At 70.6% G+C, this 55,666-nt stretch carries 53 protein-coding genes and 2 riboswitches (1 of these 55 cut by a window edge); of the genes, 30 read left to right on the top strand and 23 right to left on the bottom strand.

Annotated features, from left to right (window positions below):
- The 3 genes in view from Q9R08_RS17860 to Q9R08_RS17850 are tightly spaced (at most 54 nt apart) and all read left to right on the top strand, a layout consistent with a single transcriptional unit that may run on beyond the window.
- On the top strand, positions 1–312 hold the final stretch of the coding sequence (locus Q9R08_RS17860; protein WP_308869518.1) for a DNA-formamidopyrimidine glycosylase family protein. 525 nt of this gene lie to the left of the window's left edge; the window shows 312 of its 837 coding nt (coding positions 526–837); its start codon lies off the left edge, out of view; it ends in the stop codon at positions 310–312.
- Positions 313–366: 54 nt separating this feature from the next.
- On the top strand, positions 367–489 hold the full coding sequence (locus Q9R08_RS17855) for a hypothetical protein (RefSeq protein ID WP_308869517.1): 123 nt from the start codon (positions 367–369) through the stop codon (positions 487–489).
- A gap of 31 nt (positions 490–520) precedes the next feature.
- Positions 521–1,030 (top strand): hypothetical protein, encoded by a 510-nt coding sequence (locus tag Q9R08_RS17850; RefSeq protein ID WP_308869516.1) that lies wholly within the window; start codon positions 521–523, stop codon positions 1,028–1,030.
- Here the strand turns inward: Q9R08_RS17850 and Q9R08_RS17845 are convergent.
- The 3 genes from Q9R08_RS17845 to Q9R08_RS17835 form a co-directional block, all read right to left on the bottom strand.
- Positions 1,017–1,613, bottom strand: coding sequence for a carboxymuconolactone decarboxylase family protein (locus Q9R08_RS17845; protein WP_308869515.1), 597 nt, complete (start codon positions 1,611–1,613; stop codon positions 1,017–1,019). The genes Q9R08_RS17850 and Q9R08_RS17845 overlap by 14 nt on opposite strands.
- 107 nt (positions 1,614–1,720) lie before the next feature.
- Positions 1,721–3,253, bottom strand: coding sequence for a DHA2 family efflux MFS transporter permease subunit (locus Q9R08_RS17840; RefSeq protein WP_308869514.1), 1,533 nt, complete (start codon positions 3,251–3,253; stop codon positions 1,721–1,723).
- 133 nt (positions 3,254–3,386) lie between these two features.
- On the bottom strand, positions 3,387–3,596 hold the full coding sequence (locus tag Q9R08_RS17835) for a hypothetical protein (protein ID WP_308869513.1): 210 nt from the start codon (positions 3,594–3,596) through the stop codon (positions 3,387–3,389).
- Positions 3,597–3,643: 47 nt separating this feature from the next.
- Here Q9R08_RS17835 and Q9R08_RS17830 point away from each other — a divergent pair, with 47 nt between their 5' ends.
- Complete coding sequence (locus Q9R08_RS17830) at positions 3,644–5,662, top strand: ABC transporter ATP-binding protein (RefSeq protein WP_308869709.1); 2,019 nt, start codon at positions 3,644–3,646, stop codon at positions 5,660–5,662.
- Positions 5,663–5,680: 18 nt separating this feature from the next.
- On the opposite strand, the gene Q9R08_RS17825 is transcribed toward Q9R08_RS17830, so the two are convergent.
- The 6 genes from Q9R08_RS17825 to Q9R08_RS17800 form a co-directional block, all read right to left on the bottom strand.
- Positions 5,681–6,634: a glycosyltransferase family 2 protein gene (locus tag Q9R08_RS17825; RefSeq protein ID WP_308869511.1), complete on the bottom strand. Its 954-nt coding sequence runs from the start codon at positions 6,632–6,634 to the stop codon at positions 5,681–5,683.
- 73 nt (positions 6,635–6,707) lie between these two features.
- The gene (locus Q9R08_RS17820) at positions 6,708–7,877 is read right to left on the bottom strand and encodes a cysteine desulfurase family protein (protein WP_308869708.1); all 1,170 of its coding nucleotides are present in this window, start codon (positions 7,875–7,877) and stop codon (positions 6,708–6,710) included.
- 25 nt (positions 7,878–7,902) lie between these two features.
- Positions 7,903–8,760 (bottom strand): carboxylating nicotinate-nucleotide diphosphorylase, encoded by an 858-nt coding sequence (nadC, locus tag Q9R08_RS17815; protein WP_308869510.1) that lies wholly within the window; start codon positions 8,758–8,760, stop codon positions 7,903–7,905.
- Positions 8,754–10,529 (bottom strand): L-aspartate oxidase, encoded by a 1,776-nt coding sequence (gene nadB, locus Q9R08_RS17810; protein ID WP_308869509.1) that lies wholly within the window; start codon positions 10,527–10,529, stop codon positions 8,754–8,756. Before nadB ends, nadC begins: the two co-directional genes overlap by 7 nt.
- Positions 10,526–11,878, bottom strand: coding sequence for a quinolinate synthase NadA (gene nadA / locus Q9R08_RS17805; protein WP_308869508.1), 1,353 nt, complete (start codon positions 11,876–11,878; stop codon positions 10,526–10,528). The genes nadB and nadA overlap by 4 nt, the downstream gene beginning before the upstream one ends.
- Positions 11,879–11,901: 23 nt before the next feature.
- On the bottom strand, positions 11,902–12,606 hold the full coding sequence (locus Q9R08_RS17800) for an NUDIX hydrolase (RefSeq protein WP_308869506.1): 705 nt from the start codon (positions 12,604–12,606) through the stop codon (positions 11,902–11,904).
- Between the two features lie 257 nt (positions 12,607–12,863).
- Between Q9R08_RS17800 and Q9R08_RS17795 the strand changes: the two genes are divergently transcribed.
- From Q9R08_RS17795 to gcvP, 9 genes are all read left to right on the top strand, one after another.
- Positions 12,864–14,540, top strand: a complete 1,677-nt coding sequence (locus Q9R08_RS17795; RefSeq protein ID WP_308869505.1) for an ABC transporter substrate-binding protein — start codon at positions 12,864–12,866, stop codon at positions 14,538–14,540.
- Positions 14,541–14,583: 43 nt separating this feature from the next.
- On the top strand, positions 14,584–15,579 hold the full coding sequence (locus Q9R08_RS17790) for an ABC transporter permease (protein WP_308869504.1): 996 nt from the start codon (positions 14,584–14,586) through the stop codon (positions 15,577–15,579).
- Between the two features lie 103 nt (positions 15,580–15,682).
- Positions 15,683–16,663, top strand: a complete 981-nt coding sequence (locus Q9R08_RS17785) for an ABC transporter permease (protein WP_308869707.1) — start codon at positions 15,683–15,685, stop codon at positions 16,661–16,663.
- On the top strand, positions 16,660–17,559 hold the full coding sequence (locus Q9R08_RS17780; protein WP_308869501.1) for an ABC transporter ATP-binding protein: 900 nt from the start codon (positions 16,660–16,662) through the stop codon (positions 17,557–17,559). Before Q9R08_RS17785 ends, Q9R08_RS17780 begins: the two co-directional genes overlap by 4 nt.
- Positions 17,556–18,422 (top strand): ABC transporter ATP-binding protein, encoded by an 867-nt coding sequence (locus tag Q9R08_RS17775; RefSeq protein ID WP_308869500.1) that lies wholly within the window; start codon positions 17,556–17,558, stop codon positions 18,420–18,422. Before Q9R08_RS17780 ends, Q9R08_RS17775 begins: the two co-directional genes overlap by 4 nt.
- 111 nt (positions 18,423–18,533) lie before the next feature.
- Complete coding sequence (locus Q9R08_RS17770; protein ID WP_308869498.1) at positions 18,534–19,706, top strand: MarP family serine protease; 1,173 nt, start codon at positions 18,534–18,536, stop codon at positions 19,704–19,706.
- Between the two features lie 42 nt (positions 19,707–19,748).
- A riboswitch (glycine riboswitch) is annotated at positions 19,749–19,846 on the top strand.
- A gap of 1 nt (position 19,847) precedes the next feature.
- Positions 19,848–19,949, top strand: a riboswitch (glycine riboswitch).
- Between the two features lie 48 nt (positions 19,950–19,997).
- Positions 19,998–21,116: a glycine cleavage system aminomethyltransferase GcvT gene (gene gcvT / locus Q9R08_RS17765; RefSeq protein ID WP_308869497.1), complete on the top strand. Its 1,119-nt coding sequence runs from the start codon at positions 19,998–20,000 to the stop codon at positions 21,114–21,116.
- A complete protein-coding gene (gene gcvH / locus Q9R08_RS17760) occupies positions 21,113–21,496 on the top strand; it encodes a glycine cleavage system protein GcvH (protein ID WP_308869496.1) in 384 nt (127 codons plus the stop codon). Before gcvT ends, gcvH begins: the two co-directional genes overlap by 4 nt.
- Entirely contained in the window at positions 21,493–24,402 is a 2,910-nt protein-coding gene (gcvP, locus tag Q9R08_RS17755; protein ID WP_308869495.1) for an aminomethyl-transferring glycine dehydrogenase, read from the top strand. The genes gcvH and gcvP overlap by 4 nt, the downstream gene beginning before the upstream one ends.
- Positions 24,403–24,792: 390 nt before the next feature.
- On the opposite strand, the gene Q9R08_RS17750 is transcribed toward gcvP, so the two are convergent.
- The gene (locus tag Q9R08_RS17750) at positions 24,793–26,067 is read right to left on the bottom strand and encodes an ABC transporter substrate-binding protein (RefSeq protein ID WP_308869494.1); all 1,275 of its coding nucleotides are present in this window, start codon (positions 26,065–26,067) and stop codon (positions 24,793–24,795) included.
- Between the two features lie 266 nt (positions 26,068–26,333).
- Here Q9R08_RS17750 and Q9R08_RS17745 point away from each other — a divergent pair, with 266 nt between their 5' ends.
- Positions 26,334–27,335, top strand: coding sequence for a LacI family DNA-binding transcriptional regulator (locus Q9R08_RS17745; protein WP_308869493.1), 1,002 nt, complete (start codon positions 26,334–26,336; stop codon positions 27,333–27,335).
- A 168-nt stretch (positions 27,336–27,503) separates the two neighbouring features.
- On the top strand, positions 27,504–28,844 hold the full coding sequence (gene aspS, locus Q9R08_RS17740) for an aspartate--tRNA(Asn) ligase (RefSeq protein WP_308869492.1): 1,341 nt from the start codon (positions 27,504–27,506) through the stop codon (positions 28,842–28,844).
- 272 nt (positions 28,845–29,116) lie between these two features.
- Here aspS and Q9R08_RS17735 read toward each other — a convergent pair whose 3' ends face one another.
- The 5 genes from Q9R08_RS17735 to Q9R08_RS17715 form a co-directional block, all read right to left on the bottom strand.
- Complete coding sequence (locus Q9R08_RS17735) at positions 29,117–29,368, bottom strand: glutaredoxin family protein (protein WP_308869491.1); 252 nt, start codon at positions 29,366–29,368, stop codon at positions 29,117–29,119.
- 13 nt (positions 29,369–29,381) lie between these two features.
- Positions 29,382–29,675: a rhodanese-like domain-containing protein gene (locus Q9R08_RS17730; protein WP_308869490.1), complete on the bottom strand. Its 294-nt coding sequence runs from the start codon at positions 29,673–29,675 to the stop codon at positions 29,382–29,384.
- 89 nt (positions 29,676–29,764) lie between these two features.
- Positions 29,765–29,863: a 30S ribosomal protein bS22 gene (locus tag Q9R08_RS17725; protein WP_003792170.1), complete on the bottom strand. Its 99-nt coding sequence runs from the start codon at positions 29,861–29,863 to the stop codon at positions 29,765–29,767.
- Between the two features lie 83 nt (positions 29,864–29,946).
- A complete protein-coding gene (locus tag Q9R08_RS17720) occupies positions 29,947–30,138 on the bottom strand; it encodes a helix-turn-helix domain-containing protein (protein ID WP_163618319.1) in 192 nt (63 codons plus the stop codon).
- A 110-nt stretch (positions 30,139–30,248) separates the two neighbouring features.
- Positions 30,249–31,178, bottom strand: a complete 930-nt coding sequence (locus tag Q9R08_RS17715) for a TetR/AcrR family transcriptional regulator (protein WP_308869489.1) — start codon at positions 31,176–31,178, stop codon at positions 30,249–30,251.
- A 104-nt stretch (positions 31,179–31,282) separates the two neighbouring features.
- Between Q9R08_RS17715 and Q9R08_RS17710 the strand changes: the two genes are divergently transcribed.
- Entirely contained in the window at positions 31,283–32,224 is a 942-nt protein-coding gene (locus Q9R08_RS17710) for an ATP-binding cassette domain-containing protein (protein ID WP_308869487.1), read from the top strand.
- Positions 32,221–33,036 (top strand): ABC transporter permease, encoded by an 816-nt coding sequence (locus Q9R08_RS17705; protein ID WP_308869485.1) that lies wholly within the window; start codon positions 32,221–32,223, stop codon positions 33,034–33,036. Before Q9R08_RS17710 ends, Q9R08_RS17705 begins: the two co-directional genes overlap by 4 nt.
- An 81-nt stretch (positions 33,037–33,117) precedes the next feature.
- Here the strand turns inward: Q9R08_RS17705 and Q9R08_RS17700 are convergent, their stop codons facing one another.
- Positions 33,118–33,528 (bottom strand): ArsR/SmtB family transcription factor, encoded by a 411-nt coding sequence (locus tag Q9R08_RS17700; RefSeq protein WP_308869483.1) that lies wholly within the window; start codon positions 33,526–33,528, stop codon positions 33,118–33,120.
- 145 nt (positions 33,529–33,673) lie between these two features.
- Here Q9R08_RS17700 and Q9R08_RS17695 point away from each other — a divergent pair, with 145 nt between their 5' ends.
- Genes Q9R08_RS17695 through Q9R08_RS17685 form a run of 3 tightly spaced genes read left to right on the top strand, consistent with a single transcriptional unit; the run spans position 33,674 to position 36,187 of the window.
- Positions 33,674–35,086 (top strand): TrkH family potassium uptake protein, encoded by a 1,413-nt coding sequence (locus Q9R08_RS17695; protein ID WP_418001375.1) that lies wholly within the window; start codon positions 33,674–33,676, stop codon positions 35,084–35,086.
- A gap of 4 nt (positions 35,087–35,090) precedes the next feature.
- Positions 35,091–35,750, top strand: coding sequence for a potassium channel family protein (locus Q9R08_RS17690; RefSeq protein WP_374226639.1), 660 nt, complete (start codon positions 35,091–35,093; stop codon positions 35,748–35,750).
- Between the two features lie 44 nt (positions 35,751–35,794).
- Positions 35,795–36,187, top strand: coding sequence for a nuclear transport factor 2 family protein (locus Q9R08_RS17685; RefSeq protein WP_308869481.1), 393 nt, complete (start codon positions 35,795–35,797; stop codon positions 36,185–36,187).
- Between the two features lie 46 nt (positions 36,188–36,233).
- Here Q9R08_RS17685 and proC read toward each other — a convergent pair whose 3' ends face one another.
- Positions 36,234–37,079: a pyrroline-5-carboxylate reductase gene (gene proC, locus Q9R08_RS17680; RefSeq protein WP_308869480.1), complete on the bottom strand. Its 846-nt coding sequence runs from the start codon at positions 37,077–37,079 to the stop codon at positions 36,234–36,236.
- Between the two features lie 81 nt (positions 37,080–37,160).
- On the opposite strand from proC, the gene Q9R08_RS17675 reads away from it, so the two are divergent.
- The 5 genes from Q9R08_RS17675 to Q9R08_RS17655 all read left to right on the top strand — a co-directional run bounded on the left by Q9R08_RS17675 (position 37,161) and on the right by Q9R08_RS17655 (position 41,535).
- Complete coding sequence (locus Q9R08_RS17675; protein ID WP_308869705.1) at positions 37,161–37,553, top strand: ArsR/SmtB family transcription factor; 393 nt, start codon at positions 37,161–37,163, stop codon at positions 37,551–37,553.
- Position 37,554: 1 nt separating this feature from the next.
- Positions 37,555–38,229 (top strand): SRPBCC domain-containing protein, encoded by a 675-nt coding sequence (locus tag Q9R08_RS17670; RefSeq protein WP_308869479.1) that lies wholly within the window; start codon positions 37,555–37,557, stop codon positions 38,227–38,229.
- 147 nt (positions 38,230–38,376) lie between these two features.
- Entirely contained in the window at positions 38,377–39,489 is a 1,113-nt protein-coding gene (locus Q9R08_RS17665; protein ID WP_308869478.1) for an alpha/beta fold hydrolase, read from the top strand.
- 60 nt (positions 39,490–39,549) lie between these two features.
- Positions 39,550–40,521 carry a cation diffusion facilitator family transporter gene (locus tag Q9R08_RS17660; RefSeq protein ID WP_308869477.1) on the top strand — a complete coding sequence of 324 codons (972 nt, stop codon included), beginning with the start codon at positions 39,550–39,552 and terminating at the stop codon, positions 40,519–40,521.
- A gap of 90 nt (positions 40,522–40,611) precedes the next feature.
- Entirely contained in the window at positions 40,612–41,535 is a 924-nt protein-coding gene (locus Q9R08_RS17655) for an LLM class F420-dependent oxidoreductase (RefSeq protein WP_308869704.1), read from the top strand.
- A 28-nt stretch (positions 41,536–41,563) separates the two neighbouring features.
- Here the strand turns inward: Q9R08_RS17655 and Q9R08_RS17650 are convergent, their stop codons facing one another.
- The gene (locus Q9R08_RS17650) at positions 41,564–41,995 is read right to left on the bottom strand and encodes a nucleoside deaminase (protein ID WP_308869703.1); all 432 of its coding nucleotides are present in this window, start codon (positions 41,993–41,995) and stop codon (positions 41,564–41,566) included.
- Positions 41,996–42,094: 99 nt separating this feature from the next.
- Between Q9R08_RS17650 and upp the strand changes: the two genes are divergently transcribed.
- Positions 42,095–42,727, top strand: a complete 633-nt coding sequence (gene upp / locus Q9R08_RS17645) for a uracil phosphoribosyltransferase (RefSeq protein WP_308869476.1) — start codon at positions 42,095–42,097, stop codon at positions 42,725–42,727.
- A 275-nt stretch (positions 42,728–43,002) separates the two neighbouring features.
- Here the strand turns inward: upp and Q9R08_RS17640 are convergent, their stop codons facing one another.
- Together Q9R08_RS17640 and Q9R08_RS17635 are read right to left on the bottom strand one after the other, a co-directional pair.
- On the bottom strand, positions 43,003–43,323 hold the full coding sequence (locus Q9R08_RS17640; RefSeq protein ID WP_308869475.1) for a DUF3467 domain-containing protein: 321 nt from the start codon (positions 43,321–43,323) through the stop codon (positions 43,003–43,005).
- A gap of 91 nt (positions 43,324–43,414) precedes the next feature.
- Positions 43,415–47,188, bottom strand: a complete 3,774-nt coding sequence (locus Q9R08_RS17635) for an AAA domain-containing protein (protein WP_308869474.1) — start codon at positions 47,186–47,188, stop codon at positions 43,415–43,417.
- Positions 47,189–47,329: 141 nt separating this feature from the next.
- Here Q9R08_RS17635 and Q9R08_RS17630 point away from each other — a divergent pair, with 141 nt between their 5' ends.
- The gene (locus tag Q9R08_RS17630; RefSeq protein ID WP_308869473.1) at positions 47,330–49,408 is read left to right on the top strand and encodes an NAD(+) synthase; all 2,079 of its coding nucleotides are present in this window, start codon (positions 47,330–47,332) and stop codon (positions 49,406–49,408) included.
- A 109-nt stretch (positions 49,409–49,517) separates the two neighbouring features.
- Here the strand turns inward: Q9R08_RS17630 and Q9R08_RS17625 are convergent, their stop codons facing one another.
- Positions 49,518–50,096, bottom strand: a complete 579-nt coding sequence (locus Q9R08_RS17625) for a hypothetical protein (protein ID WP_308869472.1) — start codon at positions 50,094–50,096, stop codon at positions 49,518–49,520.
- Between the two features lie 160 nt (positions 50,097–50,256).
- On the opposite strand from Q9R08_RS17625, the gene Q9R08_RS17620 reads away from it, so the two are divergent.
- Complete coding sequence (locus tag Q9R08_RS17620; RefSeq protein WP_308869471.1) at positions 50,257–50,427, top strand: hypothetical protein; 171 nt, start codon at positions 50,257–50,259, stop codon at positions 50,425–50,427.
- Positions 50,424–51,908, top strand: a complete 1,485-nt coding sequence (locus tag Q9R08_RS17615; protein ID WP_308869470.1) for a lipase maturation factor family protein — start codon at positions 50,424–50,426, stop codon at positions 51,906–51,908. The genes Q9R08_RS17620 and Q9R08_RS17615 overlap by 4 nt, the downstream gene beginning before the upstream one ends.
- 93 nt (positions 51,909–52,001) lie before the next feature.
- Here the strand turns inward: Q9R08_RS17615 and Q9R08_RS17610 are convergent, their stop codons facing one another.
- Positions 52,002–53,540 carry an MFS transporter gene (locus Q9R08_RS17610; RefSeq protein ID WP_308869469.1) on the bottom strand — a complete coding sequence of 513 codons (1,539 nt, stop codon included), beginning with the start codon at positions 53,538–53,540 and terminating at the stop codon, positions 52,002–52,004.
- A gap of 202 nt (positions 53,541–53,742) precedes the next feature.
- Here Q9R08_RS17610 and Q9R08_RS17605 point away from each other — a divergent pair, with 202 nt between their 5' ends.
- Complete coding sequence (locus Q9R08_RS17605) at positions 53,743–54,300, top strand: phosphorylase family protein (RefSeq protein WP_308869468.1); 558 nt, start codon at positions 53,743–53,745, stop codon at positions 54,298–54,300.
- Positions 54,301–54,336: 36 nt separating this feature from the next.
- On the opposite strand, the gene Q9R08_RS17600 is transcribed toward Q9R08_RS17605, so the two are convergent.
- Positions 54,337–55,666 (bottom strand): SbcC/MukB-like Walker B domain-containing protein (locus Q9R08_RS17600; RefSeq protein WP_308869467.1); only part of this gene is annotated, 1,330 nt, incomplete at its 5' end.

The following is a 55,666-nucleotide window of genomic DNA, read 5'->3' as shown; positions in this document are numbered from 1 at the left end:
GTGGGCAACGCCTACTCCGACGAGATCCTCCACCTCGCCCGCCAGTCGCCGGTGACGCACGCAGCGGCCCTCGACCCCGCGGCCACCGATCGCCTGTTCGAGGCGACGGTCACGACCGTCCGAGACGCCATCGCGGCTCGCAGCGGAGTGCCGATCGACCAGCTGAAGGCGCAGAAGGTCGCCGCGATGCGCGTGCACGGGCGCAGCGGTGAAGCCTGCCCGGTGTGCGGCGACACGATCCTCGATCTCACGTTCTCGGGCACGTCCGCGCAGTACTGCCCGACCTGTCAGAACGGCGGAGTGCCGCTCTGACACCGGGGGATGCAAGCACCCCCGTAGCCGACGGACCTGGGTAGCATGGACGTCATGACGACTTCGCAGCAGCCGGCCTCCCTCACGCTCGCGCCCGTGCCCGACGACAAGAACCTCCTCACCGTCGTCGACTCCGCGGGTTCGTGCTGCGGCGGCGGCAGCTGCAGCATCGACTGACCTGACGCACGAACACCGCCACGCGCCGTCGATGACCGACGACCAGCTCCACATCACCCCGCGCGTGGGTCGCATCCTCATGTCGGAGGAGGCGATCTACGGACTCATCCTCGTCTCCGGCATGATCGTGGTCAGCGGCTCCTCGACCGGCACCGCCGTCGACGCCCTGATCACCGTCGGCGTGACGGTGATCGTGTTCTTCGCGGCCCACGTCTTCGCCGGCACGCTCGGTCGCCTCGCGGCCACAGACGGTAAGGCCGGACTGCGCGCGAGCCTCAGCGCCTCCGCCCATCAGTCGGGCGGCATGCTCCTCGCCGCGGTGCCCCCGCTGCTCATCCTGCTTCTCGGAGCGACCCGGGTGATCGACGACAGCCTCGCTCTCTGGGTGGCGCTGATCGTCAACACCGTGCTCCTGGGCGCGCTGGGGTGGATCGCCGTCGCGCGCTGGAGCACGCACTGGCTCCCGCGCATTCTCAGCGCCGTGGTCACCGCCGCGTTCGGCGGGGCGCTCATCCTGCTGAAGGCGATCATCCACCACTGACGCGCGCCGCGTCGCCCGGTGCCCGCAGCGCCGCGATGAGCTCGGGAGTGAGGCCCGGCACGTCGTCGACCGGAACCGCCAGAGCGAGCAGCGCCCGGCTGAAGAAGTTCCGTGCGGCCGCGGCGAGGGTGATGTCGACGATCTCGCGGTCGGTGAACCCCACCTCGCGCAGACGTGCGGAGTCAGCATCCGTCATGGCCGCGGCATCCGTCGACAGCTTCTCGGAGTAGGAGAGCACCGCGCGGTCACGCTCGTCGAGGTCGGCTTCGACACCGTCGCGCGCGAGGCGCGCCAGCTGGTCCTCGTCGAACAGGCCGGCACGCAGGCTCCTGCGGCCGTGCGCAAGGAGGCAGTGCTCCGAGCCGATCGCGCGGGCCGCGCCGAGCGTGGCGAGTTCATACGTGCGCAGGCCGATCGACGGCACGATCGCCCGGATCAGGGTCTCGAAGGCCTGGTGCGCCTCGGGGTTCACCGCCATCGCGCGGGTGTAAGCGAAGACGAAGCCGTCGCCGCTCCGGTCGCTGTCGTACATGTCGGCAGCGTGGCCGGTGACGCCGTCGAGGTCTGGAGTGCTGACGATCATTGTCGCGCCTTCCCGTCGGATTCGGGCGCAACCAGAATGACGGATGCCCCACCCCTTGTCGAGGGGCGGGGCATCCACCTGATACCTTGACCGGCGCGTCCGCGCGATCAGTGCGCGATGGGCGCGCCCATCGGCTGGTCGGCCGGCTTGCGGATGAGGAACGCGCCGACGAGCAGCGGCAGCGACAGGAATGCGGCCGTGAGGAACGCGGCGTGCGTTCCGGCCGCGCCCGCGGCGACCTCGTCGGCACCCGACGACGTCGCAGCGGCGCTCGCTGCGGCCATCACGCCGAACATCAGCGCGATGCCGGCCGCGCCCGCGACCTGCTGCACGGTGCCGACGACCGCCGACCCGTACGAGTAGAACTTCGGCTGCAGTGACGCGAGCGACGCCGTGAACAGCGGCGTGAACGACAGCGCCAGGCCGAGCGACAGCACCGTCTGCGCCACCGCGACCAGCCACACCGGCGTCTCGGAACCGAAGCTCGTGTAGAACCACAGCATCGCGCTCGTGATCACGGCGCCGGGCACCAGCAGCACCGTCGTGCCCCAGCGGTCGTAGATGCGACCGATGAAGGGGCCGGCCAGACCCATCGCGAGCGCTCCCGGCAGCACGACGAGGCCCGTGGTGAGCGGGTCGACCTGCAGCACGTCCTGGACGTAGAGCGGAACCACGGTGATGGCGCCGAAGAACGCCATCGACATGATCGCCATCTGCCCGATGGACAGCGAGAAGTTCGCGCTGCGGAACACGCGCAGATCGAGCAGTGCGTCGTCCTTGCGCTGCAGGACGAGCTGACGCCAGCCGAACAGGCCCAGCGCCACCACTCCCACCGACAGCGATACGACGAGGGTGGTGGTGGAGGCGGCGCTCGCGGCCGCGGCATCCGCTCCGCTGCCGTGACCGCCGGCGCCCAGCTGGCTGAGGCCGAAGACCAGTCCGCCGAAGCCGAGCGCCGAGAGGATCACCGAGAGGACGTCGATGCGAGCGTGCGTCGTCTCGCCGAGGTTGTGGATCCACCGCGCGCCGACGACGAGGGCGACGATCGCGATCGGCAGCACCATTCCGAAGATCCAGCGCCACTCGAAGTTGTTGAGGATGGCGCCCGCAAGGGTCGGGCCGATCGCCGGGGCGAGCGAGATCACGATGCTGACGCGGCCCATCATGCGGCCGCGGATGGCAGCCGGCACGACGGTCATGAGGGTCGTCATGAGCAGCGGCATCATGATGGCGGTGCCGGACGCCTGAACCACGCGCGCGACGAGCAGCATCGGGAAGCCCGGCGACAGGAAGGCGAGGAGCGTTCCGGTCGAGAAGAGCCCCATCGCGGCGACGAACATCGTGCGCGTGGTGAAGCGGCGCAGCAGGAAGCCGGTGATCGGGATGACCACGGCCATTGTCAGCATGAACGCCGTCGTCAGCCACTGCGCCGACAGCGCTGTGATGCCGAGGTCGGTGATGAGGTGCGGGATCGCGACGCCCATCGTGGTCTCGTTGAGGATCGCGACGAACGCGGCGGCCAGCAGCAGCCAGATGACCCGGCTCTCACGGGGACCGAGCTTGGGTGTGGCGCCCGGGGCGGTGGCGCGCGGGACGGCGGCGATGCTGCCTGTTCCGGGGGTCGTATCGATGGCGGCCATAGGTCGTCTCCTCGAGGCTCGGATGGACAGCGAAGTGCCACCCGAGGATGGCAAGCTCTCACCATAACCTCAGGTTCCGACATCCCATTCCCGATTCAGGGAACGTCGGTCGGCCTGCGGATGACCGTTCGGATCAGCTGCCGGAGCGCCGGGGCTCCGTGTCGTCCCACCGCTCCGAGCCGATCGCGTCGGTCGGCTCGGCCTCGGGCTCGCGGTCCTCGAGGTTCTTCGGGAGCGGGTTGACGATCTCCTCGTGCGGGATGGCCTTGAGCGCGTCGATCTCCTCGCGCAGCTCGGCGAGGTCGCTGCCGTCGTGTTCGGGGGCGTCGGGAGTCGAGGTCATGGCTCGAGCCTAGCGTCGGCAGCGCTCATTAGGCTGGCCATGTGAGCATGCGCGGCGGTGGGGGTGGAGGCGGGGGCGGGCACCCCGGCTTCCGGCCGGTCGACACCGACGCGCAGCGGCGGGCGAACGCCGAGGCGCCCGAGATCCCCGATCTGGGCAAGCGGGTCGTCGGGCTCTTCCGACCATACAAGTGGTCGATCGTCATCACCGGCCTCCTGGTCGTCGCCGGGGCGGGCATCGCCGTCATCCCGCCGCTGCTGGTGCAGCGGGTGTTCGACGACGCGCTGTTCCCGCTCGACGGATCGCCGCCCGACCTGGGGCTGCTGTGGAAGCTCGTGGTCGCGATGATCGCGCTCTTCCTGCTCTCGGCGGGGCTCGGGGTGGTCCAGACCTGGCTCACGTCCACCGTCGGCAACCGTGTCACGGGCGATCTGCGCGTGAAGCTGTTCGACCACTTGCAGTCGATGGAGCTCGGCTTCTTCACCCGCACCAAGACCGGGGTGATCCAATCGCGCCTGCAGAACGACGTGGGCGGCGTCTCCGGCGTGCTCACGAACACGGTGACGAGCATCCTCGGCAACACCGTCACGGTCGTCGCCTCACTGGTCGCCATGATCCTCATCGACTGGCGGCTGACCATCATCGCCGTCGTGCTCATGCCGTTCCTGGTGCTCGTGCAGCGCCGTGTCGGCCAGGTGAGGGCGCGCATCGCCGGGGAGACCCAGGAGTCGCTGTCGGAGCTGACGGCGATCACGCAGGAGACGCTGAGCGTCTCGGGCATCCTGCTGTCGAAGTCGTTCAACCGGCAGCGCACCGAGGCGACCCGCTACGCCCACGAGAACCTCAACCAGGTGCGCCTTCAGGTGCGGCGCGCGATGAGCGGCCAGGGCTTCTTCGCAGTCGTGCAGGTCATCATGGCGAGTGTCCCGGCGATCATCTACCTCGTCTCGGGCTATCTGATCGGCGGCGGCAGCGATGCCATCACCGCCGGCACGATCGTGGCGTTCACCACCGTGCAGGCGCGGCTGCTCATGCCGCTCATGGGCCTCATGCGCGTGTCGCTCGACCTGCAGACCTCGTCGGCGCTGTTCGCGCGCATCTTCGAGTACCTCGACCTGGTGCCGGCGATCCGCGACGATCCCGGCGCGATCTCGGTGGCGGACGCGCCGGGCCCGCTCGGCCGCATCGAGTTCCGCGACGTCGTGTTCCGCTATCCGGATGCCGCCGCCGACAGCCGTGCGACGCTGCGCGGCGTGTCGTTCGTCGCGGAGCCGGGCCAGCACGTCGCCTTCGTCGGGCCATCCGGCGCCGGCAAGACGACCGTGCTCTATCTGACGCCGCGTCTGTACGAGGCATCCGGCGGATCCGTGCTGTTCGCCGGGGAGGACGTGCGGCGCCTCCAGCAGGAGTCGATCGTCGACAACGTGGGCATCGTGTCGCAGGAGACGTACCTGTTCCACGCGACCATCCGCGAGAACCTCCGCTACGCCAAGCCGGAGGCGACGGATGCCGAGCTCGAGGCGGCCTGCCGCGCGGCCAACATCCATCACGTCATCGAGCGGTTCGAGAACGGGTACGACACGGTCGTCGGCGAGCGCGGCTACCGACTGTCGGGCGGCGAGAAGCAGCGCATCGCCATCGCGCGCGTGCTGCTGAAGGACCCGCCCGTGCTGCTCCTCGACGAGGCCACGTCGGCGCTCGACACCGTGTCGGAGCGGGTCGTGCAGGAGGCGCTCGACGCCGCGGCCCGGGGCCGCACCACGCTGTCGATAGCTCACCGCCTGTCGACGGTGATCGCCGCCGACGTCATCCACGTGGTCGAGGCGGGGCGCATCGTCGAGTCGGGCACGCATGCCTCGCTGCTCGCCGCCGGCGGGCTCTACACCGAGCTCGCGGCGCAGCAGCTCGCCACGACAAAGATCCTCGAGGCCGAGGACGCCGAGCCGTCGGCCGACCATCCCGACCGCCGGGCCGACGTCGCGCCGGACCTCACCGTGGTCACGCCCGACGAGGTGCTCACTTCCGGCCGAGCCGTCATCCGCGACGCGGACTGGCCGGAGGACTGAGGCCGGGTCAGACCGAGGTCACCACAGCCGTGCTGCGGCGACGGCGGTCGCGGCAGGTTCGGGCAGATCCGCACCGTCCGTGCGCGCCCACAGGCCGCGTGCGAAGGCTCCGAGGTCGCGTCGATAGGCGTCGTCGACGTGGTCGCGCGCCAGGTCGACGAGGGGCGGCAGGTCCATCGTGAGGATGAGCCGCACACGGGATGCCGCCGCCCGCGTCTGCCCGGCGGCATCCAGCACCGCGATCCCGCCCATCAGTGCGTCGAGGTAGTCGCGGAGCACCGGCAGCTCGCCCTTGTGCTGGGTGATCGACGACCCGTCCGCACGCTCGCGCCACTCGACGACGACGTCGGGGATGACGTCGAAGGCGCGCGCACGGGTGTACATCTGCTGCGCGACGATCTGGTCCTCGTAGGCCCTGCCCACGGGGAACCGCAGGCCGGTGCGCTGCCACAGGTCGGTCCGGCTCACCTTCGACCACGCGACGATGTTGCCCGATGCCTCGGGGTGCTGGTCGAGCGTGGTGCCGAGGCGCGCCGGGTCGGTCGCCGCGGCCACCCACGGCTGCACGATCCCGGCGGTGTACCCGCCGGCCGTGTCGGGACGCAGACGCACGTACGCGCCGAGGGCGAAGTCGCTGCCGCTGGCGGTGAGCGTCCCGACGAGCCGCTCGAGGGCGTGCGGCGTGAGGCGGTCGTCGGCGTCGAGGAAGCCGACGAAGGGCGTGCGCACCAGCTCGAGCCCGCTGTTGCGCGCCGCGCCCAGCCCGCTCTGCTGCGGATGGTGGACCACCTGGAACCTGTCGTCCTCGGCGGCGGCGGCGTCGAACAGGGTCCCGGTGCCGTCCGTCGACGCGTCGTCGACGAGGATCGCCGTCCAGTCGGTGCGGGTCTGTGCGCGGAGCGAGTCCAGCGCCTCGGCGGCGTAGGCGGCCACGTCGTAGCCCGGGACGATGACGGTCACGGCGGGGTTCACGTCCCGATCCTACGGGCGCCGCCGAGCACCGGGCTCCGCAGCGGGCACGACAGCCCGTCTCGCCGGCACGTGCTCAGCGACCGGGGGTCGAGACAGCGGCCACGGATGCCTCCACCGCATCGGCGACGGCGTCCAGGGGCGCGGTGAGCCAGCGGGGGAACGTGAACCGCACGGCCGTCTGCGCGAGCTCGGGGGCGATGCCCATCGCAAGGAGCACATGAGACGGCTCGTCGCTGCCCGCGGCGCAGGCCGACCCGCTCGACGAGACGACTCCGCGCCGTTCCAGCTCGAGCAGCACGGCTTCGCCGCTCGTGCCCGCGAAGGTGAAGCTCGCCGTGCCGGCGAGCCGGTTCACGGGGTCGCCCGTGAGTCGTGCCGACGGCACGCGGTCCAGCACCCGCGCGATGAAGCGGTCCCGGATGGCGCCGACGCGGGCCGATGCCTCGACGCGCTCCGCCTCCGCGAGCTCCAGCGCGGTGGCGAATCCGACCGCGCCGGCGACGTCCTCGGTGCCGCTGCGTCGGCCGCGCTCCTGCCCGCCGCCGTGCAGCAGCGGCTCGAGCGGGATCCGGCCGCGGACGCCGAGCACCCCGGTGCCCTTGGGGGCGCCGACCTTGTGCCCGGCGAGGGAGATCGCGTCGTAGCCGAGCTCCGTCGCCGACAGCGTCAGCCAGCCCGCCGCCTGCACGGCGTCCAGGTGCAGCGGCACCCGCCGCTCGCGGAGCGCGGCCGCGAGGGCCGCGGCATCCTGGACCGTCCCGACCTCGTTGTTGGCATACCCGATGCTCACGAGCACGGTGTCGTCGCGCAGACTCTGGGTCACGGCATCCGTCGACACCCGCGCGTGCTGGTCGACCGGCACGGAGGTCACCGCGAAGCCGTGCACCCGCTCGAGGTAGGCGACGGATTCGAGCACCGACTCGTGCTCGATCGGCGTCGTGACGACGTGCGCGGGGCGCAGGGCGCCTACGGCGCCGCCACGGCGCAGTGCTGCCGCGACGGGGATGCCCTTGATGGCGAGGTTGTTGGCCTCGGTGCCGCCGGATGTGAAGACGATGTCGCCGGCGCGGAGTCCGAGCACGCGGGCGACGCGCGCCCGGGCGTCCGCCAGGGCGTCGGCGGCCGCCTCGCCCACGGTGTGGTGGCTCGACGGATTGCCGTACCAGCGGGTGAGGTACGGCATCATCGCCTCGAGCACCTCCGGGCGCACCGGGGTCGTTGCCGCGTTGTCGAGGTAGAGCATGCTCATCGGGTGCCGCTCTCGTGGTTCAGGGGGCGTCGATGCGCACGTCGAGCCCCAGGTCGAGCGCGCGGGCGGAGTGGGTGAGGGCGCCGACCGAGATCACGTCGACGCCGGTCTCGGCGATGGCGCGCACCGTCTCGAGCGACACGCCGCCCGACGCCTCGACCGTCGCGCGCCCCGCGACCTGGGCGACGCCGGCGCGCAGCTCGTCGATCGAGAAGTTGTCCAGCATGATCGTGCCGATGCCGGCAGCGAGCACGGGCTCGATCTGATCGAGCCGGTCGACCTCGACCTCGATGTGCGTGGTGTGGGGGAGGAGGTCCTTCGCGGCCAGCAGCGCCGCCGTGGGCGAGACCCCCTTCTGGGCCAGCACGGCCAGGTGATTGTCCTTCGCCATGACGGCGTCCGACAGCGAGTGACGGTGGTTGCGCCCACCCCCATCGCGGACGGCTTTGCGCTCGAACGCGCGCAGGCCCGGCGTCGTCTTGCGCGTGTCGACGATGCGCGCGCCGGTGTGGGCCACCTCCGCGACGTAGGTGCCTGTGAGCGTCGCGATGCCCGACATGCGCTGGACGAAGTTGAGCCCGATGCGCTCGGCCGTGAGCACTCCGCGGGCGCCGCCGGTGACGACCGCGAGCACCGCGCCGGGCTCGAACCACTCGCCGTCCTCGACGACGAGCTGGACGTCGATGGTGGGATCCGTCAGGCGGAACGCGGCCGCGAACACCTCGCCCCCCGAGAACACACCCCGTTCCCGCGCCACCAGGTCGGCACGGGCGACCGCGTTCTCGGGGATCAGCGCCTCGCTCGTGAGGTCGCCCCACGGCGCGTCCTCCTCGAGCGCGGCTGCGACCGTGCGGTCGATGACAGCCGGGGTCAGCATGCGACCGCCTCCTCGGCGACCGGACGTTCCGAACTCCTCCGAAGCGCAGCGACCGACGCGACGGGAGCGACCGTGGCTGCGGCGGCGCGCGAATCCCGAGGAGTTGCGGTCGCAGGATCGTCGGACCGGAAGTGCGCGCCGACAGACTCCCGGCGAGCGCGGGCCGCGGCGACGACCCGCGCCGCGACGAGAAGGAGGTTCTCGTCCTCGAACTCGTGCTCGGTGAGCGGGGTACGCAGCTGCGCGCGCCAGTGCGAGATGAGGGATGCCGCGTGCGCGAGTCCCTCCTCGTCGCGCACCAGCCCCGCGTCCTCCCACATGAGCTGCTGCAGCGCTCGCCGCGAGAACGGCGCCGCGGGGGCGGGAGTGCGATCCGTAACGCCGGGCGTGTGCGACGCCCGCTCGTCGAGCGCGTCGGGCGGCGTGGGCTCCCCGTCGTCGAGCGAGGAGAGCAGCGACGTGAGGGAACGCTTCGAGCCGGTCCACGCGCCGGATGCCGCGTCGGCGGCGATCACATCGCCGGCACGTGCGCCGAACACGGCGCCCTCGAGCAGCGAGTTCGACGCGAGGCGGTTGGCTCCGTGCACGCCGGTGCGGGCTACCTCGCCCACGGCGTAGAGGCCGGGGAGGGACGTACGGCCGAACAGGTCGGTGGCCACGCCTCCCATGAGGTAGTGGGCGGCCGGCGTCACCGGGATCGGCTCGCGCGCCCAGTCGAGACCCCGCTCGCGGACGGCCCGGTCGATGGTCGGGAAGCGCCGTGCGAGGAACGCTGCGCGCTCGTCTGTGTCGGCGGAGTGGATGTGCGTCGCGTCGAGGAGCACCGGGCGTCCGCCCTGTGCGTCCATCTGCCGGGCGATCGCCCGCGCGACGACGTCGCGGGGCGCCAGCTCGCCGTCGGGGTGGGCGTCGAACACGAACCGGCGTCCGTTCTCGTCGACGAGCGTCGCGCCCTCGCCGCGCACGGCCTCCGACACCAGGAAGGAGTCGCCCACGGCGGGCCCGGCGGCGTCAGCCTTGCCTTCGAGTACCGTCGGGTGGAACTGGAAGAACTCGAGGTCGGCGACCTCCGCTCCGGCGCGGATCGCCGCGGCGATGCCGTCGCCCGTCGCCACCTCGGGGTTGGTCGAGTGCGCGTACAGCTCGCCCGCGCCGCCCGTTGCCAGCACCACAGCATCCGCGTGGAGCGTCTCGCGACGGCCGGGGGCGGCATCCGTCTCGCCGACCAGAAGCTCCACCCCGGTGACCCGTCGTGGGCCCGTGGCGGGCGCGGATGCGTCGAGCACGAGGCCGACCAGGAAGGCGTGCTCGATCACGGTGACGTCGCTCGCGCGCAGCCCGGCGACCAGCGCCTTCTCGATCGCGGTGCCGGTGGCGTCGCCGCCCGCGTGCAGGATCCGCGGATACGAGTGCGCCGCCTCGAGGCCCTTCACGAACCCGCCGGCGGCGTCGCGGTCGAATGCGACGCCGAGCGCGATGAGCTCGCGGATGCGCGCGGGGCCCTCGTCGACGAGCACTCGCACGGCGTCGGAATCGCTGAGCCCGGCACCCGCCACGAGCGTGTCGCGCACGTGATCCTCGACCCGGTCGTCGTCGAACATGACGCCGGCGATCCCGCCCTGCGCGTAGCGCGTGTTGGCGTGCTCGAGCACGTCCTTGGTGACGAGAGTCACGCGGCAGCCGTGCTCGACGGCGTGCAGTGCGGTCAGCAGTCCGGCGATCCCCGAACCGACGACGATCGCGCGGGGCCCTTCCGCCGGCGGGGTCATGACGCGTTCTCCCAGGCGGCCGCCGGAGCTGCCGGGGGCTTTGCCGCCAGCATCCGCTCCAGTGCCAGGCGTGCCGGGTCGGCGACGTCCTGCGGCACCGTGATGCGGTTGCGCACCTCGCCGTCGACGAGCCCCTCGAGCACCCACGCGAGGTATCCCGGGTGGATGCGGTACATCGTCGAGCACGGGCACACCACCGGGTCGAGGCAGAAGATCTCGTGCTGCGGGTGCTCAGCCGCGAGGCGCTGCACGAGGTTGACCTCGGTGCCGATCGCGAACACGGTGGGCTCGCTGGCCGCCTCGATCGCCTTGCGGATGTAGTCGGTCGAACCGGCCTCGTCGGCCGCGTCCACGACGTCCATGGGGCACTCGGGGTGCACGATGACGCGTACGCCGGGGTGCTCGGCGCGGGCCTTCTCGATCTGCTCGACCGAGAAGCGGCGGTGTACCGAGCAGAAGCCGTGCCAAAGGATGACGCGCGCGTCCTCGATGGCGTCGACGGATGCTCCGCCCAGCGGCTTGCGCGGGTTCCACATCGGCATCTGCTCCAGGGGCACGCCCATCGCCTTCGCGGTGTTGCGGCCGAGGTGCTGGTCGGGGAAGAAGAGCACCCGGCGGCCGCGCTGGAACGCCCATTCGAGCACCGTCCGTGCGTTCGACGACGTGCACACGATGCCGCCGTGGCGACCGACGAAGCCCTTGATCGCCGCAGACGAGTTCATGTACGTGACCGGGATGACGGGCACGAGACCGTTCGCATCGACGGCGTCCATGTCGCCGTACACCTCGGCGAGCTGCTCCCAGCAGTCCTCGACCTGGTCGATGTCGGCCATGTCGGCCATCGAGCAGCCCGCGGCGAGGTTCGGCAGGATCACGGCCTGCTCGGGACGCGACAGCAGATCGGCGGTCTCGGCCATGAAGTGGACGCCGCAGAACACGATGGCCTCCGCATCCGGGTGCTCCAGCGCCGCGTTCGCGAGCTGGAACGAGTCGCCCACGTAGTCGGCGTGCACCACGACCTCTTCGCGCTGGTAGAAGTGGCCGAGCACCACGACGCGGTCGCCCAAGGTCGCCTTGGCGATGCGGACGCGTTCGGCGAGCTCCGCCTCGGAAGCCTCGCGGTACTCGCGGGGCAGCTCGCCCTGGCGCGGGGACCCGGTCGGGATGACGTCGCCCATCGACGAGCCGGGGCCGTAACCGGGGCGCGTGTCGAAGTCCCACGGTCCGGCGGCGAGATCGGTGTTGCAGGTCTCGCCGGTCGACGCGCCCGCGATGATCGCCTGGATCGCGTGATCCACGGAGGCATCGAGCTCGGGTCGAGGCGTGAGGGTGATGTTGACGGCAGGCATATCGGGCGCTCCGTTCGGGTCGGTCAGTCGCGGGCGTCGAGCGGGCCGCGGTCGGCGAGCTCGACATCCTGGTTGTAGCGGTACAGGCGCGCCGGGCGGTGGCTGCCGGTGCGGAAGCGGTCGGTGGGGATGAGGGTGCCGGAGTTCTCCACCTGGCGGCGGAAGTTCGCCGGGTCGAGCCGCCGCCCGAGGATCGCCTCGTACACCTCGCGCAGGTCTGCCAGGGTGAACTCGTCGGCGAGGAGGCCGTGTGCGATGCGGCTGTAGCCGACCTTGTTGCGCAGGCGCCACAGCGCGTACTCGACGATCTCGTTGTGGTCGAAGGCGAGCGAGGGCAGCGACGCCGCGTCGAACCACGAGACGTTCTCGACGGTGCTGTCGGTGATCTCGTCGGCGCGCAGCAGCGCCCAGTACACGATCGAGACGACGCGGGTGGGGGAGCGATCGACGGCGCCGAACGCATACAGCTGCTCGAGATAGCTCGGCGAGAGCCCGGTCGTCTCGCCGAGGGTGCGGGATGCCGCCGCGGCGAGACCCTCGGTCGCGTCGAGCCACCCGCCGGGGAGGGCCCACTGACCTTCGTGCGGATCCCGTGTGCGGCGCACGAGCGGGAGCACCACCTGGAACGCATCGCTGCCCGGCAGGCGGCGCAGCGTGAAGATCACCGTCGACACCGCCACGCGGATCGCGTCGGCGGGGGAGAGGGCTTCGGAGGCTGTTCTGGTCATAGTGACTCTAACTGTCGGTTCGATCATAGTGTCACCACGACCAGAAGCCAAACCGTCGCCGTAACGTGAGCGACCGACAGGCCCCTCGGTCGAACCGTTGTGAAGACGTGACGTGCTGACGGGGTCGGAGGGGTGCGAAGCGACGGGAATGTTTGTTAGGTTTACGTTCAAACATTTGTTAGGGCTCAGTACTTAATGAATGCCCCGGGTGCCCTCGCACTCCTCCCTGCAATGTCGCACGAGAGAAAGAACCAACGATGATTCGAAACGCGAAGCGCCGAGCGGCGCTCATCGCCGTAGCCGGGACAGCGATCCTCGGCATCGGCCTGTCGGGCTGCGCCGGTGGTGGCGGCGACGACGGCGGTGATTCCGACGGACGCACCCTCAGGGTCTGGGCCGGCAGCCAGACTCCCATCGAGGCCAACTTCAACCCCTTCTCGCCGAGCGTGCTGCACGCCGCACTCGGCCCGATCTACGAGCCGCTGTTCTTCTACAACAAGACGGCCGACGAGGCGCCCGCGCCCATGCTCGGCGAGAGCTTCGAGTACAACGAGGACGGCACCGTCATCACGGTGAAGCTCAAGGAGGGCGTGAAGTGGAACGACGGTGAGGACTTCACCGCCGAGGACGCCGCGTTCACGTTCAACTACGAGCCGAACCACCGCGACGGCCTCATCTCGGCCGAGGCGACGGACGACACGACCGTCGTGCTCACCTACGAGACGCCGCAGTTCACCAACGAGTTCCAGATTCTCGGCACCACCTGGATGCTGCCCGAGCACATCTGGTCGGAGGTCGACGACTACACGACGTTCACCGACGAGGAACCGGTCGGCACCGGTCCGTACGTCGTCGACAAGGTGACGGATGCCTCGTACACCGTCGTCGCGAACGACGACTTCCGCGACGAGGGCGTGCCCGCGATCAAGAAGGTGCAGTACATCGGCATCGACGCCAACCAGTCGGCGCAGGACCTGCTCACCGCCGGCGAGCTCGACTGGACCGGGATGTTCGTGCCGAACCCCGACTCGGTGACCGCCAACGGCGTGATCAGCATGCTGAACACGCCGCAGGACCCCACCGTGCTCTACACCTGCTCGAACGCTGACCTCGGCTGCACCGGTCCGCAGACCGACGTGGCCGTCCGACAGGCGCTCAACGTCGCGATCGACCGCGCCACGATCAAGGAGAAGGCGTTCGTCGGACTGACCGGCGACATCTCGCCCACCTTCGCGCTGCTGCCGCGCGACCAGAAGTGGGTCGCCGACCCCGCGAACGAGGTCAGCCCGCAGTCGCCCGACGCCGCGGCCGCCGGTGAGATCCTCGAGGCCGCCGGCTACGCGAAGGGCGGCGACGGCTTCTACGCGAAGGACGGCGCCCCGCTCGAGCTGAGCCTCGTCTCGGTGGACGGCTGGACCGACTACAACGACGCTGCCAAGCTCATCTCCGAGCAGGCGGCCGAGGCCGGCATCAAGGTCAACGCATCGACGGTGCAGTGGCAGGAGTTCTCGGACGCCCGCCAGACCGGGCAGTACCAGCTCATCATGGGCGGCGTCATCGGCACCTCCGTCGCCGACCCGTTCCAGATCTACAAGGACTGGTTCACCGGGGAGTCGACGTCGCAGGTCGGCCAGGAGGTTCCTACGGGTCGCTGGAACTTCAGCCGCTACGACAACGCCATCGTGAACGAGGCTGTCGCCGCGGCCGCCGCCACGGACGACGAGGCCGTCAAGCAGGAGGCGTACGCCGCCGTGCAGGCCGAGATCGTGCGCGACCTGCCGTACATCCCGCTGGTCATCAACGCCACCCAGACGTTCTTCAACACGAAGGACTTCACGGGCTGGCCGACCGAGGACGACCTGTACGCCTTCCCGCCCGCCTGGGGCTCGGTCGCGTCCGGCTACGTCCTCCAGCACCTGGAGCCGGTGAAGTAATGCAGAACCGGGCAGAGGCCGCGGCACGGAGGAGCAGGCCGCAATGAAGTTCTATGCGCGGCGGATCGCGTTCTATGTGGTGACACTGTGGGCGACGATCTCCCTCAACTTCCTCCTGCCGAGGCTTCTGCCCGGTGATCCCGCCGACATCCTCCTCGCGAAGATGCAGCGGGCGGGCGGCGAGCTCAACGAGACGACCGTCCGCAACATCAAGGCCCTGCTCGGCGGCGACTCGTCGTCGATGTGGGAGCAGTACGTCGCGTACTGGGGCCGGATGCTCCAGGGCGACCTGGGCGTCTCGGTCACGAAGTACCCGACCCCGGTGACCGAGCTCATCGCCGCGGCGCTGCCGTGGACGGTCATCCTGGTGGGCCTCGCCACCGTCATCTCGTTCGTGCTCGGCGTCGGCATCGGCGCCTGGGTGGGCTGGCGGCGCGGCACCTGGGTCGATCACCTCGTGCCCTTCACGACCGTGCTGCAGTCGATCCCGTACTTCTGGCTGGCGCTGGTGCTGGTCGCGATCTTCTCGGTCGCGCTCGGCATCTTCCCGATCTTCGGCGGCTACGACGTCTGGGAGTTCCCGGACGGCCCGGAGTGGAGCTGGGACTTCATCGGCAGCGCGATCTATCACGGGTTCCTCCCGGCCCTCACCATCGTCCTCAGCTCGGTCGGCGGGTGGCTGCTCGGCATGCGCAACATGATGGTCTCGACCGTGTCGGAGGACTACATCGTCACGGCCGAGGCCAAGGGGCTGAAGCCGATGCGCATCCTCCGCACCTATGCCACGCGCAACGCGGCGATCCCGTCCATCGCCGGCTTCAGCATCTCGCTCGGCTTCGTCGTGGCCGGCTCCATCGTGATGGAGCAGGTGTTCACCTACCCCGGCATCGGCAAGCTCATGATCCAGTCCGTGCAGAACAGCGACTATGCGCTCATGCAGGGCGTGTTCCTCGTGATCACGGTCGCCGTGCTCGCGGCGAACTTCATCATGGACATCGTCTACGGATTCATCGACCCGAGAGCGCGTCACAATGTCTGAGAGGGTCGAAGTGACCGAACCGTCGACCAGCGATCTCGAGAGCGCCCCCGAGACGCTCTCCGATCGCACCATCGACCCTGCCATCGTCGCCCCCGGCGCGCTCATGACGCCGCCCGTCGACGCCGAGGTGATCGCGGCCCGGGACGAGGCGTCCGCCGCCCGGCGCGGCATCCGGCAGCTCCTGCCGCGGATGTCGCTCAAGCTCGCACTCGGCCTCATCATCGTCGCCGGGATCGTGCTCTTCGGCATCCTCGGGCCGCTGTTCTGCCAGGACCCGATGGACTCCGACAACCCGGCGCTGTCCCCGCCGAGCCCAGAGCATCTCCTCGGCACGACGAAGCTGGGCTACGACGTCCTGGCCCAGCTGGCGTGGGGCACCCGAGGGTCGCTCATGGTCGGCATCACCGCGGGCATGATCGCGCTCATCCTGTCGATCGTCTTCGGCATCATCGCCGGCTACAAGGGCGGCTGGTGGGACGAGATCCTGTCGCTGTTCACCAACATCATGCTCGTCATCCCCGGCCTGCCCCTCGTCATGGTGATCGCCACCTACATCCCTGGCCGGAGCTGGATGCTGGTGGCCGTCGTCCTCGGCATCACCGGGTGGGCCGGCTCGGCGGTCGTCCTCCGGGCGCAGGCGCGCTCGCTGCGGTCACGTGACTATGTCGCCGCGAGTCGCGTGGCGGGGGAGAAGACGACGCGCATCATCCGCGTCGAGATCCTGCCCAACCTGCTGCCCCTCCTCGCCGCCCAGTTCCTGTTCGCGATCATCTTCGCCATCCTCGGCGAGGCAGGCCTGTCGTACCTCGGACTCGGACCCACCGGATCCATCACCTGGGGCACGATGCTCAACGACGCGCAGACGGGGCAGGCGCTCGGGACCGGCGCCTGGTGGTGGTTCGTTCCGCCCGGGCTGATGATCGCGCTGCTCGGCGCCGGTCTGTCGCTGATCAACTTCTCGATCGACGAGATCATCAACCCCAAGCTCCGGCTCGCCCCGGAGAACGCGCGGCGCGTGCGCAAGGCGAAGCGCGCCGGACGCGGCGTCGAGTCGATCCGCACCCCGAACGGAGCCGAGGCATGAACCGCGATGCCGTCCTCACGGCGAGGAACGTGTCGATCGAGTACGAGGTCGACCCGCCGGTGAAAGCCGTGCGCGACGTGTCCCTCACATTGAACCGGGGCGAGATCCTGGGGCTCGCCGGCGAGTCGGGCTGCGGCAAGTCCACGCTCGCGTACGGGATCAACCGGCTGCTGAAGCCGCCGGCGCTGATGACATCCGGCGAGATCGTGTTCCACGACCGGTCTGGCGAGGACATCGACGTCGTCGGACTCGCCGAAGAGGAACTGCGCCGCTTCCGGTGGGACAAGGTGTCGATGGTCTTCCAGGGTGCGATGAACTCGCTGAACCCGGTCATCAACGTCCGCGCCCAGCTGTTCGACGTCTTCACCACGCACCGCCCGGAGATGTCCAAGCGCGAGAAGCAGCGGCGCAGCGAGGAGCTGCTCGAGCTCGTGGGCGTCGACCCGAAGCGGCTGTCGAGCTTCCCGCACGAGCTGTCGGGCGGCATGCGCCAGCGCGTCATGATCGCGATGGCGCTCGCCCTCGACCCGCAGGTCATGATCATGGACGAGCCGACGACCGCGCTGGACGTCGTGGTGCAGCGCGGCATCATCCGCGAGATCATGCGCCTGCGCGAGCGGCTCGGATTCGCCGTGATCTTCATCACCCACGACCTGCCCATGCTCATCGAGATCAGCGACCGCATCGCCGTCATGCTGCAGGGTGGGATCGTCGAGCTCGGCACCGCCACAGAGATCTATCGCGACCCGCAGCACGAGTACACCAAGAAGCTGCTGTCGAGCTTCCCGAGCCTCCGCGGCGACCGGGGCGACTTCGTGCGCACCGGCACGCAGCCGGTCTCGGCGACACCGGGCTCGGCCGAGGCCGCCGTCCCGCTCGAAGGAGGACGCGCATGAGCGCTCAGCAACCCACCGCGCGCGGTCAGCGGACACTCGAGGCCCGCAACCTCGTCAAGGACTTCCGGCTCCGCAGCGGTCTGAGCTTCTCCACCCTCCACGCGGTGAAGGACGTGTCGTTCACGCTCGAGGCCGGTCGCACGATCGCGCTGGTGGGGGAGTCCGGCTCGGGGAAGTCCACGATCGCCAAGATGCTGGCACGCCTCGAGAATCCGACCAGCGGGCAGATCCTGCTGGACGGCAGACCGGCGGGCAACCGCAGTCGCGAGGTCGCGGCCTACCGGGGCGACGTGCAGATGGTGTTCCAGGACCCGTTCGCGTCGCTCAACCCGTTCCATTCGATCGAGCATCACCTCGAGCGTCCGCTGCGCATCCACAACCCGGGGATGGGCAAGGCGGAGGTGCGCCGCCGCGTGCTCGAGCTGCTCGACCGGGTGCGCCTGACGCCGACCGACAAGATGGCGGAGCGCCGCCCGCACGAGCTGTCGGGCGGTCAGCGCCAGCGCGTCGCGATCGCGCGGGCTCTCGCGCCCGGAGCGCAGTTCATCATCGCCGACGAGCCCGTCTCGATGCTCGACGTGTCGATCCGACTCGGCGTGCTGAACCTGCTCGCGCAGCTGCAGCGCGAGGACCATCTGGGCGTGCTCTACATCACCCACGACCTCGCGACAGCTCGGCACTTCTCCGACGACATCCTCGTGATGTATCGCGGCGACATCGTCGAGCGGGGGCCGGCCGACACGGTCATCCTCGACCCGCAGCAGGACTACACGCGGACGTTGCTGGGTGCCGCACCCGACCCCGAGAACCAAGGGATGCTGCGCGATGAGGTGCGCAGGGAGCTCGCGGCGAAGCAGTCCTGACGCACCACCCGCGTCCGCTTCCCGACACGCCGCGCAGGCGCCGTCGGGGCCGTTCTCCCAGGCACGATGCGTAGCCTGTCGAGACGGGTCCTGACGGCGGAAGGGGTGGGGATGATCGTCGTCGACGTGCTGATCGTCCTCCTCCTTGTGGCCGCGTGCATCGGCGGGGTCCAGCGGGGCTTCTTCGCCAGCATCGGCACGCTCGCCGGGCTCGCGGCGGGTGCGTTCGCGGCCTACTGGCTGACCCCGCTGGTGAGCACGTGGGTGCCCTCGCCCGTCTGGCGCGGCCCCGCCGTGCTCGTCACCGCGATCGGCCTCGTCTTCGCCGGTGCCGCGATCGGCGCCGCCATCGGCTCGGCGCTGCGCTCCGGCGCGGACCGGCTCAAGCTCCGCGGCATCGAGCGCTTCCTCGGCGGCATCGCCTCCGTGCTCGCCGCGATCCTCGCCCTCGCCTTCGTCGCCCCTGCGATCGCCGTCGCCGGCATCCCGGTCGTGTCAGCCGCCGTCGCCTCGTCGAACATCCTGCGCGGGATCGAGGCGGCCACGCCCGACCCCGTCGCGGCGGCACTGGCCCAGCTGCGCGGCGCGGTGCTCAACGACAGCCTGCCGGGCCTCGGTCAGCTGCTCGGCCCCGGGACGGTGGATCCCGCGCCGCCGGTGGCCCTGGACGATCCGGAGCTGCAGCGGGCCGCGGCATCCGTCGCCCGCGTGTCGGGCAACGCGTACGCCTGCGGGCGCGGATCGGCCGGGAGCGGGTTCGTCATCGCCGAGGACCGCGTCGTCACGAACGCCCATGTCGTCGCCGGCGTCGACACCCCGATCGTCGAGCTGCCGGGCGTGGCGGCGCGCGAGGGACGCGTCGTCTACTTCGATCCGGTCGACGACCTCGCCGTGATCGCGGTGGACGACCTGGGCGCCGACGTCCTGCCGTTCTCGCCGACGCTCGCCCCCGGTGACGCGGCTGCCGTTCAGGGCTACCCCTACGGCGGGCCGTTCACGATGGTCCCGGCGGGGGTGGAGTCGGTGGGTACCGCGAACGTGCCCGACGTGTACGACGAGTCGTGGAATCCGCGCGAGATCTATGCGCTCGACGCCGTCGTGCGGCCGGGCAACTCGGGCGGCCCGCTGCTGACCGACGACGGAGCGGTGGCGGGCGTCGTCTTCGCGCGCGCCGAGAACGACGAGAACCTCGGCTACGCGATGACGATGGCCGAGCTCGATCCCGTCGCGGCGCGCGCGCCGTCGCTCTCGAACACCGTGTCGACGGGGTCCTGCGTCGGCTGACGGCCGTGACCGCTATGCTTGCTGCGCAAGTCAATACGGCCCATCACCCGGGCGGGAGAGCCTCGGCAGCGCGATCGCCGAGCACCGAAGGAGCAAGCCTCCCCGCCAATCTCTCAGGTACCGCGTACCGTTCGGGCAGGCCGACTCTGGAAAGCGATTGCGAGCGAAGCTCGCACATCCGCCGACGGTGAAAGCAGGATGCCCCGCATCCGGCGAAGCTCTCAGGCCCATGACAGAGGGGGAGTTCACAGACGTCGATCGGCGTCTGCCCGTCCGCGACCGGGAGAACTCATGACAGAACTCCGCACGACTGCCTTGCACGACCGCCACGAGACGCTCGGCGCCTCGTTCACCGACTTCGGCGGCTGGCTCATGCCGGTGCGCTACAGCTCGGATCTCGCCGAGCACCACGCGGTGCGCACGGCGGCCGGCCTCTTCGACATCTCCCACATGGCCGAGTTCGGCGTCGAGGGTCCGCAGGCCGGGGCGTTCCTCGACTACGCCCTGGCCGGCGCCATCTCGCCGATGCGCGTGGGTAAGGCGAAGTACTCGCTCGTGCTCGACGACTCGGGCGGCATCATCGACGACGTGATCGTGTACCGCATCACCGAACGCCGCTTTCTCATCATCGCCAACGCGGGCAACCGGGATGCCGTCGGCCGCGCGTTCGCCGCGCGCATCGAGGGGTTCGACGCCGAGCTCGACGACCACACGGACGACATGTCGCTGATCGCCGTGCAGGGCCCGGTCGCGCGGGCCGTCGTGGAGGCGACCGCCGGCATCGCCGACGTGGTGCCTTCCTTCGCGGACCTCGGCTACTACGCGTGGTCGTCCGGATCGTTCGATGACGCGCCACTGTTCGTGGCCCGCACCGGCTACACCGGCGAAGACGGCTTCGAGCTGCTGATCCCGAACGCCGCCGCGCCGGCGCTCTGGGATGCGCTGCTCGCCGCCGGCGAGCCGCTCGGACTTGTTCCGGCGGGTCTCGCGGCGCGCGACACGCTGCGCCTGGAGGCCGGGATGCCGCTCTACGGCCACGAGCTCTCACGCGACATCGTGCCCGCACAGGCCGGGCTCGGCCGCGTCGTGGCGGCCGACAAGGACGACTTCGTCGGCAAGGCCGGCCTCGCGGCGGTCGTGACGCCCGATGCCCCGGTGCTCGTCGGTCTCACCTGCGAGGGCCGGCGCGCGGGACGTGCCGGTTACGCCGTGTTCGACGGGACCGACGCGGACACCCCCGTCGGCGAGATCACCAGCGGCGCGCTGAGCCCGACCCTGGGGCATCCCATCGCGATGGCCTTCGTCTCGCCGGCGGCGAGCGCGCCCGGCACTGCCCTCTTCATCGACGTGCGGGGCACCCGCATCCCCGCGACCGTGACCGAACTGCCCTTCTACCGGAGGAACAAATGACCGACCTCACCGCCCTCAAGTACACCGCCGAGCACGAGTGGGTCGCCCTCGACGGCGACGTCGCGACCGTCGGCATCACCGCATACGCGGCCGACAAGCTCGGCGACGTCGTGTTCGTCGAGCTGCCCGCCGTGGGCAGCAACGTGACCGCGGCCACCGTCGTCGGCGAGATCGAGTCCACCAAGTCCGTCGGCGAGCTCTACGCGCCGCTGACGGGCGAGGTCGTCGAGGTCAACGACGCCGTCGTCGACGACCCGTCGCTCGTGAACGCCGATCCGTTCGGTGCCGGCTGGCTCGTCAAGCTCACGGTCGACCCGGCGGCGGTCGCCGACCTGCTCGACCGCGACGCGTACATCTCGCTCACGGGCGGCGACGAATGACGGGTCTTTTCGTCGATCGCCACATCGGGACGGATGCCGCGGCCCAGCGCACGATGCTCGATGCGCTGGGCTACGACAGCGTCGACGCGCTCGTGCGGGCGGCGGTGCCGGCATCCATCCATGCCAAGGCGCGCTCGACGAGCGACATCCCGCCGGCGGCGACGGAGGCCGAGGCGCTCGCCGAGCTGCGGACGCTGGCGTCGCAGAACCGCACCGCCCGGCCCATGATCGGCCTCGGCTACGCGGACACGATCACTCCGTCGGTGATCGCGCGCAACGTGCTCGAGAACCCGTCCTGGTACACCGCGTACACGCCGTACCAGCCCGAGATCTCGCAGGGGCGCCTGGAGGCGCTCATCAACTTCCAGACGATGGTGACGGACCTCACGGGCCTCGCCACCGCGAACGCGTCGATGCTCGACGAGTCGACCGCTGTCGTCGAGGGCATGCTCGTCGCGCGCCGGGGCTCGAAGTCGCCGTCGAACGTCTTCGTCGTCGACACCGACACGATGCCGCAGACGAAGGCGCTCCTGGCTCATCGCGCGGCGGCGGTCGGCATCGAGCTCGTCGAGCTCGACCTCGCCCACGGCGCGCTGCTCGAGAACGCTGCCGGTGAGCCCCTCGAACCCTTCGGCGTGCTGATCCAGTACCCGGGCGCCTCGGGCAACGTCTGGGACCCGGCGGGCGTCGTCGACGCGGCTCACCTGACGGGCGCGCTCGTCGTCGTGGCCGCCGACCTCCTCGCGCTCACGCTGCTGCGCTCGCCCGGTTCGTTCGGGGCCGACGTCGCGGTGGGCACGACGCAGCGCTTCGGCGTGCCTCTCGGCTTCGGCGGACCCCACGCCGGCTACATGGCCGTGCGCCAGGGACTCGAGCGCCAGCTGCCCGGACGCCTCGTCGGCGTCTCTCAGGATGCCGCGGGGCACCCCGCGTACCGCCTCGCGCTGCAGACGCGCGAGCAGCACATCCGCCGTGAGAAGGCGACGTCGAACATCTGCACCTCGCAGGTGCTGCTCGCCGTGATGGCCTCGATGTATGCGGTGTACCACGGCCCCGACGGCCTGCGCGCGATCGCGACCGACGTGGCGAGAAAGACGGGGGCGCTCGCCGCGCGGCTGCGCTCGTACGGCCTGTCGCTGCGCTCCGACGCGTTCTTCGACACCATCCGGGTCGCGACGCCGGGTGCGTCGCGACGGGTGATCGAGCGCGCCCGCTCGCGCGGCTACCAGCTCTTCTGGGCGGACGACGCGACGGTCGGAGTGTCGGTCGACGAGACCACCACTGCCGACGACCTCGCGGCCGTGGCGTGGGCCTTCGGCCTCCCCGAGGACGAGTTCCTCGGTGCCGGCGAGCAGGGCGAGCGCACGCTCCCGTGGGCGGATGCCGAGCCGCTCGCCGGCGTCCCGTCGGGACTGCACCGCGTCGAGGAGTTCCTCACGCACCCGGTGTTCAACACGCACCGGTCCGAGACGGCCATGATGCGCTACCTCAAGCAGCTCTCCGACCGCGACTACGCGCTGGACCGCGGAATGATCCCGCTGGGCTCGTGCACCATGAAGCTCAACGCCGCCACCGAGATGGCGGCGGTGTCGTGGCCCGAGTTCTCGCGCGTGCATCCGTTCGCGCCCGAGGCCGACGTGCACGGCTACCTCGCGCTCATCGAGCAGCTGGAGGTCTGGCTCGCCGAGGTCACCGGCTACGACGCGGTCTCGCTGCAGCCCAACGCCGGCTCACAGGGCGAGCTGGCCGGGCTCATGGCCATCCGCGGCTACCACCGCGCCAACGGCGATCAGGGGCGCACGGTCTGCCTCATCCCGTCGTCGGCGCACGGCACCAACGCCGCCTCCGCCGTGCTCGCCGGCATGCGCGTCGTCGTGGTCGCGTGCGACGACGCCGGCAATGTCGACCTCGACGACCTCCGCGCGAAGATCGCGACGCACGCGGACGAGCTTGCCGCGCTCATGATCACGTACCCGTCGACCCACGGCGTGTACGAGCACGACGTGCTCGACATCACGCAGGCCGTGCACGACGCGGGCGGCCAGGTCTACATCGACGGCGCGAACCTCAACGCGCTGCTCGGCTACGCCCGGTTCGGAGATCTCGGCGGGGATGTCTCGCACCTGAACCTGCACAAGACGTTCGCCATCCCGCACGGCGGCGGCGGCCCCGGCGTCGGCCCGGTCGCCGCGAAGGCGCACCTCGCGCCCTACTTGCCGAGTCACCCGTTCTCGCAGCGCAGGGACCACGCCGGCGGCGTCTTCGACGGCGGACCGATCTCCGCCGCCCCGCACGGTTCGGCCGGCATCCTGCCGATCTCGTGGGCCTACGTGAGGATGATGGGCGCCGAGGGCCTGCGCGACGCGACCGCCGCGGCGGTGCTCGCGGCCAACTACATCGCCGTACGCCTGCGCGAGCACTACCCCGTGCTCTACACCGGCAAGGACGGCCTCGTGGCGCACGAGTGCATCCTCGATCTGCGGCCGCTGCGCGAGGCGACCGGGATCACGGTCGACGACGTCGCCAAGCGGCTCATCGACTACGGCTTCCACGCCCCGACGATGTCGTTCCCGGTCGCGGGCACGCTCATGGTCGAGCCGACCGAGTCGGAGGACCTCGGCGAGATCGAGCGCTTCATCGAGGCGATGATCGCGATCAAAGCCGAGGCCGAGCGCGTCGCGGCGGGGGAGTGGCCCGCCGACGACAACCCGCTGGTGAACGCCCCCCACACCGCCGAGTCCGTCGTGGCCGGCGAGTGGAGCCACCCGTACTCGCGCGAGACCGCCGTGTACCCCGTGCACACGCTGGTCCGCACCAAGTACTGGCCGCCGGTGCGCCGCATCGACCAGGCCTACGGCGACCGCAACCTCGTGTGCGCGTGCCCGCCCATCGAGGCCTTCGCCTGACGACCCCGAGCGACGGGATGCCGGTGCCCCCGGCACCCCGTCGCCCCGTCCTTGCGGGTGCGGCGCCGTGAGCCGGCGCGCGGGCGCCCCGGTGTCAACGACCCGCGAGAGTACATCTGACGGCCGACGGGTAGGGAAGCGACCGACCTCTCGGCGAGCAGCAGTACTCTCGCGGCGCTGTGCAGCGGCGGCGCGGCGCGGGGGGCGCGGCGGCGGCCGCGGCGGGGGGGGGGGCGGGGGGGGGGGGGGGGGGGGGGGGGGGGGGGGGGGGGGGGGGGGGGGGGGGGGGGGCTGGGGGGGGGGGGGGGGGGGGGGGGGGGGGGGGGGGGCGGGGGGGGGGGGGGGGGGGGGCCGCCCCCCCCCCCCCCCCACCGCTGGTCGGGTGGGGCCTCAGCCCCCGATGGCGGCCTTCGCGCTGGCCACGCCGGTCTCCCAGGCGTCGGCCGGAGCGACGTTGCCGGCCTGCATGTCGACGAGCGCGTTGAGCAGGGCTCCGCCGATCGCGCTGGTGTCCGGGCCGTTGTAGAACGAGTTGAACTGCAGCACGGACTCGCTGATGGTGGCGCCGATGGGCGAGTCGCCGAAGAACGGGTCGGTGTAACCCTTCACCTCGTCGCTCTCGAGCGCCGCCTCGGCCGCCGGGAACGTTCCGGTCTGCGCGAAGTGCTCGGTCTGACCTTCCGGCGACAGCATCGTCTCGATGTACTGCCACGCCGCAGCCTTGTTGTCGGCACGGGCGGGGATGGCGATGACGCTGCCGCCCCAGTTGCCGCCGACGCCCGGGATCGACGCGATCCGCCAGTCGCCTTCCGTCTCGGGGGCGTCGTTCTTGAGTCCGGACAGGATCCATGACGGCGCGGTGGTCACCGCGAAGGCGCCGTTGGCCTTGCCCGGTGCCCAGCCCGACGACCATGCCGGGATGTTGGCGCTGATTCCGGCGTCGTACGCGCGCACGGCGACGTCGAACGCCTCCTCGACCTGCGGGTTGGTGTCGAAGATGAGCTCTCCGTCCGGGGAGTAGTACTTCTCCGTGACCTGGTTGACGGTGGAGAAGAACACCGACGTCTCGACGTTGTCGACGAACGGCTGGCCCGTGGCGGCCGTGTACTTCTCGCCCATGGCGATGAAGTCGTCCCACGACGACCACATCTGCGCGACCTCGGCCGGATCGGTCGGCAGGCCGGCCGCTTCGAAGAGATCGGCACGGTAGGCGAAGCTCAGGCCGCCCACATCGGTGGGGATGCCGATCAGCGAGCCGTCATCGGCCGTGGCGGCGTCGACCGCCCAGTCCAGGTAGTCGTCGCCGACATCGTCGCCGCCGAGCGTGCGCAGGTCGACGAAGTTGCCCGGGTTCTCGACGAACTTGGGGAGATCGTCGTTCTGGATCATGACGAGATCGGGGACGCGGCCACCGGCGAGCGCGGCGGTCAGCGCGGTGGCGGTCTCGGTCGTGCTGCCGACCTCCGACAGCTTCACCTTGGCGTCGGGCATCTCCTCGAGGTAACGATCCACCGAGTCCTTCTGACCGATGCCGGTGAATGACCAGAACTCGAATTCGGCGTCGGGATCATCGGAGCCGGAGCCCGATCCTCCCGAGCATCCGGACAGCACCAGCGCGAGTGCGCCGACTGCTGCGATGGGCAGGGCCAGTTTGCGACGGTTCACAACAGCTCCTCTTCTTCGGGGACATGTGGCTGCGGGAGGTTTGGCTCCGTTGTTGAGAGATCGATCTCTCAGCAACGGTCACAGTAGCCGCCCAACCCCACTCGCGGCAACCCTGCGACGAATTTCCGGGTGTGCGCTCGTCGTAGCGAGCGTTCCCACCGAGCCGGAATCTCGCGTTCAGCCCGCAGAACGACCCTTGCCCATGCAATGATGGAACGGGCGAGAGAACGATCTTCGCCTTCACGTCCACGCTCACGGGGGGAGCTATGGTCCGACCCACCATCGTCGACGTCGCGCAGGCCGCTGGGGTCTCCCGCGCGACGGCCGCCCGCGTGCTCGCCGGCGCGACGAATGTCGACACCGCGATGGCGGCGGCCGTCGAGCGCGAGGCGCGGCGGCTGGGCTACGAGACGAACTTCGCCGCGCGAGTCCTGCGTGGCGGACGCGCCGGGGCGATCGGTCTGGTGATCGCGTTCGACGAGCTCGGAAGCCTGAGCGGCACGTTCTTCACCGCCGTGCTGAAAGGCGCCGCCAAGGGACTGTCGGCGGGCGAGGTGCAGCCCGTCCTCCTTCCCGCCGACCATGAGGACCTCGACCGGATCCCCCGGTTCCTGCGGTCCGGTGCCCTCGACGGCGCGATCGTGATCCTGCAGCACGAGATCACGCACCTGGTCGAGCGGCTCGCCGACTCCCCCGTGCCCATCGCGTGGGTGGGTCGCCCTCACGCCGACATCGGTCCGGATCCGATCGTCATCGATTCCGACAACTACGGCGGCGGCGTGCTGGCAGCGCGCGCGCTCATCGAGGCGGGCCGCCGCTCGATCGGCATCATCACCGGCCCTCTCGATCTGGAGCAGGCACGCGAGCGCACCCGCGGCTGGACCGACGAGCTCGCTCGACACGGCCTGACGCCCGGGCCCATCGTGCACGGCGACTTCACGCTTGACAGCGGCACCGCCGCCATGGCCCGACTGCTGCAGCGAGCCCCCGATCTCGATGGCATCTTCGCGTCATCCGACCTCATGGCCGCAGGCGCCATCCGCGTGCTGCAGGCGGCCGGACGCCGCGTTCCGACCGACGTCTCGGTCGTGGGGTTCGACGACGTCCTCATCGCGAGCACGTCCGATCCGCCGCTGACGACGGTGCGTCAGCCGCTCGAAGAGATGGGACGGGCTGCGGCCGACACGCTGCTCGCCACCATCCGGGGCCTGCCCACGGAGAAGGTCCAGGTGCTGCCGACGTCGATCGTGCGGCGGGAATCGCTCTGAGCGTGTTCCCGTCGCGCACCCCGCCGATCCGCACCGTCGGCGGTCACGAGGGGGAGGACGTGTTCACGACGGCCTCGGCCGCTCCCACCTGGGAGGACGGCCTCATCACCGGCAGCGCGGGACCGGGCCGACAGGCGGGGTGCGCAGCCCCACGTACACTTGTCCCTCGTGACTGAACGCGTTCTCGTCAACCAGCTCAAGGGCCTCGCCGACGGCCCCGTCTCCGTCTCCGGATGGGTCGAGACCGTCCGCGACCAGAAGAAGGTGCAGTTCGTCATCCTTCGCGACGAGACCGGGGCGGTGCAGCTGGTCAATCCGGCGACCCGGCCGGCCGAGGACGGTTCGGAACAGGATGCCGGTGCGCTGGCCCTCACCGACCTCATCTCGAACCTCGCGACGGGCACCTTCCTGACGGTCACCGGTGAGCTCAAGCATGACGAGCGCGTCAAGCTCGGCGGCGTCGAGATCAAGATCGGCGCGCTGGACATCGCCGCCGCCGCCCTCCCGGAGACGCCGATCGCCGCCGACAGCGGCATGGACAAGCGGATGGACTGGCGCTTCCTCGACCTCCGCCAGCGCCGCAACAACCTCATCTTCCGCGTGCAGACCACGCTCGAGCACGCCTTCCGCTCCTACTGGATCGAACGCGACTACATCGAGGTGCATTCGCCGAAGCTCATGGCCTCGGCATCCGAGTCCAACGCGGAGCTCTTCTCGCTCGAGTACTTCGGCGACCAGACGGCCTACCTGGCGCAGTCGCCGCAGTTCTTCAAGCAGATGGCGCAGGTCGCCGGGTTCGGCAAGATCTTCGAGATCGCCCCCGCATTCCGCGCCGACCCGTCGTTCACCTCGCGTCACGCGACCGAGTTCACCTCCGTCGACGCGGAGATCAGCTGGATCGACTCGCACGAAGACGTCGCCCGCATGCAGGAGGAGCTTCTGCAGACGGCGTTCCAGGTGGTCAAGGACAAGCACGGCGCAGAGATCGAGGAACTGTTCGGCCTCGAGGTGCAGGTGCCCGCCATCCCGTTCCCGCGCATCCCGCTCGCTGAGGCGCGCGAGATCGTGAAGAGCCGCGGCTACGACATCCCCCGTACCGACGGCGACCTCGACCCCGAGGGCGAGCGCCAGATCTCGGCGTACGTCGAGGAGACCTACGGCCACCAGTTCGTCTTCATCACCGACTACCACCCCGAGATCCGCGCTTTCTACCACATGCGCGACGAGGAGACCGGGCTCACCAAGTCGTACGACCTGCTGTTCAAGGGCGTCGAGATCACCACCGGCGCGCAGCGCGAGCACCGCGTCGACGTGCTCATCGAGCAGGCCAAGGAGAAGGGTCTCGGAGCCGAGCACCTCGACTTCTACTTCGACTTCTTCCGCTACGGCGCCCCGCCCCACGGCGGGTTCGGCATGGGTCTTGCCCGCGTGCTGATGCTGCTGCTCGGCGAGTCGTCGATCCGCGAGGTGACGTATCTCTTCCGGGGCCCGACGCGCCTCGCCCCCTGACCTCCCGACGCGCTCGGCGCCCTGATCGGTGGAGAGGGAGCGGGGACCGTCGACGGCGATGCGTCCGCGGTCCTCGTCCACTGCGCGGCGGGCAAGGACCGCACGGCGTCGCCGTCGCGCTCCTGCTCGGAGCCCTCCGCGCGCGCCTCGCCGGCTGAGCCGCGGCATCCTGGTCGAGTCTTCGACGCCCGCCGCTCCTCAGCTGAGGGACGTGATCGGCCCGAGCGATACGACGTCAACGTCCTCATCTGATGGCCAGAGCCAGAATGCTGTCAGCGCGCGGTGCTGAGCGCCGCGCGCAGGCGATCGGGTGACACACGCCAGTGGCCGTGCAGCTCCCCGTCGATGAGCACCACGGGGATCTTCTCCCACCACAGCGCGTAGAGCGCGGGGTCTTCGGCGATCGAGAGCTCCTCGACGTCGACGGCGTCCTCGGGCAGCTCGGCGACGACCGTCTCGACGACCTCGCGAGCGACGTCGCACAGGTGGCAGTCCGGCTTGCCGATGAGGGTGATGGTGGTCACGCGGACTCTGCCGTCACGCCTCGACCGGGTAGCCGGCGGCGATCCACTCGTTCGTGCCGCCGTCGACGTTGGTCGCGTCGTATCCGCGCGCCGCGAGGGCCTCGACCACGCGGCCCGAACGGCCTCCGACCGCGCAGATGACGTCGAACGCCCCGTCGGGCAGCTCGTCGAGCCGGCCGCCGATCGCCGACATCGGGATGTTGACGGCTCCGGGCACGTGCCCGGCGGCGAACTCGTCGACCTCGCGCACGTCGATGAGCGGGGTGTCGGCACGCTCACGCAGCTGCTGAACGGTGATGGACTTCATGTCGGCCTCTCGGGTCGCGGACTCCGCCGGGCGGAGCAGGGCATACACGAAGCGCCCGTCCGAAGACAGGCGCTTGGTGCGGATGCCGCTTACTTCTTGTTGCGGCGCTGGTGGCGAGTCTTGCGAAGCAGCTTGCGGTGCTTCTTCTTCGCCATGCGCTTGCGGCGCTTCTTGATGACAGAACCCACGGAAAACCTCACTATGTCGGGGTCTGGGCGCGGCGTGTGCGGCGCCCGGGAACGAGCAATTACGAAAAATGCCTCGGATCAGTCTAGCCGACGTCGGCGATCGGCCGTTGCAGGGCCTCGGTGACTGCGGACTCGGGGACCCGGTAGCTGCGTCCGAAGCGCACAGCCGGCAGCTCGCCGGAGTGCACCAGGCGGTACACCGTCATCTTCGACACACGCATGAGCTCGGCGACCTCGGCGACCGTGAGGAAGCGCACATCGGACAGTTCGGCCATGTCGATTCCTTCCCCAGGAGTGCTGCACACACTCTAGAACGCGCGGGACCGGCGTGTAAACACGGTGCGTGTGTGAACCGCTGTGACTTCTGTGGCCCGTGAGGCCGGCTTCACGCCTCGGTGCGCTGGCGCGCCTTTCGGTCGCGCGCTTCGCGTGCCGCCTGCCGTTCGAGCTTGTGCGCGGCGCGCAGCGCCTTCTCGGCCTCGCGCACGGCTTTGCGTGCCTCGCGGAACTTCTTGTCGTCGGCGATGTCGGCGTCATCCAGGGCGGCCCACGGCCGACCTTCGTCGTGGCGCCCCTCCTCCGCCGCGGCGATGTAGTCGCTCACGCCTTCGAGGCCGCGGGCGAGCGCGAACGAGAACGGATCCGACTCGTCGAGGAAGACGCCGGCTTCGATCGCCGCCCGCAGCTCGGGGTACGCGTCCGCTGTGATGAGCGCCCGGAACATGGCGTCCTCGTTGCGGGCGATGGACTGCTCGTCGAGACCCTGTTCGCGCTGCACCCGTGCGTATCCCGCCAGGATCGACCCGGCCCAGTGGGACGTGCCGGTGACGAGCAGCATGACGGCCAGCCGCTCCGAGTACGAGAGGGGGGTGCCGGCGAGCGCGCTCAGTCCGGCATCCATCCAGGCGGCGCTGTTGGGCGTGGCCGGGACCCCCGAGATCGGGATGTCGAGCACCCAGGGATGCGTCAGATAGTGCTGCAGCTGCTCGCGGTACAGCGCTTCGAGTCGCTCGCGCCAGCCGCCGGCAGTCCGGGTCGCCTCCGATGGAACGCCGGTCGCCTCCTCCTGCATCAGCAGGATGAGGTCCTCCTTCGCAGTGACATAGCGGTACAGCGACATGGGAGTGAAGCCGAGCCGCGCGGCGACGGCGGCCATGGACACCGCCCCCAGGCCCTCGGCATCCGCGATCTCGATCGCCGCCTCGACGATGCGCTCGACGCTCATCTCCCGCTTGGGCCCACGCTGAGGATTGGCGGCCACTCCCCATGCCAGGGCGATGCCTCGCGGAAGCTCGGGCTCGATCGCATCGGTCATGGCGTCAGTCTAGGTCTGTTTATCTCGTAAACAGTGTGTTACCGTCATAAACAGTTATCGCTGTAAACAGTTTCTGTTGTACACGAATCTCGGAAGGATGTCCCATGCCCGACCGCACCGCTCCACCGGTCATCGTCATCACGGGCCTCGCCAAAGCCTTCGGGCGCCGGCGGGTGCTCGACGGACTCGATATCGAAGTCGCCCGCGGCGAGGTCTTCGCCCTTCTCGGCCCGAACGGCGCCGGCAAGACCACGACCATCAACGTGCTCACCACACTCGTCCAGCCCGACGCGGGCACCGCGACTGTCGCGGGCATCGATGTCGCGCGCGATCCCGAGCAGGTCAAGCGCCGCATCAGCCTCACCGGGCAGTCGGCGGCCGTCGACGATGCGCTCACGGGGACCGAGAACGTCGTCATGCTGGGCCGTCTGTCGGGGCTGTCACGGCGTGCCGCACGTGCGCGCGCCGCCGAGCTGCTCGAGCGCTTCGGAATGACGGATGCCGCAGCCCGCCGCGTCGGCACCTACTCGGGCGGCATGCGACGACGCCTCGACCTCGCGCTCAGCTTCGTCGTCGCGCCCGAGGTGCTCTTCCTCGACGAGCCGACGACCGGCCTCGACACCCGCAGCCGTCGGGAACTGTGGGACGTCATCCGCTCCCTCGCCGACGCGGGGACCACCGTCTTCCTCACGACGCAGTACCTCGAGGAGGCCGACCACCTCGCTGACCGCATCGCCGTGCTCGACGGCGGGCGCGTCGTCGCCACCGGGACCGCCGCCGACCTCAAGGCGCGCATCGGCGGCGACGCCGTGGAGCTGCACGACGTCCACGGCGCCCTGCTGCGCGAGGTGCCGACCGACGGCTCCGTGTCAGGGCTCCGGAGCGCGCTCGACGTCCTCGACGAGTCGGGAGCCGAGGGCGTCGTGACGCTGCGGCGACCGAGCCTCGACGACGTCTTCCTCGCCCTCACCTCGCCCGACGGCCACGGTGAGCGCGCTCGTGCGCGCACGGCCACCGCATCCGACACCGCCAAGGAGCTCGCATGACCACGCTCGCCCCCGCCCCAGCTCTCACCCCTGGCCCCGCGCTGCGCCCCCGGATCTCGGGCCTCACCGCCGAGAGCGTGTTCGTCGGCCGCAGCCTCCTTCATTCGCTGCGCGACGGCGAGTCGCTGCTCATGGCGATCATGCTGCCGGTCCTGCTGATGGTGCTGTTCACGTACGTGTTCGGCGGAGCGATCGATCCGTCCGGCGGATATGTGAACTACGTCGTGCCCGGCATCATCCTGCTGTGCGCCGGCTTCGGTGCGGCATCGACGGCGGTGTATGTCGCCAACGACATGAAGGCCGGGATCATCGACCGCTTCCGGACGATGCCGCTGCGCGCCAGCGCGGTACTCACCGGCCACGTCGTCGCGAGCCTGCTGCGCAATCTCCTGGCCACCGCCGTCGTCATCGGCGTGGCGCTCCTCGTCGGGTTCCGCCCGACCGCCGATGTGTGGGGCTGGATCGGGGCCATCGCCCTCATCGCGCTGTATATCCTCGCGATCACGTACCTCTTCGCGGCCATCGGCCTCGCCGCCGGCAGCCCCGAAGCGGCGAGCAGCTACGGGTTCATCATCCTGTTCCTGCCATACCTGTCCAGCGCGTTCGTGCCGGTCTCGACGATGCCCGAGTGGCTGCAGTGGGTGGCGGAGAACCAGCCGGTGACCCCGATCATCGAGGCGCTGCGGAGCCTCTTGATGGGAACGCCGATGGGCGATGCCGGATGGTGGGCCGCCGGCTGGTGCGCGGCGATCCTCGTGGTCTCGTTCGTCTGGGGCGCATGGCTGTTCCGCCGCAAGGCCGGGCGCCGCTGACCCCGCGGGCGCTTCGACAGGCTCAGCGACCGAGGACCGTCCTGAGCCTGTCGAGGGGCGGTCCGTGAGCCTGTCGAAGGGTCAGCGGCCGGGAAGGCGCTTGAACGCGTTCTCGAGGGCGTGCTTGGCCGAGGCTGCGGCCCGCCCGACGACTTCGGCCGCGTGGGCGGCGGAGTCGGGCAGCGCCACGGCGACCCCGTCGCCGGCCTCGCCGCCGTCGCCGTCGAGGAACGGCACGAGCCAGTCGTCGACCTCGTCCAGCGGCGCGGCCGAGAGGCTGTAGTAGCGGTGCTGGCCCTCCTCGCGCACCGAGACCAGGTGCGCGTCGCGCAGCACCTTGAGGTGCTTCGAGACCGTCGGCTGGCTGGCGCCGAGCTCGGTGACGATGTGCGACACGCTGGTGCCGCGTTCTCCGGCGGATGATCGATCGAGCAGCAGTCGCAGGATGTCGCGACGTGTTCCGTCCGCGATCACGTCGAAGATGTCCGCCATGTGCTCAGATTAGTCGGGAGCCCCGCGGAGTACCATGAGCAACAACCGGCCCCCCAACCGAATCACAGGTGCTGGGTTCACGAAGCCCGCACGCACCAGGAGGACCCGTATGACGGATGGCAGGCGCGCCGCCCCCGTCATGGGCATGGGCCGCCTGCGTGCACTCGGTCACGCGTTCATGGAGTTCTTCCGTGACCTGACGCAGCGCTCCCCCGCCCGGTTCGCGATCCTCATCTTCCTGTCGCTGATCCTGCTGTTCACAGGACTCTTCTCGCTTCCCCTCGCCGCGGCCGACGGTGAGGTGACTCCATTCGCCGACGCCTTCTTCACCGCGGTGTCGACGATCTGCGTCACCGGGCTCGCGACCGTCGACATGGCCACCCACTGGTCGGCGTTCGGTCACGTGCTGGTCTTCGTCGGCGTGCAGATCGGCGCGCTCGGCGTGCTGACGCTGGCCTCCATCCTCGGCCTCGTGATCTCGCGGCGGCTGGGGCTGCGCGCGAAGCTCATCGCGGCGAGCGACTCCAATCCCCTGCGCACCCACGGCGGCCCGGTCAACGAGGGTCAGACCGTGCAACTGGGCCAGATCGGCAGCCTGCTCGCGACTGTGGCGTTGTCGACCCTCGTCATCGAGGGGATCATCGCGATCCTCCTGTTCCCGGGACTGCTTGTCGCCGGCGTGCCCTGGAACGTCGCACTCTGGGAGGCGCCGTTCTACGCCGCGATGGCGTTCACGAACACCGGGTTCACGCCGAACGCCGACGGCCTCGAGCCTTTCCGTCACGACTACTTCTTCCTGACGGTGCTCATGGCCGGTGTCTTCCTCGGCTCCATCGGCTTCCCCGTGATCTACACGCTTCTCCGGGAACGCTGGAGGGTGCGGCGGTGGTCGCTGCACGCGAAGCTCACCATCATCACGACAGTGATGCTGTTCTTCCTCGGCGGCGTCGTCTTCCTCGTCCTCGAGTACGACAACCTCCTCACCCTCGGCACGAAGGACGCGTGGGACACGACGTTCCAGGCGTTCTTCTTGTCCGCGATGACGAGATCCGGCGGCTTCGCCATCCTCGACATCGGAGAGCTGAATCAGTCGAGCCTGCTGGTCGCCTGCATGCTCATGTTCGTCGGCGGCGGCTCGGCATCGACGGCCGGCGGCATCAAGGTCACGACTCTGGCGGTCATCGCGCTCGCGGTCGTCTCCGAGGCGAAGGGCCGCGCGTCCAACCAGGTGTTCGGCCGCCGCATCCCCAGCGACGTCCTGCGCGTCGCGCTTTCGGTCGTGGCGTGGGGATCCACGATCGTCGCGCTGTCGACCATCATCATCACCCAGATCACGAAAGCGGACCTCGGAGACGTGCTCTTCGACGTCATCTCCGGCTTCGCGACCGTCGGGCTGTCGACCGGCCTCACCGAGACGCTCCCGGATCCGGCTGTGTATGTGCTGGCGATCACGATCGTCATGGGTCGCGTTGGTACAGTGACTCTCGCCGCGGCGGTAGCCGCGTCAACGCGTTCGCAGCTGTACTCGCTGCCTGTGGAAAGGCCGATCGTTGGTTGAGCGGATGAGGGGCGATGCGCCCGTTCTCGTGATCGGACTCGGTCGCTTCGGCGCCGCCTGCGCGGGTGAGCTCGATCGGCTCGACCGCGAGGTGCTCGCGATCGACGACAACCTCGACCTGGTGCAGAAGTGGTCGGAGCGTGTCACCCACACCGTGCAGGCCGACGCCCGCAACATCGACGCGCTCAAACAGATCGGCGCGCAGGATTTCTCCGTCGCAGTCGTGGCCGTCGGCTCGTCGATCGAGGCGTCGGTGCTCATCACCGCCAACCTGGTCGACCTGAAGGTGCCGCAGATCTGGGCGAAGGCGGTGTCCCAGTCGCACGGCAAGATCCTCGCCCGCGTCGGCGCGAACCACGTCATCTACCCCGAGCGGGAGGCGGGCGAGCGCGTCGCCCACCTCGTCAGCGGCCGCATGCTGGACTTCATCCGCTTCGACGACGACTTCGCCCTCGCCAAGCTGTATCCGCCGAAGTTCATCCGCGGTGTAGGCCTCAACGAATCCGGGGTTCGCACCAAGTACAACGTCACCGTGGTGGGCGTGAAGAGCCCGGGCAAGCCCTTCCGCTATGCGGAGGCGAACACCGTGGTGACCAACCACGACCTGATCATCGTGTCGGGCACCAACTCCGACATCGAGCGCTTCGCCTCGCTGGAGCGCTGACGCGGCCCCTGTCGGATGTCGCCGGCCCGCGGCATACTCGCGGCATGACAGACCGGAACACGACGGATGCAGCGGCCCGGCGATGGGTCGAATCGTACGAGAACGCGTGGAAGACGAACGCGCCCGACGACATCCGGGCCCTCTTCACCGACGATGCCGCGTATTTCACCCAACCCTGGGGTGAACCATGGGCGGGAGCCGACGCCATCGTCGCCGGCTGGCTCGAGGCCCGCGATGAGCCGGGCACGTACGAGTTCGAGTGGGACATCGCCGGCATCGACGGCGACCGCGTCTTCGTGGACGCGCGAACGGACTACGCCCCTAACGAACAGCTGCCCGAGGGGCGCGTCTACCGCAACCTGTGGGTGATCGACCTCGACGAGGACGGACGGGCCCGTGCCTTCACCGAGTGGTACATGAAGCAGCCTCGGGACTGACCCGGCGCGTATCGCGCACCCGGCGCGGATCACACGCCCTGGGCGATCACACGCCCTGGGCGAGTTCCTTCGCGCGCGCGAGCGCCGCGTCCGTCGCGCCGGCGAACACCTCATCGAGCTTCGCCTCCTGCAGCACGGCGATCGCGCGTTCCGTGGTGCCCTTCGGGCTCGTGACGCGTCGGCGGAGTTCCGCCGGGTCGTCGTCGGAGGCCTCGAGCAGCGCGGCGGCGCCGATGAAGGTCTGCTCCGCCAGCACACGCGCCTCCGCCTGCGAGAACCCCTTGCCCACGGCTGCCTTCGTGAACTCCTCCACGAGCAGGAAGAAGTAGGCCGGACCTGAGCCCGAGATGGTAGACAGTGCGTCGATCTGCGCTTCGGGCACCTCGACGACGGTCCCGACCGTCTCGAAGAGCCGCCGAACCGTGGCGACGGCATCCTCACCCGCCTTCGAGCCCGCCGCGAGGCCGGTGACGCCGCGCCCCACGAGGGCGGGCGTGTTCGGCATCGAGCGCAGGACCGCGACGCCGTCGCCGAGGAGCTCCTCGAACGTCGCGATCGTGACCCCCGCGGCCAGGCTCACGACGATGGCCTCGGGCCGAAGCGACGGGGCGATCTCCCGCAGCAGATCGGGGACCATCGCGGGCTTCACCCCCACGAGCACCACGTCGGCGGCGGCTGCGGCGTCTGTGTTCCCGGCCGGGTCCTCCTCCAGCGCGACACTGCTGACGCCGTCGAGACCGTCGAGCTCGACGGCCTTCGCGCGCGAACGGTTCGTGGTCGTCACTCCCCCGCCCGCGAGGCCGGAGCGCGAGAGGCCGCGCGCGATCGCACCGCCCATCGAGCCGGCGCCGAGGATCGCGATCGGAGGAAGGGCGGTGACGTCAGCAGGCATGGCGTCATCCTACGAGCGCTGAGCACAGCGATTCTCGAAATAACTATTGACTTATATAAGTTACCGCGCAAATATATGACCGTGCACGCGCTCGACATCCTCGGCGATCCGGTTCGCCGCCGCATCCTCGAACTCCTGGCGGAGGGCGAGCTCAGCGCCGGCGAGATCGGCGAGGAGGTGCAGCGCGAGTTCGGCATCTCGCAGCCCGCGGTCTCGCAGCACCTGCGGGTGCTGCGAGAGTCGGGGTTCGCGACTGTGCGTCCCGACGGCGTGCGGCGGCTGTATGCCATCGCTCCCGAGCCCCTCGAGGACGCGGCCGCGTGGTTCGACCCGTTCCGGCGCTTCTGGCAGCCCCACCTCGACGCTCTGGGCACCGAGCTCGCTCGAGGACGCCGCCAGCGCCGGCTCGCGGCCGAGCAGGAACCCGATGCCGCACCTGACGAATCCGACACGACCGACCCCCAGGAGGAATGACATGGTCGACGTACAGAACCAGCTCGACGCGGTGACCCGCGAGATCGCGAGCGAAGAGATCGACGGCTACCCGGCGCGCGTCCAGACGCTCGCGCAGACATATCCGTCCCCCATCGACGACGTGTGGGACGCCGTCACCCGTGCGACTCGGATCGCGCGGTGGTTCCAGCCGATCACCGGCGATCTCCGGCTCGGCGGCCGGTATCAGATCGAGGGCAACGCCGGCGGCGAGATCCAGGAGTGTGCGCCTCCCACGGACGGCGCGGCCCGATTCAAGGCGACCTGGGAGTACGGCGGCGGCGTGACCTGGCTCACCGTGAGACTGACCTCTGAGGGCGACACCGCGACACGGTTCGAACTCGAGCACGTCGCCCGCGTCGACGATGTGCCCGCGGAATTCTGGGATGTCTACGGCCCGGGTGCGACGGGGGTCGGCTGGGACGGCGGCCTGCTGGGCCTCGGCCTCCACCTGACCGGAGGCGACGGACCCTCGCCCGGCGAGGCGGAGGCGTGGGCGTTCACCGACGAGGGCAGGGCGTTCTACCGCGGCGCCGCGGATGCCTGGGGCACTGCCCACGCCGCGGACGGCGCGGACCCCGCGATCGCCGCACGGGCCGCCGACAACACGTACGCGTTTTACACCGGCGAGCCGACCACGGCTCCCGCCGAGGACTGAGCGCCGAGCGTTCCGCATGCGCCGGGGGCGGACGGATGCCGCCCCCGGCATCCGCGACGTGAGAGTCCGTTCATAGCGTCTCTGGCCGGTCTATCCTCGGAAGTGCGGGGACGCAGGGGCCCCCGCACGACGTGGGAGGCTTCCGACATGACGCTCTTCGACGGCATCACCGCGCGCAGCGTGGAGACGCCCGGACTCACCGTCAACGTGCTGGAGCGCGAGGGCGACGACTCCGCCACACCGCCGGAGCGGACCGTGGTGCTGATCCACGGCAACGTCTCGTCGGCCCTCTTCTGGCAGGAGCTGATGCTCGATCTTCCGACCGACCTGCGGGTGATCGCGATCGACCTGCGCGGGTTCGGCGGCACCGAGCACGCGCCGATCGACGCGACCCGCGGCGTGCGGGACTTCAGCGACGACGTGCATGCCACGCTCGAGGCGCTCGACATCCCGACCGCCCACCTGGTCGGCTGGTCGATGGGCGGCGGCGTCATCATGCAGTACGCGCTCGACCACCCTGTCCTGAGCCTCACCCTGCAGGCTCCGGTGTCGCCGTACGGCTTCGGCGGGACGCGGCGCGACGGCTCCCGACTCACCGACGACGACGCCGGGTGCGGCGGCGGCGGCGCGAACCCGGACTTCGTGCAGCGCCTGATCGACCACGACACCACGGCGGACGCGCCGACCTCGCCACGCAGCGTGTTCCGCTCCGGCTATGTCGCTGCGGGGTACGAGACCGCGCACGAGGACGTGTGGGTCGAGTCGATGCTCACCACCTCGACCGCCACCGGCAACTACCCGGGCGACGCCGTCACGAGCGACAACTGGCCCGGCTTCGGCGCGGGCGGGCTCGGAGTCCTCAACACGATGACACCGGCCTACTTCGATGTGTCGGGCATCGTCGATCTCGCCGCCAAGCCGCCGATCCTCTGGATCCACGGCACCGCGGACGCGATCGTCTCGGACGCCTCGTTCTACGACTTCAACAACCTCGGCAAGCTCGGGATCGTGCCCGGCTGGCCGGGCGACGATGTCGCGCCGCCGCAGGAGATGGTGTCGCAGACGCGCGACGTGCTCGACCGCTATGCCGCCGCCGGCGGCGAGGTCACCGAGCTGAGCCTCGAAGGCACCGGGCACTCCCCGCACCTGGAGCGGCCGGCCGAGTTCCGCCAGGCACTGCTCGAGGTCATCGGATACGTCGGTCACCGTCACGATCCCGCGCCCCCGACCGAGGCGATCATCCTCCGCTCCTCCGACTGACACCGCCGGACGCGCGTCCGGCGCGCAAGCGGTGGGCTCGGCATCCGTAGACTCGTCGGCATGAGTGCTTCCGGTGGCGGCAAGGCGATCCTCGCGGCGTTCTTGGCGAACATGGGCATCGCCGTGGCGAAGTTCATCGCATGGTTCCTTTCGGGCTCGGCCTCGATGCTCGCCGAGGCGATCCACTCGGTCGCCGACTCGGGCAACCAGCTGCTGCTGATGCTCGGCGGGCGCAAGGCCAAGAAGATGGCCGACAGTGATCACCCCTTCGGCTACGGACGCGAGCGATACGTCTACGCGTTCGTCGTGTCGATCATCCTGTTCTCGGTCGGCGGCCTGTTCGCCATCTACGAGGGGGTCGAGAAGCTCACCCACCCGCACGGGCTCGACGAGAAGTGGTGGTGGCTGCCCATCGTCGTGCTGGTCGTCGCCATCGCCCTCGAGTCGTTCTCGCTGCGCACGGCCGTCCGCGAGAGCAACCACGTGCGCGGCCGGGGCCAGTCGTGGGTGTCGTTCGTCCGGCACGCGAAGGCGCCGGAGCTTCCGGTCGTCCTGCTCGAAGACGTCGGCGCACTCATCGGGCTGGTGTTCGCGCTCTTCGGGGTCGGCCTCACCGTGATCACCGGTAACCCGGTCTTCGATGCCCTCGGCACGCTCATGATCGGCACGCTGCTCATCGTCATCGCGATCGTCCTCGGCATCGAGACGAAGAGCCTCCTCGTCGGCGAGGGCGCCACGGAGGCCGATCACCAGCGCATCGTCGCCGCCATCACCGCCGGAGCCGAGGTCGAGAAGCTCATCCACATCAAGACGCTCTACCTCGGCCCCGACGAGCTCCTCGTCGCCGCGAAGCTCGGCTTCGCCGCAGACGCGCCGCTCGCGCTCGTGGCGGCCGACATCGACCGCGTCGAGGCGCGCGTGCGTGCGGCCGTGCCCGCGGCGCGGGTGATCTACGTGGAGCCCGACATCTACCGCCCCGGCGAAGATCCCGCGCCCCCGACATCCGAGTTCGTCATCAAGTCGACCGACTGAGTCTCCGCCGCTCCTTCAGCCTCAGCCGCCGGAGGCCGCTGGGCTCCGTCGACGTGACCAGCGAACTCGAGACAGACACGGGGAACGATCATCGAATACTGCATCTTCACCGAGCCCCACCTCGGTGCCACCTACGACGACGAGCTCGCCTACGCCCAGACGGCGGAGCGTCTCGGCTTCACGGGATACTTCCGGTCGGACCATTACCTGAGCGGGATGGGTGACGGTCTCCCCGGACCGACCGACGCCTGGACGACGCTGGCGGGGCTGGCCCGCGAGACCTCCCGGATCCGCATCGGCACCCTCGTCTCCCCCGTCACGTTCCGTCACCCCGGCTCGCTGGCGATCCAGGTCGCCCAGGTCGACGCGATGTCAGGCGGACGCGTCGAGCTGGGGCTCGGAGCCGGGTGGTTCGAGCGCGAGCACCGTGCCTATGGCATCCCGTTCCCGGCCAAGCGGTTCGATCTCCTCGAAGAGCAGCTCGAGATCGTGACCGGCCTGTGGGCCACGCGCGACGGCGACACCTACAGCTTCAGCGGGACGAACTACCAGCTGGTCGAGGCGCCCGGCCTGCCGAAACCGCTGCAGCAGCCGGTCCCCGTGATCATCGGCGGCGGCGGTCCCCGGCGCACCCCTGACCTCGTCGCCCGATTCGCCCGCGAGTACAACATCGGCTTCCCGGAAGACCACCAGATCCCGGAGCGCATCGACAACCTGCGCGCCGCCTGCGACCGCATCGGCCGCGACCCGGCGACGGTGCGCCTCTCGATCGCGATGTCCACGGTGGCCGGCCGCGACGATGCCGAGGTTGCCCGCCGCGCCGGGCGGATCGGAAAGACGGTCGCCGACGTGCGGGACGGCACGAACATCGTGGGCGACGCCGCCGAGATCGGCGAGCGCATCGCGCTCTACCGGTCGTTCGGCATCGAACGCGTGTACTTCCAGCTGCTGGATCTGCAGGACGTCTCGCACGTCGAGTACCTCGGCGAGGTCCTGCCGCAGCTCCCCCGCTGAGCACCTCCCCTGAGGGAGGGAGGACGCGTCAGCGGCGCGCGTCGAAGAAAGCGCGCAGGAGAGCGGATGCCGCATCCGCGCGCACCCCGGCGACGACCTCCGCGCGATACGGCAGACGCCGGTCGCGGACGACGTCGTACACCGAGCCCGCGGCGCCGGCCTTCTCGTCCCACGCACCGAACACCAGTCGCGAGACGCGTGACTGCAGCACGGCGCCCGCGCACATCACGCAGGGCTCCAGGGTGACCACGAGCGTGCAGCCTTCGAGGTTCCACGAGCCGCGTGCCGCGGCCGCAGCCCGCAGCGCCACCACCTCGGCATGCGCGGTGGGATCGTGCTCGAGCTCGCGGAGGTTGCGACCCTCGGCGATCACCGCGCCCTGAGCATCCATCACGACCGCCCCCACGGGCACATCGCCCGTCTCGCCCGCCGCGGCGGCGAGCGCGAGCGCACGATCCATCGCGGCGAGGTCGGCGGGGGCGGGCTGCACAGCACGAGCGTAGCCGCCCGCTGCGAACCCGTCCCGGGTTCGAGGGCGGCGACGGACTAACCTGTCTCTATGCGCCTGCACGTCGCCGACCACCCGCTCATCACCCACAAGCTCACGGTGCTGCGCGACCAGCGCACCTCGTCCCCCGTGTTCCGCCAGCTCACCGAGGAGCTCGTCACCCTCCTCGCGTACGAGGCGACGCGGAACGTGCGCGTGGCGCCCATCGAGATCCAGACGCCCGTCACCACGACGACCGGCGTCCGCATCGACGACCCGCGACCCCTCGTCGTGCCCATCCTGCGCGCCGGCCTCGGCATGCTCGAGGGCATGGTGAAGCTCATCCCGACCGCCGAGGTGGGCTTCCTCGGAATGGTCCGCGACCACGAGACGCTCGAGCCGTCGACCTACGCCGAGCGACTGCCCGACGACCTGAGCGACCGCCAGTGCTTCGTGCTCGACCCGATGCTCGCGACCGGCGGCTCGCTCGGCGCCGCGATCGAGTTCCTGTTCCAGCGCGGCGCGCAGGACGTGACGGCGATCTGCATCCTCGGGGCTCCTGAGGGCGTCGCCGCCATCGAGAAGCAGGTCGAGGGCCGCGACGTCACCCTCGTGCTGGGCGCGCTCGACGAGCGGCTCAACGAGAAGGGCTACATCGTGCCCGGCCTCGGCGACGCCGGCGATCGGCTGTACGGCACGGTCTGAGCCGCGAGTCCGTCGCATCAGACGATCGGGAAGCCGGCGGGGGTCGCCGGCCGCGGCGCTCGTCGCGCCCCGCCCACCACGGCCACCGGAGTGAACGGGCGCGCCGCACATGGAGACGGCGCGACATCCGCCCCTCGCCGAACGGATGTCGCGCCTGCACGCCTTCTGGCGCCTGGCAAGGCTACGTGGGGTCGGATTCAGACCCCAAAGGGGTTGACATGCCGCGTGCGGCGGACTACTCGCGCCCGAGACCACCGACGACCCCGAATCGGGTGTCAGTCCCCCAGCGGCGGATCCTGCGGATTGCGGCGACCGGTCTCGCGCTCCCAGAACTCGAGCTGCTGGGTCAGGGCCTTCGCCAGTTCGAACACCTGGTCCGGTGGGATGCGGATGCGGCTCACCACGCGCGCCGGCACGACGGTGTGACGCTGGCCGGTCTCGGCGTCCACCTGCTCGCGCGGGGGCTGCGCGAGGGTGAGGAAGTCCATCACGAACACCGTCGGCGTGTGCCAGACGTTCGCGAAGTCGGCGTACGCGCCACCGATGAGCTCGGGCGGGAGGTCGATTTCGAACTGCTGCGATGCGTCGTCGGCCATGCGGGCTCCTGTTCGGGCGGCGTCTCGCGCGGTGGCCCGCGTGAGAGGCTCGGGCTGTCGTGTGCGACGTGTGCGCGAGTCTACGCGGCGCTCAGCCGCGACCGACCAGCCGGGCGAACCCGCTGAGCCTCGCCACTCCCTCCGGGGTGTACGGCAGGTCGTCCAGGAGCCCCGGCGAGTACACCAGGAACGCGGTGTGCATCGCCCGCGAGATCGCGACGTTCAGGCGGTTGCGCAGCAGCAGGAACTCGAGTCCGCGTGGCGCGTCGCGCCCGCTCGACGCCGCGAGCGAGACGATGGCGACAGCCGCCTCCTTGCCCTGGAACTTGTCCACCGTGCCGACGGGCACATCGGGGAATCCCGCCGCCGCGAGGGCCGCCTCCACCGCCACCTGCTGGGCGTTGTAGGGCGTGACGACGATGAGATCGGCCTGTTCCAGCGGTCGGGGCGGCAACGCGGTCGATGCGCCATCGCTGTCGTCCGTCGCGGCATCGGTCCATTCGCGCCCGATCAGGTCGGTCACCAGGCGGGCGACCTCTGCGGCCTCTTCGAGGGACTGCGTCGCGTTGCCGTGATGGCGCAGCGCGATGGGTACGAGCCCGGGACGGATGCCGTCGATGCGACGCAGCGCCGTCGACGGGTGTGCGGCGAGCTCGCCGCGGTACGACAGGGTCGAGACGGGTGCGGCGACCTCGGGGCGCATGCGCCGGGTCTGCGCGAGGAAGTAGCCGTACTCGGTCGGGATGACGTCGGCGCCGTCCATGACCCACCCGAGCGCCGACGTGTCGACGGGCGCGGGGTGGGTGCCCTGACTCACCTGCGGCAGCTGCTGCGGGTCGCCCAGCAGTAGCAGGCGCGGCGCCGCGAGCGACACGGCGATCGTCGAGGCGAGCGAGAACTGCCCCGCCTCATCGACGACGAGCAGGTCGAGGCTGCCGCGCGGAACCCGGCCCTCGTGACTGAAGTCCCACGCGGTGCCGCCGATGACGAACCCGGATGCCTCGTGCTCGGCCGTGAACGCGGCGACGCCGTTCTTGGGCAGCACCGTGAAGCCATGCGCGGCGGCCGGGTCCTTGGGGGCCTTGCCCACTTGCGCCGCGGGCACGCCGGCGGCGATTACGCGCTCGAGCAGGTGCTCGATCGTCGCGTGCCCCTGTGCGACGACGCCGACCTTGTAGCCGTGGTCGCGCACGAGCCGTGCGATCACGTGGGAGCCGACGTAGGTCTTGCCGGTGCCCGGAGGGCCCTGCACGGCGAGGTAGCTGCGGTCGAGCGCGCGTACCGACCGGGCGATCGCGTCGACGGCGTCCTCGCCCGCGACAGGGAGCGGGCTCCCCTCCGGTCGCGGTGCGCTTGCGGCCCCAGCACCGGCACCGGCATCCGCACCGGGACCGGCGCCGAGCACCGGCTGCAGCGTGCGCGGCGGCCGGCGGCACAGGATGTCGGTCGCGGGGTCGGCCGGAAGCTCCGGCGCGGCGTCGATGACGGCATCCGCCCACGCGTCGATGGCGGCCTGCTGGTTGCCTGCCGCGGGCGGCGCCTGCGGTGTGAGCGCGAGAGGCAGCTCGTCCCAGGTCACGCCGTCGACCGCCGCCTCTTCGATCACGGCACCGTCGTCGAGGACCTCGAGCACGTTGACCGAACGGTAGGAGTGGATCCACCGCGGCGAGGCGTCGAACGGGTACGGCGCAGGCAGCTCGTAGAGGGCGAACGGGTTCGACCCCTCGCTGAGGCGGGTGCCGGGCGCGAGGTCGCCGCGCAGCTCCACGACGCGCCGCTCGCCGCCTCTGCCGCTCTCGAGGAAGTGCCAGTCCTCGCGCACGCTGCTGCGCGCGGGGTCGATCGCCACCACGTCGCGGGTCTCGTCCCACAGCGACACCGGCTCGCGCAGACGCAGGAAGTGCGTCGCCCAGAACGACTTCGCCTCGCGCGGGTAGTAGTCGATCGCGGCCGCGGCCAGGCGCAGGGTGCGGCCGGCGACCGAGTCCTCGGGATGCTCCCGTGCGAGCGCGTCGAGCACGGTCGCCCGAGCCGACGGCTCGTACGCGCGCTCGTCGGGCTCGGGGTTGGGCGACGGCACGAGGGCGGCCTCGCGCGCGCGGTCGACGAGCCAGTCCCGCAGGCGCCGGGTCGACACGCAGTCGTAGCGGTTGTAGTCGGCGAGGTCGTCGAAGACCAGGGCGGCTTCGGCCGCGGCGCCGTCCACCTGCAATGCACGGGCCTCGACGTAGCGGACGATCGAGTCGTCGCCCTTCTGCACGTCGCTCGTGCGCACCTCGTCGCCCATGTAGAGCGGCTCGAGCTTCTTGATCGAGTACGACCGCGATCCGACGCGAAGCGCACGGCGCACGATCGGATACAGGTCGACGAAGACGCCGTCGCGCAGCAGTCGATCGACATCCGCCTCGCGCACCCCGTGACGTGCCGCCATGGCCAGCAGGTGCGTCGGCTCGTACGGCGCGTAGTGGTAGATGTGCATGCCCGGGAACTGCTGCCGCCGCAGGTTCACGATGTCGAGGAACGTCTCGAGCGCGCGCTTCTCGTCGGCGAAGGAGTGCGCCCACAGCGCGGTGTACTGCTCCCGCGTGTCGACCCAGCCGAACAGGTAGTCGATGCCCCACTGCGTGGGCTCCCCCGGCACCGGCGGCTCGGTGTGCAGCGGGTCGCCCTCGAAGTCGAAGAAGAGGTCGCCGTGGTCGGGGCGCGGCAGCGCGCCCAGCGCCTGCGGCGCCACCACCTCGAACACCGGGATCGGCGGCGCCTCGACCGCAAGCCTCGCCGCTCGCACGCCGGGCTCTTCGAGGAGAGCCGCGACCGTGACCTGCGCCACCGCATCGTGGACGGCGACACCGTGCGCGGTCACCGCCGCTTCGACGGTCGTGGCTTCGACCACCGTCACGTCGCGTCGCGGACCGCGGGCCTTCGGTGCCACGAGCGGCGGCGTGCCCGCCGGGCTCTCCAGCTGCAGGCGCGCCTGCGTGCGCAGCGACACGAAGACGTCGGGATTCATCCCGGTCGGCCCCGCCGGCGCCCCGGCGAGCTGCTCGATCGTGTCGATGCCGGCGGCGCGCAGCCGTTCGCGCTGCACCGGCCGCATGCCGGCGACGAGGAGCAGGTCACGGGATGCCACGACCTCGGCGTCGCACGTGGCGCAGCGACCGCACGCGACGACGCCGAGCTCGCCGCGCGGGTCTCCCCAGGCGATCGGCTCCCCCGCCACCCCGAGCTCGAGGCGCCGGTCGGCGATCAGCGCTGCCAGCCGCTCGCGGCGCAGTGCGAAGACGGGCAGGAGGTCGTCGACCTCGTGCTCGCTGACGCTGCCGTCGCCGAGCAGCAGCTGAACGCGGTCCGACCGGGGCACGCCGAGGCGGTCGAGCTGGTCGACGTAGGCCGCGAGCTGCATGAGGGCCGTGACGCGGGCGTGCCGCGCGAGCTTGGTGTCCTGCACGATCCAGGGCCGGCCGGAACCGCTGCCGGAGGCGTCGTCGCGCACCAGGAAGTCCGCGAACCCCACGAACGAGTCGGTGGCGAACGCGGCCTGGTAGATGACCTCCGCATCGGAGGCGAGTGCCGCGTTCGTGCGGGCGACCGCATCGGCCAGGGCCACGGCATCCGACGACCTCGCCTCGGGGATCACGGCGACCCGGTCACCGTACTTCGCGACGTACTCATCGAGCACCCGGCGCTCGTGCACGGTGCCGAGACGCCCTGCGCGCTCGAGGGTGAGGTCTTCGGGCTCTTCGACCGCTGCGACGCGTCCGAGCCGCGCGTCGATCGCGCGCAGCCAGGCGAACTCGCACTCGGCCGCTGCCTTGAGATCACTCGCGCTCCAGACGATCCGGCCTTCGTCCTCGATGTATCGCATGCCCCGCCCTTCTCACACGACCCTAGCCGCGGCATCCGACACATCTCCGCGCTGTGCGCCCTCCGCCGACTCGCGCGGAACGAACCCAACGACGGAGCACAACCCCGCGGGAATGCCAGAGGCACCTGCAAGACTGGAGGCATGAGCCTGCCCTTCGAGAGCGCTTATCGACACGGGTTCGCCCGCGTCGCGGCCTGCACGATCCCGGTCTCGATCGCCGACCCCGCGGCCAACGCCGAGGCGGTCCTCGCGACGGCGCGGGAGTGCGACGCGGAGGCCGTCGCGGTCGCGGTCTTCCCGGAGCTGTGCCTCACCGGCTACGCCATCGACGACCTGGTCATGCAGGACCCGGTGATCGACGCCGTCGTCGCCGCGATCGAGCGGCTGGTCGCGGCATCCGCGGATCTCCTGCCCGTGCTCGTGGTGGGTGCGCCGCTGCGCCACCGCAACCGCCTTTACAACTGCGCCGTCGTGATCCACCGCGGCGAGCTGCTGGGTGTCGCGCCGAAGTCGTACCTGCCCACTTACCGGGAGTTCTACGAGCGGCGCTGGTACGCGCCGGGCGACGACCAGGGCGATCAGGACATCCGCGTCGGCGCGCTCGAGGCGCCGTTCGGCCCCGACCTGCTGTTCGAGGCGCTCGACGTGCCCGGGCTCATCGTGCACGCCGAGGTGTGCGAGGACGTCTGGGTGCCGATCCCGCCGTCGTCGAGCGCCGCGCTCGCGGGGGCGACAGTGCTGCTCAACCTCAGCGGCAGCCCCATCACCATCGCGCGCGCCGAGGACCGCAAGGATCTCGTGCAGTCCCAGTCGCTGCGCTGCCTCGCCGCCTACGCGTACGCGGCCGCCGGCAGCGGGGAGTCGACCAACGACGTCTCGTGGGACGGCCAGACGATGATCTACGAGGGCGGCAACCTGCTCGTCGAGACCGAGCGCTTCCCCGACGGCCCGCGCCGCTCGGTGGCCGACGTCGACCTCGACCGGCTGCGCCAGGACCGCCTGCGCCAGGGCACGTTCGACGACAACCGCCGGGCCACCCAGGCGGATGCCGCCTTCCGCACCGTGCACTTCGAGCTCGACCCGCCGCAGACCGACGTCGGTCTGCGGCGCACCCTCGACCGGTTCCCGTTCGTGCCCGACGATCCCGCGCGCCTCGCGCAGGACTGCTACGAGGCGTTCAACATCCAGGTCTCGGGCCTCGTCCAGCGCATGCGTGCCATCGGCGGGCCGAAGCCCGTGATCGGCGTCAGCGGGGGACTCGACTCGACGCACGCCCTGCTGGTGGTGGCGCGCGCCATGGACCTCATGGGCCGCCCGCGCAGCGACATCCTCGCGTACACGATGCCGGGGTTCGCGACGAGCGAGCACACCAAGTCGAATGCCATCGCACTCGCCGAGTCGGTCGGGGTGTCGATCGAGACGATCGACATCCGCCCGCTGGCGATCGAGATGCTCGAACGTCTGGACCATCCGTTCGCCGACGGCGAGCCGGTGCACGACATCACGTTCGAGAACGTCCAGGCGGGCCTGCGCACCGACTACCTCTTCCGCCTGGCGAACCACCACGGCGGCATGGTCATCGGCACCTCCGACCTGTCGGAGCTCTCGCTCGGCTGGGCGACCTACGGCGTCGGCGACCACATGAGCCACTATGCGGTGAACACCGGCGTGCCGAAGACGCTGATCCAGCACATAATCCGCTGGGTGATCTCGCACCGCGGTGACGAGGGCGGCTCCACGGAGCTCAGCGACAGCGCCCGCGCGGTGCTGCAGTCCGTGCTCGACACCGAGATCTCGCCCGAGCTCGTTCCCGCCGGCCAGGACGGCAAGATGCAGTCGACGGAGGACCGTATCGGCCCCTACGCCCTGCACGACTTCACGCTGTACCACGTCCTGCGGTTCGGCTTCCGGCCGTCGAAGATCGCCTACCTCGCCGCGCATGCGTGGGGCGACAAGGACGCCGGCGCCTGGCCTCCCGGCTTCCCCGACGAAGACCGCTACGCGTACGACCTGCCCACGGTCGTGAAGTGGCTGCAGGTGTTCCTCCAGCGCTACTTCGCGTTCGCGCAGTTCAAGCGCTCGGCGATCCCCAACGGCCCGAAGGTGTCGCCGGCAGGCTCGCTGTCGCCCCGCGGCGACTGGCGCGCGCCGTCGGACGGCAACGCCCGCGTGTGGCTCGCCGAGCTCAAGGCGGCCCTCCCCGAGCTCGTCGAGGACTGACCGGGCGGCCCCCACGGACCTGCGCCGGTGCCGGCCACCGCTCGCGGCGGCGCGCCGCGCGGAGCATCCGGCGCCGTGTGCCCGTCGCGACCGGGTCCGCGTCGTGCGCTCAGGCGGGCGGCTGCGCGTAGGCGAGCGTGATGATCCAGCTGTCGCGCGAGAGATCCGCGAGCCGGTAGAACACGTTCCGGTCGGGGATCCAGCCCTTCGTCAGCGGGCTGTCGAGCCGCACGTGATCGGCGGCGACGCGCGCGCCGCGGCCGTCGGCGTCGCGGACGGCCTGCACGCGTGTCCAGTGCGCGATGAGCTTGGAGAGGTCGTTCTCGTCGAGCAGGTGGGAGTGCCGCTTCATGAGGTGCATCTCGGCGTCGTCGGGATGCGCGTCGCGCAGGTCCAGCCCGAGCGACACCTCGGGATCGGTGACAGCGACGACCGTGGCCGCGCGGAAGTTGACGTTGCGGATCTTCAGCGGCAGCTCTTTGCCACCGACCTCGGCGATCAGCTGGGTGTGGAACCCGAACGTGCGAGGCGCTTCGCGCTCGACGCGCACGTCCTTCGGCTCCACCCCGAGCTTGGCGGCGACGATCTCCTTCGCGAGGAGCCGCTTGCGGTCATGGTCGGGCAGCTTCGGATCCCAGCCGAGCCGCGCCGTGATCCCCGCCGGAGTCTCGAGAAGCACCGATTGCATGATCCACCCCATTCTCCGCGGACCGTCCGCACCTCCATCCTGTCCCCGCGCCGCACGACGAGGAAGATCGCCACGCACCCACCGGCGGTCTGCGTGCGAAATGACCCCGGTGGGCGTCAAGCCCCTGTCGACCGCGGTGGCCCGCGGAAAGGATGGGGCCATGGCCAGGCGTGCGGTGGTGGTCGACAGCGGTCCCGATGGGCTCTCCGCCGCACCCGTGCTCGGGCGCGCGGCGTGCGGTGTCGCCGGCGGTCCCGACGAGCTCTCCGCCGCCGAGCTCGGCACCGTGGCGCGCCGTCTCGCCGCCGAGCGCGGGAGGTCCGCGCCGTGAACGGCTTCGCCGCGGTCGACTTCGAGTTCGCGCGCCAGGTGCTGCAGCGGGGCGTGGCCGCGCTCTTCGTCGTCGGGTTCGCGTCGACGCTCAACCAGTTCCGTCCGCTGCTCGGCGAGCACGGGCTGCTGCCCGCGACCGAGCTCCTCGATTGGGCGCATTCGTCGAAGAGCGGGCGGCGGCTGCTGCGCCCGACGGTGTTCCGCTGGATGAGGTACACCGATCGGCGGCTCGTCGCGCTGTGCGTGGCGGGCATCGTCGTCGCGGCGGCGCTGGTGATCGGCATCCCGCAGCTCGGCCCGCCGTGGGTGCCGATGCTCTGCTTCCTCGTCCTCTGGTTCGGCTACATGTCGATCACGAGCATCGGCCAGACCTTCTACGGCTTCGGGTGGGAGATGCTGCTCCTCGAAGCAGGATTCCTCGCGGCGTTCCTGGGGTCGGATCGACAGCCCCCGCCGACCGTCGTGATCATCCTGTTCTGGTGGCTGGTGTTCCGGCTCGAGTTCGGCGCGGGCATGATCAAGATCCGCGGCGGCCGGGAGTGGCGCGACCTCACCGCGCTGATGTACCACCACGAGACCCAGCCGATGCCCGGGCCGCTGAGCCGCCAGGCGCACCTGCTCCCGGCGTGGTTCCATCGCGGCGAGGTGCTCGGCAACCACTTCTCACAGCTCGTCGTGCCGTGGTTCCTGTTCGCTCCGCTTCTCGGGCTGTTCGTCCCCGGTCCCGTCCCGGCGATCGTCGGCGCGGTGGCCGCAGCGATCGTGATCGCGACGCAGGCCTGGCTCGTCCTCACCGGCAACTTCGCCTGGCTCAACTGGATGACGATCGTGCTCGCCGTCTCGGCGATCGGGCTGCCGGGGATCGGCGCCGCGCACGCGCCTGCGGCATCCGATCCCCCATGGATCATCGACGGGATGCCGGTGTACTGGCTCGTCGTCACGTGCGCGGTCGGCGTGCTGTACGTCGTGCTCAGCTGGTGGCCACTGCAGAACCTGTTCGCCCGTCGGCAGCTCATGAACGCCTCGTTCAACCGCTGGCAGCTCGCCAACGCGTACGGCGCCTTCGGCACGGTGACGAAGCAGCGCATCGAGATCGTCGTCGAGGGGACGACCGACGAGGATCCGGATGCCGCGACCTGGCGCGAGTACGCCTTCAAGGGCAAGCCGGGTGACGTGCAGCGCATCCCCCGCCAGTTCGCCCCCTACCATCTGCGCCTGGACTGGCTGATGTGGTTCCTGCCGCTCGGACGCTCGCTCGAGGACTGGTTCACCGCCTTCCTGGTGCGGCTGCTGGAAGCGGATGCCGCGACCCTGCGCCTGCTCGGGCACGACCCGTTCGCGGGCGAGCGCCCGCGGTGGGTGCGGGCCGTGTCGTACCGCTACCGGTTCACGACACGCGAGGAGTTCCGCCGGACGCACGACCGGTGGGTCCGAGATCGGCGACGGCCGGTCATGGGACCGGTGTCTCTGCGCCGCTGAGGGCGTGGGCCCGCGCGCGGCCCTCGCCGCGCTCGGGGTCACGACGCGCCGCATCGCCCGCGACGTCACCGCGTGTTGCCACTGAAGCGACGGTCAGGGTACCGGGGAGTCGGTGGCCGACGACCGGGGGTCCACCCTGCGGCGCGCCGTCAGGTCGACGATCGACACGACGAACGCGAGTGCAAGGAAGAGCGCGACCGAAACCATCCCGAACGCGTACGCGTCGTGGTAGACGACCAGCTCGTCGTGTGCGCCGGTCTCGCGATAGATGGCCGCGTAGAACAGCGACAGGGCGACCGCGGTGCCCACGGCGGCGCCGATGCGCTGGCCGAGCTGGCCGACGGAGCCGGCGACGCCGCCCTGCTTGACCGGGATCTCGGCGAGTGTGAGGGTCTGGTTCGGAGCGATCACGAGGCCGCCTCCGGCGCCGCCCACGGTCATGATCGCGGCCATGATGTAGGGGGTCCACCCGGGTGGGGCGTACAGCGCCGTGAGCATGAGGCCGCCGACGCAGGCGAGCATGGCGACGAGCCCCCACACCACCACGACGCGGCCGTGGCTGCTCACCAGATTGCCGCCGACCCACGAGGTCACGGCGCTCGCGAGCGCGAAGCCGATGGAGACCATTCCCGCGTACACGGGTTCGAGCCCCAGCCCGATCTGCAGGAACAGGGTGGTCACGAGGAACATCGCCGGCGCCGCGGTGAAGTACGCCGTCTGCAGCAGCGTGCCGTTGCGATACGAGCCGATGCGGAACAGCTTGAGCGGGATGAGCGGGTTGCGGCCGCGCGCCGCGTAGTGACGCTCCCAGGCGATGAACGCCGAGACGAACAGGGCGAATGCGACCAGCAGCCACCAGCGCGCGGGGTTGTCGGTGGGTGCGCCCGTGGTGAAGAGGAACGGCCACATCAGCGAGACGACGCTCGCCCCGAACAGGAGCACGCCGACGGGATCGAGCTGCACGCGCCGCTGCGACCTCGTCCGCGTGTCGGGCAGCAGCCACAGTGCGAGCCCGATGGCAGCGAGGCAGAGCGGCACGTTCATCCAGAAGATGAGCCGCCAGCCGTCGGTCGGCCCGCCCAGCGCGATGAGCAGCCCGCCGAGCGTCGGGCCGAACGCCGTGGCGACGCCGATCGTCGCGCCGAACAGTCCGAAGGCCCGTGCGCGCTCCTTGCCCTGGAACAGCTCCTGCGCCATGCCCAGAACCTGGGGCATCTGGATGCCGGCGGCCACACCCTGCAGCAGGCGGCCCACGAGGAGGACGGTGGCGGTCGGCGCGAGGGCGCACATCACGCTCGTGACCGTGTACAGCGAGAGCCCCACGATGAACAGCGTGCGGCGCGAGCGCTGGTCGCCGAGGCGGCCCATCGGCACCAGCACCAGGCCGAACGTGAGCACGAACCCCGACACGATCAACTGCAGCTGCGTCGACGTGGCACCCAGCACCTCGCCGATCGACGGCAACGCTACGTTCACCTTCGTCATGTCGAGGATCGTGATCGCCGCCACCGAGACGCACACCCAGAACGCGCGCCAGCGGGCGGCGGGCGAGATCGGGATGACGGCGGTGGTGGCCGGCACGACGCGGGCCGTGCTCGTGGTGTTCGCGGTTCTCGACTCGGACTCAGGCATCGTGCCCAGGCTAGCCCGGCTTCCCGGCTCGGCGGGTGTGCCGGGCGCGGCATCCGTGTCCCGGCGGCTCAGGCGCGGCATCCGTGTCCCGACGGATCGGGCGCACCGGGCTCGACATCCGTGTCCCGATTCCGCTCGTCCGCAGCTGCCCCCGCAGCCATTTCTGGCACTCGCTCTCGGGAAAGCGGGACATGATGGGGGTGTGAGACTCCTCGTCGCCGCCCTCGCCTCCGAGCTCGTCGCCTTTCCCGACGACCTTCCCGGCTTCGACCGCCTCGTCACGGGCCCTGGCAAGCTCCAGGCCACCTACGCGCTGACGCGGGCACTCGACGCCACCGCCTACGACGAGGTCGTGGTCGTCGGCACCGCCGGTGCGATCGACGCGCGGCTCGACGCGGACGTCTACGAGATCAGCGCCGCCCTGCAGCACGACGTCACCGACATCGACGGCATCGTCGGCCAGCACGTGTCGCTGCCGCCGCGCGTCGAGCTCGAGGCGGAGGGAGTCACCATCGCCACGGGCGACCACTTCGTCGACGATGCCGAGGCGGTCGCGGTGATCCGGCCGCTCGGCGCCGGACTGGTCGACATGGAGACGTACGCGTACATCTGGGTCGCGCAGCGGTTCGGGGTGCCGATCCGCGTGCTCAAGGCGGTGTCGGATCGCGCACAGGACGGCGCCATCACCGACTGGCACGCCGCGGTCACCGCGTGCAGTCACCAGCTGCGGAACCGCATCCGCGCCGATTACGACGTCTGATCCCCCACCCCCTTGGGACCCGGCGACGCCGGGCGGTCAGACCCGGGCGACGTCGTCCTGCCGGATGACGCTCGGACCCTGGGGCGTCGCCACGACGGCGAGCTGTGCGGGCAGCTGCTCCTTCATCGCCCCGACGTGGCTGATGACCCCGACCATGCGGCCGCCCTGGCGCAGTTCGTCCAGGGTGCGCATGGCCAGGTCGAGGGTCTCCTCGTCGAGCGAGCCGAAGCCCTCGTCGACGAACAGCGTGTCGAGCCGCACCCCGCCGGCGCGGGCGGTGACCACCTCGGCGAGCCCGAGCGCCAGGGCGAGCGACGCGAGGAACGTCTCGCCGCCCGACAGCGACTGGGCGGGTCGCGCCTGACCGGTGAAGGCGTCCATGATCTCGAGGCCGAGCCCCGATGCGGCACCGCGCGCAGCGCGTGCGTCGGTGTGCTGCAGTCGATACCGCCCCGACGACATGTCGCCCAGCCGCAGATTCGCCGCCGCGACGATCTCTTCGAGCTCGGCGGCGAGGACGAAGGTCTCGAGGTCCATCTTCATCGTGTTGGGCGCCCGCCCCGCCACGGTGTCTGCGAGCCGGGCGATCGCGGCGGCGTCGGCGGCGCGAGCGGCCACACCGGCGTATGCGTCGTCGATCTGCAGCGCCAGGTCTCGCAGGCGTTCGACGACGGTGTGCGCGTCGCTCTCCGCGCGGAGCGCCGTGGTGCGCACGGCGTCGGCGGCATCGAGCGCGGCGCGCGACGCCGCGGTGTCGACGGGCACGGCCGGGGATCCGGCGAGCTCCAGCTCGAGCTCGAGCACCCGCGCGCGCGTCGCGGCGAGCTGCGTGTCGTACGACGAGATCCGTTCGGCCAGCGCGTCCGTGTCGGCAGGCTTCAGCAGGGCGGCGGTCGCTTCCGCCGCGTCGGCGAAATCGGATGCCGCGATCCGCCGGTCCGCATCGGCCCGCGCCTGGGTGGCCCGGGTCTCCGCCCGCTCGGCGTCGGCGCGCGCGTCGGCGGCGGCTCGTGCCGCGTCGCGGAGCGCGGTCACGTGCGCCACCCGCTCGGCGACGCTCGCGAACTCGCCGCGCGCGGCATCCACCGCCTGACGCGCGGCGTCGACCGTCGCGGTGAGCGCCGCGATGCGGGTGCGCGCGGCGACGAGAAGATCGACGAGGCCGGTGCGCGAGGTCTCGGCTTCGGCGTCGAGAGCCGCCAGCTCGGCGTGACGCGCGGCGAGCGCATCACGTCGCGCCACCGCGCGCTCGGCATCGGCGAGCTCCTCGGTCGCCGCGGCGAGCTGCGCACGCAGCACCTCGGCGGTCTGTCCTCCGGCGCGCGCCGCGGCCTCGGCATGCCGCTCCCGCGCCGCCTTCGCGGCG

Origin of the sequence: Microbacterium psychrotolerans, from assembly GCF_031085295.1 — a bacterium.
GTDB lineage: Bacteria > Actinomycetota > Actinomycetes > Actinomycetales > Microbacteriaceae > Microbacterium > Microbacterium psychrotolerans.
This window is presented reverse-complemented; position numbering and strand designations above follow the sequence as displayed.

Coding starts and splice junctions, on each gene's coding strand:
- Q9R08_RS17840 (WP_308869514.1), bottom strand. CDS start 3,253: ATGGCCGCCATCGATACGACCCCCGGAACAGGCAGCATCGCCGCCGTC.
- Q9R08_RS17855 (WP_308869517.1), top strand. CDS start 367: ATGACGACTTCGCAGCAGCCGGCCTCCCTCACGCTCGCGCCCGTGCCC.
- Q9R08_RS17800 (WP_308869506.1), bottom strand. CDS start 12,606: ATGACCAGAACAGCCTCCGAAGCCCTCTCCCCCGCCGACGCGATCCGC.
- Q9R08_RS17795 (WP_308869505.1), top strand. CDS start 12,864: ATGATTCGAAACGCGAAGCGCCGAGCGGCGCTCATCGCCGTAGCCGGG.
- Q9R08_RS17610 (WP_308869469.1), bottom strand. CDS start 53,540: ATGCCTGAGTCCGAGTCGAGAACCGCGAACACCACGAGCACGGCCCGC.
- Q9R08_RS17700 (WP_308869483.1), bottom strand. CDS start 33,528: ATGGCGGACATCTTCGACGTGATCGCGGACGGAACACGTCGCGACATC.
- Q9R08_RS17730 (WP_308869490.1), bottom strand. CDS start 29,675: ATGAAGTCCATCACCGTTCAGCAGCTGCGTGAGCGTGCCGACACCCCG.
- Q9R08_RS17710 (WP_308869487.1), top strand. CDS start 31,283: ATGCCCGACCGCACCGCTCCACCGGTCATCGTCATCACGGGCCTCGCC.
- Q9R08_RS17715 (WP_308869489.1), bottom strand. CDS start 31,178: ATGACCGATGCGATCGAGCCCGAGCTTCCGCGAGGCATCGCCCTGGCA.
- Q9R08_RS17670 (WP_308869479.1), top strand. CDS start 37,555: ATGGTCGACGTACAGAACCAGCTCGACGCGGTGACCCGCGAGATCGCG.
- Q9R08_RS17635 (WP_308869474.1), bottom strand. CDS start 47,188: ATGCGATACATCGAGGACGAAGGCCGGATCGTCTGGAGCGCGAGTGAT.
- Q9R08_RS17720 (WP_163618319.1), bottom strand. CDS start 30,138: ATGGCCGAACTGTCCGATGTGCGCTTCCTCACGGTCGCCGAGGTCGCC.
- Q9R08_RS17820 (WP_308869708.1), bottom strand. CDS start 7,877: ATGCTCTACCTCGACAACGCGGCAACGACCCCGGTGCGCCCGGAGGTG.
- Q9R08_RS17780 (WP_308869501.1), top strand. CDS start 16,660: ATGAACCGCGATGCCGTCCTCACGGCGAGGAACGTGTCGATCGAGTAC.
- nadC (WP_308869510.1), bottom strand. CDS start 8,760: ATGCTGACCCCGGCTGTCATCGACCGCACGGTCGCAGCCGCGCTCGAG.
- Q9R08_RS17785 (WP_308869707.1), top strand. CDS start 15,683: ATGACGCCGCCCGTCGACGCCGAGGTGATCGCGGCCCGGGACGAGGCG.
- Q9R08_RS17625 (WP_308869472.1), bottom strand. CDS start 50,096: ATGCAATCGGTGCTTCTCGAGACTCCGGCGGGGATCACGGCGCGGCTC.
- nadA (WP_308869508.1), bottom strand. CDS start 11,878: ATGCCTGCCGTCAACATCACCCTCACGCCTCGACCCGAGCTCGATGCC.
- upp (WP_308869476.1), top strand. CDS start 42,095: ATGCGCCTGCACGTCGCCGACCACCCGCTCATCACCCACAAGCTCACG.
- gcvT (WP_308869497.1), top strand. CDS start 19,998: ATGACAGAACTCCGCACGACTGCCTTGCACGACCGCCACGAGACGCTC.
- gcvH (WP_308869496.1), top strand. CDS start 21,113: ATGACCGACCTCACCGCCCTCAAGTACACCGCCGAGCACGAGTGGGTC.
- Q9R08_RS17830 (WP_308869709.1), top strand. CDS start 3,644: ATGCGCGGCGGTGGGGGTGGAGGCGGGGGCGGGCACCCCGGCTTCCGG.
- Q9R08_RS17845 (WP_308869515.1), bottom strand. CDS start 1,613: ATGATCGTCAGCACTCCAGACCTCGACGGCGTCACCGGCCACGCTGCC.
- Q9R08_RS17770 (WP_308869498.1), top strand. CDS start 18,534: ATGATCGTCGTCGACGTGCTGATCGTCCTCCTCCTTGTGGCCGCGTGC.
- Q9R08_RS17665 (WP_308869478.1), top strand. CDS start 38,377: ATGACGCTCTTCGACGGCATCACCGCGCGCAGCGTGGAGACGCCCGGA.
- Q9R08_RS17650 (WP_308869703.1), bottom strand. CDS start 41,995: ATGGATCGTGCGCTCGCGCTCGCCGCCGCGGCGGGCGAGACGGGCGAT.
- Q9R08_RS17630 (WP_308869473.1), top strand. CDS start 47,330: ATGAGCCTGCCCTTCGAGAGCGCTTATCGACACGGGTTCGCCCGCGTC.
- Q9R08_RS17850 (WP_308869516.1), top strand. CDS start 521: ATGACCGACGACCAGCTCCACATCACCCCGCGCGTGGGTCGCATCCTC.
- Q9R08_RS17790 (WP_308869504.1), top strand. CDS start 14,584: ATGAAGTTCTATGCGCGGCGGATCGCGTTCTATGTGGTGACACTGTGG.
- Q9R08_RS17705 (WP_308869485.1), top strand. CDS start 32,221: ATGACCACGCTCGCCCCCGCCCCAGCTCTCACCCCTGGCCCCGCGCTG.
- nadB (WP_308869509.1), bottom strand. CDS start 10,529: ATGACCCCGCCGGCGGAAGGGCCCCGCGCGATCGTCGTCGGTTCGGGG.
- Q9R08_RS17685 (WP_308869481.1), top strand. CDS start 35,795: ATGACAGACCGGAACACGACGGATGCAGCGGCCCGGCGATGGGTCGAA.
- gcvP (WP_308869495.1), top strand. CDS start 21,493: ATGACGGGTCTTTTCGTCGATCGCCACATCGGGACGGATGCCGCGGCC.
- Q9R08_RS17695 (WP_418001375.1), top strand. CDS start 33,674: ATGGGCCGCCTGCGTGCACTCGGTCACGCGTTCATGGAGTTCTTCCGT.
- Q9R08_RS17745 (WP_308869493.1), top strand. CDS start 26,334: ATGGTCCGACCCACCATCGTCGACGTCGCGCAGGCCGCTGGGGTCTCC.
- Q9R08_RS17640 (WP_308869475.1), bottom strand. CDS start 43,323: ATGGCCGACGACGCATCGCAGCAGTTCGAAATCGACCTCCCGCCCGAG.
- proC (WP_308869480.1), bottom strand. CDS start 37,079: ATGCCTGCTGACGTCACCGCCCTTCCTCCGATCGCGATCCTCGGCGCC.
- Q9R08_RS17660 (WP_308869477.1), top strand. CDS start 39,550: ATGAGTGCTTCCGGTGGCGGCAAGGCGATCCTCGCGGCGTTCTTGGCG.
- Q9R08_RS17835 (WP_308869513.1), bottom strand. CDS start 3,596: ATGACCTCGACTCCCGACGCCCCCGAACACGACGGCAGCGACCTCGCC.
- Q9R08_RS17690 (WP_374226639.1), top strand. CDS start 35,091: ATGAGGGGCGATGCGCCCGTTCTCGTGATCGGACTCGGTCGCTTCGGC.
- Q9R08_RS17775 (WP_308869500.1), top strand. CDS start 17,556: ATGAGCGCTCAGCAACCCACCGCGCGCGGTCAGCGGACACTCGAGGCC.
- Q9R08_RS17620 (WP_308869471.1), top strand. CDS start 50,257: ATGGCCAGGCGTGCGGTGGTGGTCGACAGCGGTCCCGATGGGCTCTCC.